Annotated in this window: 53 protein-coding genes and 2 pseudogenes; 32 read left to right on the top strand and 23 right to left on the bottom strand. The window is 53.3% G+C overall.

Annotated elements, in window-relative coordinates; translation table 11 throughout:
• Position 1 precedes the first annotated feature (1 nt).
• The 5 genes from HALTITAN_RS23115 (at position 2) to HALTITAN_RS23095 (ending at position 4819) form a co-directional block, all read left to right on the top strand.
• Positions 2-697: an SDR family NAD(P)-dependent oxidoreductase gene (locus HALTITAN_RS23115; protein WP_039860748.1), complete on the top strand. Its 696-nt coding sequence runs from the start codon at positions 2-4 to the stop codon at positions 695-697.
• Between the two features lie 102 nt (positions 698-799).
• Positions 800-2026 (top strand): cytochrome P450, encoded by a 1227-nt coding sequence (locus tag HALTITAN_RS23110; RefSeq protein ID WP_338074273.1) that lies wholly within the window; start codon positions 800-802, stop codon positions 2024-2026.
• 48 nt (positions 2027-2074) lie between these two features.
• Positions 2075-2314: a ferredoxin gene (locus HALTITAN_RS23105; protein ID WP_039860744.1), complete on the top strand. Its 240-nt coding sequence runs from the start codon at positions 2075-2077 to the stop codon at positions 2312-2314.
• A 2-nt stretch (positions 2315-2316) separates the two neighbouring features.
• On the top strand, positions 2317-3555 hold the full coding sequence (locus HALTITAN_RS23100) for an NAD(P)/FAD-dependent oxidoreductase (protein ID WP_009288541.1): 1239 nt from the start codon (positions 2317-2319) through the stop codon (positions 3553-3555).
• 73 nt (positions 3556-3628) lie between these two features.
• On the top strand, positions 3629-4819 hold the full coding sequence (locus HALTITAN_RS23095) for a CaiB/BaiF CoA transferase family protein (RefSeq protein WP_009288540.1): 1191 nt from the start codon (positions 3629-3631) through the stop codon (positions 4817-4819).
• 61 nt (positions 4820-4880) lie between these two features.
• Here the strand turns inward: HALTITAN_RS23095 and HALTITAN_RS23090 are convergent, their stop codons facing one another.
• The 3 genes from HALTITAN_RS23090 to HALTITAN_RS23080 all read right to left on the bottom strand — a co-directional run bounded on the left by HALTITAN_RS23090 (position 4881) and on the right by HALTITAN_RS23080 (position 8547).
• Positions 4881-5813, bottom strand: a complete 933-nt coding sequence (locus HALTITAN_RS23090; RefSeq protein WP_039860741.1) for a LysR substrate-binding domain-containing protein — start codon at positions 5811-5813, stop codon at positions 4881-4883.
• Between the two features lie 492 nt (positions 5814-6305).
• Entirely contained in the window at positions 6306-7448 is a 1143-nt protein-coding gene (locus HALTITAN_RS23085; RefSeq protein ID WP_009288538.1) for a CaiB/BaiF CoA transferase family protein, read from the bottom strand.
• Positions 7449-7563: 115 nt separating this feature from the next.
• Positions 7564-8547 (bottom strand): ketopantoate reductase family protein, encoded by a 984-nt coding sequence (locus HALTITAN_RS23080; RefSeq protein WP_039860740.1) that lies wholly within the window; start codon positions 8545-8547, stop codon positions 7564-7566.
• 692 nt (positions 8548-9239) lie between these two features.
• Between HALTITAN_RS23080 and HALTITAN_RS23075 the strand changes: the two genes are divergently transcribed.
• The 8 genes and pseudogenes from HALTITAN_RS23075 to HALTITAN_RS25065 form a co-directional block, all read left to right on the top strand.
• Positions 9240-10919: an FAD-dependent oxidoreductase gene (locus HALTITAN_RS23075; RefSeq protein ID WP_009288536.1), complete on the top strand. Its 1680-nt coding sequence runs from the start codon at positions 9240-9242 to the stop codon at positions 10917-10919.
• Positions 10916-11821: a fumarylacetoacetate hydrolase family protein gene (locus HALTITAN_RS23070; RefSeq protein ID WP_039860739.1), complete on the top strand. Its 906-nt coding sequence runs from the start codon at positions 10916-10918 to the stop codon at positions 11819-11821. Before HALTITAN_RS23075 ends, HALTITAN_RS23070 begins: the two co-directional genes overlap by 4 nt.
• Positions 11822-11962: 141 nt before the next feature.
• Positions 11963-12772 (top strand): cupin domain-containing protein, encoded by an 810-nt coding sequence (locus HALTITAN_RS23065; RefSeq protein WP_201764708.1) that lies wholly within the window; start codon positions 11963-11965, stop codon positions 12770-12772.
• Positions 12773-12803: 31 nt separating this feature from the next.
• Positions 12804-13946: an acyl-CoA dehydrogenase family protein gene (locus tag HALTITAN_RS23060; protein WP_085947171.1), complete on the top strand. Its 1143-nt coding sequence runs from the start codon at positions 12804-12806 to the stop codon at positions 13944-13946.
• Positions 13947-13977: 31 nt separating this feature from the next.
• A complete protein-coding gene (locus tag HALTITAN_RS23055; RefSeq protein WP_039860735.1) occupies positions 13978-15468 on the top strand; it encodes an aldehyde dehydrogenase family protein in 1491 nt (496 codons plus the stop codon).
• 115 nt (positions 15469-15583) lie between these two features.
• Positions 15584-16453: an enoyl-CoA hydratase-related protein gene (locus HALTITAN_RS23050; protein ID WP_039860734.1), complete on the top strand. Its 870-nt coding sequence runs from the start codon at positions 15584-15586 to the stop codon at positions 16451-16453.
• A gap of 50 nt (positions 16454-16503) precedes the next feature.
• Positions 16504-17703: a CaiB/BaiF CoA transferase family protein gene (locus HALTITAN_RS23045; RefSeq protein WP_338074272.1), complete on the top strand. Its 1200-nt coding sequence runs from the start codon at positions 16504-16506 to the stop codon at positions 17701-17703.
• Between the two features lie 149 nt (positions 17704-17852).
• A pseudogene (locus HALTITAN_RS25065) lies at positions 17853-18119 on the top strand (transposase); the annotation flags it as partial.
• Positions 18120-18199: 80 nt separating this feature from the next.
• On the opposite strand, the gene HALTITAN_RS23040 reads toward HALTITAN_RS25065, so the two are convergent.
• From HALTITAN_RS23040 to HALTITAN_RS23030, 3 genes are read right to left on the bottom strand one after another with little or no spacing between them, the layout of a single operon-like run.
• Positions 18200-19153 (bottom strand): TraI domain-containing protein, encoded by a 954-nt coding sequence (locus tag HALTITAN_RS23040; RefSeq protein WP_039860732.1) that lies wholly within the window; start codon positions 19151-19153, stop codon positions 18200-18202.
• Positions 19140-20378: a site-specific integrase gene (locus tag HALTITAN_RS23035; RefSeq protein ID WP_039860730.1), complete on the bottom strand. Its 1239-nt coding sequence runs from the start codon at positions 20376-20378 to the stop codon at positions 19140-19142. The genes HALTITAN_RS23040 and HALTITAN_RS23035 overlap by 14 nt, the downstream gene beginning before the upstream one ends.
• Positions 20371-20610, bottom strand: a complete 240-nt coding sequence (locus HALTITAN_RS23030; RefSeq protein ID WP_027957726.1) for a hypothetical protein — start codon at positions 20608-20610, stop codon at positions 20371-20373. Before HALTITAN_RS23030 ends, HALTITAN_RS23035 begins: the two co-directional genes overlap by 8 nt.
• 151 nt (positions 20611-20761) lie before the next feature.
• Between HALTITAN_RS23030 and HALTITAN_RS23025 the strand changes: the two genes are divergently transcribed.
• Both HALTITAN_RS23025 and HALTITAN_RS23020 read left to right on the top strand, forming a co-directional pair.
• Positions 20762-20977, top strand: coding sequence for a helix-turn-helix domain-containing protein (locus tag HALTITAN_RS23025; protein ID WP_039860729.1), 216 nt, complete (start codon positions 20762-20764; stop codon positions 20975-20977).
• 319 nt (positions 20978-21296) lie between these two features.
• The gene (locus HALTITAN_RS23020) at positions 21297-26690 is read left to right on the top strand and encodes a DNA breaking-rejoining enzyme, catalytic core (protein WP_009288533.1); all 5394 of its coding nucleotides are present in this window, start codon (positions 21297-21299) and stop codon (positions 26688-26690) included.
• Positions 26691-27353: 663 nt separating this feature from the next.
• Here the strand turns inward: HALTITAN_RS23020 and HALTITAN_RS23015 are convergent.
• Both HALTITAN_RS23015 and HALTITAN_RS25780 read right to left on the bottom strand, forming a co-directional pair.
• On the bottom strand, positions 27354-27689 hold the full coding sequence (locus HALTITAN_RS23015; protein WP_039860728.1) for a YegP family protein: 336 nt from the start codon (positions 27687-27689) through the stop codon (positions 27354-27356).
• A gap of 1 nt (position 27690) precedes the next feature.
• The gene (locus HALTITAN_RS25780) at positions 27691-27864 is read right to left on the bottom strand and encodes a hypothetical protein (RefSeq protein WP_169331561.1); all 174 of its coding nucleotides are present in this window, start codon (positions 27862-27864) and stop codon (positions 27691-27693) included.
• 296 nt (positions 27865-28160) lie between these two features.
• Between HALTITAN_RS25780 and HALTITAN_RS23010 the strand changes: the two genes are divergently transcribed.
• Positions 28161-29045 carry a helix-turn-helix transcriptional regulator gene (locus tag HALTITAN_RS23010; RefSeq protein ID WP_009288532.1) on the top strand — a complete coding sequence of 295 codons (885 nt, stop codon included), beginning with the start codon at positions 28161-28163 and terminating at the stop codon, positions 29043-29045.
• 446 nt (positions 29046-29491) lie between these two features.
• Here HALTITAN_RS23010 and HALTITAN_RS23005 read toward each other — a convergent pair.
• The 3 genes from HALTITAN_RS23005 to merR form a co-directional block, all read right to left on the bottom strand.
• Positions 29492-30579, bottom strand: a protein-coding gene (locus tag HALTITAN_RS23005; RefSeq protein ID WP_085947170.1) for an IS3 family transposase whose coding sequence is annotated in 2 segments (ribosomal slippage) — positions 29492-30327 and positions 30327-30579 — 1089 coding nt in all. Because the reading frame shifts where the segments join, the coding sequence is not laid out codon by codon here.
• 132 nt (positions 30580-30711) lie between these two features.
• Complete coding sequence (locus tag HALTITAN_RS22995; protein ID WP_009288531.1) at positions 30712-31548, bottom strand: hypothetical protein; 837 nt, start codon at positions 31546-31548, stop codon at positions 30712-30714.
• A 462-nt stretch (positions 31549-32010) separates the two neighbouring features.
• Entirely contained in the window at positions 32011-32445 is a 435-nt protein-coding gene (gene merR / locus HALTITAN_RS22990; protein WP_005798840.1) for a mercury resistance transcriptional regulator MerR, read from the bottom strand.
• A gap of 71 nt (positions 32446-32516) precedes the next feature.
• Here merR and merT point away from each other — a divergent pair, with 71 nt between their 5' ends.
• Genes merT through HALTITAN_RS26140 form a run of 8 tightly spaced genes read left to right on the top strand, consistent with a single transcriptional unit; the run spans position 32517 to position 36285 of the window.
• On the top strand, positions 32517-32867 hold the full coding sequence (merT, locus tag HALTITAN_RS22985; protein ID WP_005798838.1) for a mercuric ion transporter MerT: 351 nt from the start codon (positions 32517-32519) through the stop codon (positions 32865-32867).
• A 13-nt stretch (positions 32868-32880) separates the two neighbouring features.
• Positions 32881-33156, top strand: coding sequence for a mercury resistance system periplasmic binding protein MerP (merP, locus tag HALTITAN_RS25155; protein ID WP_004178136.1), 276 nt, complete (start codon positions 32881-32883; stop codon positions 33154-33156).
• 27 nt (positions 33157-33183) lie between these two features.
• Positions 33184-33609: an organomercurial transporter MerC gene (gene merC, locus HALTITAN_RS25150; RefSeq protein WP_000522996.1), complete on the top strand. Its 426-nt coding sequence runs from the start codon at positions 33184-33186 to the stop codon at positions 33607-33609.
• A 38-nt stretch (positions 33610-33647) separates the two neighbouring features.
• Positions 33648-35333, top strand: coding sequence for a mercury(II) reductase (gene merA, locus HALTITAN_RS22970; protein ID WP_005798829.1), 1686 nt, complete (start codon positions 33648-33650; stop codon positions 35331-35333).
• A gap of 17 nt (positions 35334-35350) precedes the next feature.
• Positions 35351-35716, top strand: a complete 366-nt coding sequence (gene merD, locus HALTITAN_RS22965; RefSeq protein ID WP_005798827.1) for a mercury resistance co-regulator MerD — start codon at positions 35351-35353, stop codon at positions 35714-35716.
• Entirely contained in the window at positions 35713-35949 is a 237-nt protein-coding gene (gene merE / locus HALTITAN_RS22960; protein WP_005413392.1) for a broad-spectrum mercury transporter MerE, read from the top strand. The genes merD and merE overlap by 4 nt, the downstream gene beginning before the upstream one ends.
• The gene (locus HALTITAN_RS26425) at positions 35946-36095 is read left to right on the top strand and encodes a hypothetical protein (RefSeq protein WP_223828161.1); all 150 of its coding nucleotides are present in this window, start codon (positions 35946-35948) and stop codon (positions 36093-36095) included. The genes merE and HALTITAN_RS26425 overlap by 4 nt, the downstream gene beginning before the upstream one ends.
• Complete coding sequence (locus HALTITAN_RS26140) at positions 36082-36285, top strand: DUF3330 domain-containing protein (protein WP_005413391.1); 204 nt, start codon at positions 36082-36084, stop codon at positions 36283-36285. The genes HALTITAN_RS26425 and HALTITAN_RS26140 overlap by 14 nt, the downstream gene beginning before the upstream one ends.
• 38 nt (positions 36286-36323) lie before the next feature.
• Here the strand turns inward: HALTITAN_RS26140 and HALTITAN_RS22950 are convergent, their stop codons facing one another.
• From HALTITAN_RS22950 to HALTITAN_RS22935, 4 genes are read right to left on the bottom strand one after another with little or no spacing between them, the layout of a single operon-like run.
• The gene (locus HALTITAN_RS22950) at positions 36324-36938 is read right to left on the bottom strand and encodes a recombinase family protein (protein ID WP_010981357.1); all 615 of its coding nucleotides are present in this window, start codon (positions 36936-36938) and stop codon (positions 36324-36326) included.
• A 60-nt stretch (positions 36939-36998) separates the two neighbouring features.
• A complete protein-coding gene (locus HALTITAN_RS22945) occupies positions 36999-38216 on the bottom strand; it encodes a TniQ family protein (protein WP_009288528.1) in 1218 nt (405 codons plus the stop codon).
• Positions 38213-39121: a TniB family NTP-binding protein gene (locus HALTITAN_RS22940; protein ID WP_039860702.1), complete on the bottom strand. Its 909-nt coding sequence runs from the start codon at positions 39119-39121 to the stop codon at positions 38213-38215. Before HALTITAN_RS22940 ends, HALTITAN_RS22945 begins: the two co-directional genes overlap by 4 nt.
• A 2-nt stretch (positions 39122-39123) precedes the next feature.
• Positions 39124-40806 carry a Mu transposase C-terminal domain-containing protein gene (locus HALTITAN_RS22935; RefSeq protein WP_011494284.1) on the bottom strand — a complete coding sequence of 561 codons (1683 nt, stop codon included), beginning with the start codon at positions 40804-40806 and terminating at the stop codon, positions 39124-39126.
• Between the two features lie 135 nt (positions 40807-40941).
• On the opposite strand from HALTITAN_RS22935, the gene HALTITAN_RS22930 reads away from it, so the two are divergent.
• The 7 genes from HALTITAN_RS22930 to HALTITAN_RS22900 all read left to right on the top strand — a co-directional run bounded on the left by HALTITAN_RS22930 (position 40942) and on the right by HALTITAN_RS22900 (position 47956).
• Positions 40942-42774, top strand: a complete 1833-nt coding sequence (locus tag HALTITAN_RS22930) for a KAP family P-loop NTPase fold protein (protein WP_051052207.1) — start codon at positions 40942-40944, stop codon at positions 42772-42774.
• The gene (locus HALTITAN_RS22925) at positions 42774-43604 is read left to right on the top strand and encodes a hypothetical protein (RefSeq protein WP_009288526.1); all 831 of its coding nucleotides are present in this window, start codon (positions 42774-42776) and stop codon (positions 43602-43604) included. The genes HALTITAN_RS22930 and HALTITAN_RS22925 overlap by 1 nt, the downstream gene beginning before the upstream one ends.
• Positions 43601-44866, top strand: coding sequence for a Qat anti-phage system QueC-like protein QatC (gene qatC / locus HALTITAN_RS22920; RefSeq protein ID WP_009288525.1), 1266 nt, complete (start codon positions 43601-43603; stop codon positions 44864-44866). The genes HALTITAN_RS22925 and qatC overlap by 4 nt, the downstream gene beginning before the upstream one ends.
• Entirely contained in the window at positions 44863-45621 is a 759-nt protein-coding gene (gene qatD, locus HALTITAN_RS22915) for a Qat anti-phage system TatD family nuclease QatD (protein ID WP_009288524.1), read from the top strand. The genes qatC and qatD overlap by 4 nt, the downstream gene beginning before the upstream one ends.
• A 269-nt stretch (positions 45622-45890) precedes the next feature.
• On the top strand, positions 45891-46316 hold the full coding sequence (locus tag HALTITAN_RS22910; RefSeq protein WP_039860693.1) for a hypothetical protein: 426 nt from the start codon (positions 45891-45893) through the stop codon (positions 46314-46316).
• 835 nt (positions 46317-47151) lie between these two features.
• Positions 47152-47682 carry a type IV toxin-antitoxin system AbiEi family antitoxin gene (gene abiEi / locus HALTITAN_RS22905; RefSeq protein ID WP_223828160.1) on the top strand — a complete coding sequence of 177 codons (531 nt, stop codon included), beginning with the start codon at positions 47152-47154 and terminating at the stop codon, positions 47680-47682.
• The gene (locus tag HALTITAN_RS22900; RefSeq protein WP_039860691.1) at positions 47669-47956 is read left to right on the top strand and encodes a hypothetical protein; all 288 of its coding nucleotides are present in this window, start codon (positions 47669-47671) and stop codon (positions 47954-47956) included. Before abiEi ends, HALTITAN_RS22900 begins: the two co-directional genes overlap by 14 nt.
• Here HALTITAN_RS22900 and HALTITAN_RS22895 read toward each other — a convergent pair.
• On the bottom strand, positions 47953-48426 hold the full coding sequence (locus HALTITAN_RS22895; protein WP_009288521.1) for a DUF1440 domain-containing protein: 474 nt from the start codon (positions 48424-48426) through the stop codon (positions 47953-47955). The two genes, HALTITAN_RS22900 and HALTITAN_RS22895, sit on opposite strands and share 4 nt — an antisense overlap.
• Positions 48427-48726: 300 nt before the next feature.
• Here HALTITAN_RS22895 and HALTITAN_RS24605 point away from each other — a divergent pair, with 300 nt between their 5' ends.
• Positions 48727-49470 carry an antitoxin Xre/MbcA/ParS toxin-binding domain-containing protein gene (locus tag HALTITAN_RS24605; protein WP_009288520.1) on the top strand — a complete coding sequence of 248 codons (744 nt, stop codon included), beginning with the start codon at positions 48727-48729 and terminating at the stop codon, positions 49468-49470.
• Positions 49471-50092: 622 nt separating this feature from the next.
• On the opposite strand, the gene HALTITAN_RS22885 is transcribed toward HALTITAN_RS24605, so the two are convergent.
• The 7 genes and pseudogenes from HALTITAN_RS22885 to HALTITAN_RS22860 all read right to left on the bottom strand — a co-directional run.
• Positions 50093-50305 (bottom strand): hypothetical protein, encoded by a 213-nt coding sequence (locus HALTITAN_RS22885; RefSeq protein WP_039860689.1) that lies wholly within the window; start codon positions 50303-50305, stop codon positions 50093-50095.
• Between the two features lie 126 nt (positions 50306-50431).
• Positions 50432-50626, bottom strand: a complete 195-nt coding sequence (locus HALTITAN_RS25660; RefSeq protein ID WP_161609196.1) for a hypothetical protein — start codon at positions 50624-50626, stop codon at positions 50432-50434.
• Positions 50627-50685: 59 nt separating this feature from the next.
• Complete coding sequence (locus HALTITAN_RS24600; protein WP_009288519.1) at positions 50686-51168, bottom strand: AbrB/MazE/SpoVT family DNA-binding domain-containing protein; 483 nt, start codon at positions 51166-51168, stop codon at positions 50686-50688.
• 101 nt (positions 51169-51269) lie between these two features.
• Positions 51270-53753 carry an EAL domain-containing protein gene (locus tag HALTITAN_RS22875; RefSeq protein ID WP_009288518.1) on the bottom strand — a complete coding sequence of 828 codons (2484 nt, stop codon included), beginning with the start codon at positions 53751-53753 and terminating at the stop codon, positions 51270-51272.
• A 272-nt stretch (positions 53754-54025) separates the two neighbouring features.
• Positions 54026-55363, bottom strand: a complete 1338-nt coding sequence (locus HALTITAN_RS22870; RefSeq protein WP_039860685.1) for an APC family permease — start codon at positions 55361-55363, stop codon at positions 54026-54028.
• A gap of 163 nt (positions 55364-55526) precedes the next feature.
• Entirely contained in the window at positions 55527-56279 is a 753-nt protein-coding gene (locus tag HALTITAN_RS22865) for a glutaredoxin (protein ID WP_039860683.1), read from the bottom strand.
• A 481-nt stretch (positions 56280-56760) separates the two neighbouring features.
• Positions 56761-57671 (bottom strand): annotated as a pseudogene (locus HALTITAN_RS22860) (IS3 family transposase); the annotation flags it as partial.

Raw genomic sequence — 57671 nt, 5'->3', positions numbered from 1 at the left:
AATGACGAAAAGCGTAGCAGTTGTGACCGGATCCAATGGCTTGACTGGCCAGGCTATCTGCAAGGTGCTGGATAGCCGTGGCTACACCGTGGTGGGACTCGATGTCGCCGACAGTGGTAAGGGTGAGTACGCCTATCAGCGCTGTGATGTCACCAGTTACGACCAGATCAAGGAGGCGATTCAAACTATCGACAGCGAATACGGCACTATCCGGATTCTCGTCAATAATGCTGGTGTATGGCATGGCAAGACCTTCTTCGACATCACAGCAGAAGACTACGACTTCACGTATGGTGTTAATGCTCGTGCTCCCTTTCTACTCTCCCAGGAAGTGGCTAAGCGGTTGGTCGAGGTAGGCGAAGGCGGGGTTATCGTCAACCTCGCCTCGATTGTGGGCAATATCGGCAGCGGCATCATCGATTATGGTGGTTCTAAAGCAGCAGTCATCAATCTCACCAAAAGCTTAGCCAAGCCGCTGGGGCCGCACGGGATCCGCGTCAACGCGGTTTCGCCTGGTACCATCAATACGGCCATGGGGGAGAAAGTGCCGAAGGAAATTCGCGACAAGCTGATAGCGGGTTCGGGACTTCAGCGTGCCGCGGAACCCGAAGAGATTGCATCGGTCGTTGGCTTCCTCGTCAGCGACGAAGCCAGCTATATGACTGGCGCCACTGTAGATGTCAATGGTGGGCTGTAGTTCGCCGAGATACTGGGGGCTAAGTGAAAGCCCCGGCAACTCACCTAAGGGTGAGGAGTTCGCGCAACGGCCAATAGCCAATCGAGACAAGCACAACCTTTGATGGAGAATTCCATGTCTTCGCCCAGTGAGAAAATGCCGTCTTTCCCAATGCCTCGGCAGTGTCCATTTCATCCACCCCAGGAATATAAGGAGTCGCAGGAGGAGCCCGGCCTGACCAAGGTGCAGATGTGGAATGGTGCACCCGCTTGGTTAGTGACACGATATGAGGATGTGCGGACTGTGCTGGGCGATCGCGACCGCTTTAGTACAGATCCTTCAACGCCCGGCTATCCGAGCCTATCGCCAGCGCGTGACGCAGTACTGGATGCCGAGCCGGCTTTCATCCGTATGGATCCGCCAGAGCATGGTCAGCATCGCCGCATGCTCACCAAAGAGTTCATGATTAAGCGAGTGACGGCACTCCAACCGAAAATCCAGGCGATCTTCGATGCTCGGCTCGATGAAATCCTGGAGAAAGGGCCGCCAGCCGAGTTGGTGGAGGATCTTTTCTTGCCGCTGACCTCTGAGGTCATCGCAGGTCTGCTGGACGTACCACACGAGGATCATGCCTTCTTCCAGGAGCAAAGCCGCCGCAAGGTCTTGCTTGATGTAGATCCGGAAATACCTAAGGAGGCATCGAAGAAGATTCTCGATTACTTGGATCTTTTAATCACCGAGCGTGCGAAGAACCCCAAGCCTGAGGATGATCTGCTCAGCCGCCTGATCGTTGAACAAGTGCAGCCGGGCCACCTGTCGCACCGCGAGCTGGTGGTGATGGCCGATTTGCTGCTGATGGCGGGTCATGAGACCACGGCCAACCAGATGGCCTTGGGAGTATACAGCTTCTTGACCAACCCCGATCAGCTTCAGTTGTTGCGTGATGACCCCTCGCTATTGCGTAATGCGGTGGAAGAGATGCTGCGCTTCCATACCATCGTGCATTACAACGCCATCCGTGTAGCCAAGGAGGATGTTGAGGTGGCCGGACAGTTGATTCGTAAGGGCGATGGTGTCATTGCACTGATTGCCGGTGCCAACCGCGATAGTGCCGCCTTCGAGAATCCCGATAAGTTTGATATTACCCGCAAGGCGGATCACCACGTAGCCTTCAGCTTCGGTATTCACCAGTGTCTGGGGCAGCCGTTGGCACGAGTCGAGTTGCAGACGGTATTCAGCACGCTCTTCGAACGTCTACCTAATCTGAATTTCGCCGTGCCGCAGGAGAAAATCGAGGCCAAGGGCGATCATTTCGTGCTGGGTCTTCAGAAGCTGCCCGTGACCTGGTAACTCTCGCCTCCCGTCTGGGTGGCTCAATTACAATATTGGAGTGAGAACATGGCGAACCACGACTATAAATTGATTGTATCCGTGAACCAAGATGTCTGTGTCGGCGCGGGACTCTGTGTGCTATCGACCGATGAGGTATTCGATCAGCGCGACGAGGACGGCGTGGTCAAATTGGTGCAGAACGAACCCCCGGAAGAGCTATATGAGAAAGTGCTTGGAGCCGTACGTAAGTGCCCCTCTAAGGCAATCAAGGCCGAGCAGATACCTAAGGAAAACAAGGAGGCATAGCCGTGTTGGGAAAGGAGAGCACAATCGTTATCGTGGGTGCCGGTCAAGGGGGACTGCAGGCGGCGAGCTCGTTGCGCGATGAGGGCTACGAAGGTAGGCTACTATTAATTGGAGACGAATGTTGTTCTCCTTATCAGCGGCCGCCGCTCTCGAAGGGTTTCCTGAGTGGTGACTTCGATGCCGCCGATGTGATCCTTGAGCTGCCGGAGTTCTTTGTGCAAGCGGAAATCCAGCACTTGGCTGGCGAGCGCGTGACTTCGATTGATCGTCCTACCAGGCAACTCACGCTAGCCTCTGGGCCGGCCGTTGCCTATGATCACCTGATCCTGGCGACAGGTTCACGTAACCGCATGCTGCCGTGCCAAGACCTTGATCTGGATGGCGTCCTTTCGTTGCGCACCTTAGATGATGCCGAAGCACTTAAGGATCGGATGGCCACGGCGAAGCACGTCGTAGTGGTAGGTGCTGGCTTTCTTGGCCTCGAGGTGGCGTCCATGGCGGCTGTGCGTGGTGCTGAAGTGCTCATCGTTGAGGCCACTGAGAGGACAATGGAGCGTGTGGTGTCGCCGGAAGTTTCGCAAGCGTTTCGTCGCCTGCATGAACGCAATGGCGTGCGCTTCTCCTTCAGTAGCCAGGTTGTTGCGATTCATGCTGACGCCGGGCGTGTCTCAGGGGTCGAGCTCCAGGACGGAAGTCGCTTGTCTGCCGACCTAGTGCTAGTGGCGATCGGTGTGGTACCCAACACCGATCTCGCGGAATCGGCCGGGCTTCAGGTGCAAAACGGTATCGTCGTAAATCCGGTGCTGGGCACTCGGGATGTGGCGATTTCCGCTATTGGCGATTGTGCTGCTTTCCCGTATGCGTTTGACAACGGCCAGTGTATCCGGCTTGAGTCCGTTCAGAATGCGGTTGATCAAGGACGTTGCATTGCCGAGCGCCTGACGGGGGGGCACGGCCGATACGATCAAGTACCGACGTTCTGGAGTGAGCAGGCCAGTTCACGCCTGCAAATCGCTGGCGTGGCCCGGCGAGACGACACTGCGGTGGTCCGTGGTGATCCCGAGTCCGATAAATTCTCGGTGTTTCGTTATCGTCGGGGGCGCCTCGTTTGCGTCGAGTCCATAAATAGCCCTGCCGATCATATGATGGGGCGCAGACTGTTGATGAATAAGTGTAATCCGACTCCACTAAAGGTAGCGGGAGTTTCGTGCGATCTGCGCCAGTTACTGGCCACCGCCTAATTATGTGGGAATTGTACTCTTCGTCCTGGCATGCTTGTACCCTGCTAGGCGAACTTAGAATGGAAGTTGACTGATGGCCGGAAACAATATGCTTGAGGGCATCCGTATCGTAGACATGACGTCAGTGATCTTCGGACCCTACTGCACTGCAACGCTGGCCAGCATGGGGGCTGACGTTATCAAGATCGAGCCGGCCAGAGGGGACGAGGTACGGCGTGTTGGAAAGCCTGCAGCGACTCGTGGGATGGGGCCATGCCACATGACCGTTAACAGCGGCAAGCGCTCAGTTACCTGGGATCTCAAGACGCCCGAAGGGCAGGCTGAGCTAAGATGTCTGCTCAAGCAAAGCGATGTGTTCATCCACAACCTGCGTACGGATGCAATTGAGCGACTAGGACTCGGTTACGAGGCGGTCAAACGGCTCAGGGATGATATCATCTATGTACATTGCTCGGGGTTCGGCACCGAAGGCCCCTATGCTGGCCGTGCGGCCTATGATGACATCATCCAGGCCGCGTCAGGGGCAGCAAGCCTGTTGCCACGCACCGATGATAATCCTGCCCCGCGCTTCCTGCCCATGGCAATGGCGGACAAAGTCTCCGGTCTCCATGGAGTCTATGCAGTGCTAGCAGCGCTGTTCCATCGCCAGCGCACGGGCGCGGGTCAGCACGTGGAAGTGCCAATGTTCGAAAGTTTCACGCATTTTCTTCTCCAGGAGCACATGTACGGTCGCACCTTCTTACCCCCTAATGAGACGGCAGGCTATCCACGACAACTGGATCCCCATCGCCAGCCGATGCAAACGGCAGATGGCTACATTGCAGTGGCGCCTTATACCGACGAGCGTTGGGTACGTTTTTTCGAGGTCACGGGATATGCCGATTTCCTGACGGATAACCGGTTGAACAGTGCGCGCTCGCGTTTCCAGCATCTGGATCGTATGCAGATCAAAATGCGGGAGCTCATGCTGACGCGTACTACTGACGATTGGCTAATGCTGATGGCGTCACACGATATTCCGGCCAACCGCGTCAGCGACTTGGATGAAGTGTTCCAGGACCCACACCTGCAAGCGGTTGGCTTCTTCCGAAAGAGGACCCACCCTAGTGAGGGTGGCTACCTGGAAATGCGTCCCCCCGTCCGCTTCTCCGCTGGAGACTCTGCCGATATGCGTCCATCTCCCTTGCTCGGAGAGCATAATGACGAAATCGTCGAGACGTTGGGTGTCAATAGAACCCAACAAGGTTCTTCCCGCAGCGCCTAAGAGAGGTCCGGAGTGTGACCATATCGACGACTCTATTTCCCCATTGAAGCCAATTCCAGCTTTATTTGCCGACCTTATGGAGGAATAGCTGAGGATGATTGCTCATCAGCTCGTTGGCATTGGCTCTGGCTGCCTCGAAGAAGGACTCCAACTGGGGTGATTCGTTGTTTTTTCTCCAAGCGAGTGAAAAGGAGGCCCCTGTACCCTTCCTGACCCGCAAGGGACGATAGACTACGCCTTGCGACTGCATGAGCTGCATAATGGCAGGGACGATGGATACACCCATACCCGCTGACACAAGGCAGACAGAGGTGTGCATATCCTTGACCTCATTAACGATTCTCGGCTGCAGGTCATCGTCTTCGAACAGGTCGAGGATGCGATCGGAGTACCCGCTGGCTGTTCCCCGCGACACGGCGATCAGCGGGCAGTAGGATAATTCTTCAATCGTAACCTCTCCTACTTGGTCATACTGACTGCCTTCGGGGACAGCAACTACGAAGAGTTCGCGATAGAGCAACTCGGTGGCAATGTCCCGGTCATGAATGCGTCCGCGTACCAGACCTACCTCGATAATGCCCTCTTTCAGCGCTGTGATCTGTTGAGAAATCGTCATCTCCTGAAGACTGACTTCAGTATTTGGCACTATTGTATTGAAGATTCTCAATGTGGCTGGCAGGAAAGAGTAAATCGAGGAATAAATGGCCCCGACCGTGAGCGTGGCCTGAGCGCCGCGGTCGCCAGCGCGAACCGCGGCTACCGCAGCCTCAGCGGCGTTGAGGACACGCTTAGCATGCTCGACGAGTACAGCGCCTGCTGGGGTCAACTTGACCTTGCGCTTCTCGCGTGTAAACAGTGGTGTACCTAGTTCTTCCTCCAGAGCGATGATCTGCTGGCTCAGCGGAGGTTGAGCGATATTGACGCGTTCAGCTGCTCGAGTGAAATTGAGCTCTTGCGCCACCGCGAGAAAATACTGGAGTTGCCGCATATTCATAGTCACTCTCCTTGATACGTGACAGTTAGCACTCTAATGATATGGCTTTATAGTACCTAGACATCGCGAAGAGGCAATCCCGCCCTTCGTCGCAGGCCAGCTCGTGTCTAGTACCCGATGACTCTTGCGGCTCGTTATCCTGGTGACTGACCATCTATGGTGAAGGGGGGCACACACCGGGGGGTTACTTTGGTTTCAGATCTTGGCTTTCTCAGTAATGTAAGCCTAGACCGGCCTGTTTTCTGGGCTCGCTAGGGCGTCGTATTCGATGAGATGCCGAGTGTGGCTTGCGCAGCGTTGCTAGCGGGCTTAAACCGGTTCAGCCGGGTAGCGAGAGTGGGTAGGTAACCAGACCGTTCACGGGGGTAGCAATATTCAGGCGACCGATGCCGCTCAGGGGTGGAAGGGCTCGGAGGACATGTCCAACTGAGGACAAGCCCTGCATATCCATATCCACCCTTGAGTAGGTTGTGTGATGTCGAGGCTTCGGTATTAAAGTAGCTCGTCGTTGTCCTGACCCAGGGCTGGAGCTGGCCCGCGCGGAGTGAATTTTTGACCATTGAAAGTTGCCGGATAACGGATGGCTCGAACAGTGCCCGATCGAGTCTTCAGCTCAGAGTACAGCTCGTTATGCAAGACTTGAGCGTCACTCAGATGATCGACGGGCTGGTTCACCGGCCCGGCGGGGACATCCAACTCCTGGAACCGCACCAGCCATTCTTGGGTAGTTTTTTCCTTCAGCGGCTCGGCGATGCGTCGGAAGAATGTATGGGTCATCTCCTTACGGTCGGTAATCTGTTTCAGCTCCTCCTTCCATTCAGGATGTCCGACGGCTTCCAGTGTCCGCCCTAACTGTTTGCCCGAGACGGGAGACAGCACCAGATAGCCGTCTCGGGTCGCCAATACCGGCTGAGGTGGAAGCGTCACCTCAGCCTGATCTTCAATGAAGGTATGATTGTGAAGCATGTCGGGAAAGTTATAATAGGACATGATGTCCAGCATTGATGTCTGTAGGTGTACGCTTTTTCCATGTCGGTCGCGATCGATGAGACCTGCTAGTACGAATTGAGACGAAAATACTGCTGCCACCTTGTCTGCTAGGAAGGTATTGGTGGCGCGGGGGAAGTCTCCGGCTGCCTCGTAGCTCAAGAGCCCGGTTCTGCCTTGGATCAGAGCATCGAAAGCCGGCTCCTTTGACAGCTCTCCGTCGGCCCCATAGCCGGTGATCGTGAGCTGGACTATCTTTGGATTAATCCTGCTTACCTCGTCGAAGCTCAGCCCCAGGGATTCAGATACACGGGGGCGCCAGTTCTCGATGTAGACATCGGTCGTCCTGAGCAACTCTTTGAATGCGTTCAGACCTTCCTCGGACTTGAGGTCCAGTACCACGCTTTTCTTGCCACGGTTGGAATTGGTCCAGACTGTGCCGACGCCATCCCAGCTATGACCGAACTTGCGATATGGATCGCCAGTGGGGGGTTCCACCTTTATCACTTCTGCTCCCAGGTCGGAAAGCATCTGCGCACAAAAAGGACCGGAAATGTAGCTGCAGGCCTCGACGACCCTCACGCCGTCGAGCGGGCGGAGTGCTCTATTATTGTCTCCATCGGAATTGGCGATATGATCGGTGTTCATTTTAATACTCCTTGACGTTGAATATTCGCTGAATGTAAACGGTGAGCCCCTGCATCCCAGTGAGAGATCAGATTGAGGCCCTTAGGTGTCATTAAATATTGGAAAGGAACACTTTCTAGTGCTTGCCGATGGCGGAGGCACGAAGTTTGGCGAGGGCCAAGACCATGTCCAGGGTCGGTGTTGGTACCCGGGAGATTTCACTCACTGCCTTGATGGATTGCTCGAGCACTTCGAGTTCCAGCGGCCGGCCTTGCTCGAGGTCCTGCAACATTGACATCTTGTGCCCACCCGCGTTAAGCGTCATAGCGATGCGTTTCTCCGGAGGTTGGGGGATATCGAGACCCAGAGAGGTGGCTACGCTATCGGCCTCTTCCATCATCTTGAGGACGAATGGGACGACATCACCGGCATCATTGATCTCGGCGAGCGTCGCCAAGGTGAGTACTGCCACTGGGTTCCAGCACAAGCTGTTGACGAACTTGACCCAGATGGCGGCCCTAATGTTGTCATTGACCCTGCAGTTGATTCCACTCGAGACGAGCAATTCACTGAGTTGAGTTACACGTTTGGAGTGGCTGCCATCTAGTTCGCCAATAGGGCACCCTGCCTTGGCACCGTCTTGTGCAACCACTCCCGGCTCCACGGAATGGGCACCGATCCAGTAGACGCAACCGAGCACTTGACAAGGCGGTAGATGTTGCCACTGACGGCCATCTCTATCGATACGTTTCAGCTGCCGATTGTCGAGCTCACCTTCCCAGTTGTGGAAAAAGTAATAGGGAATGCCGGTGGTGGGTGGCAGCACCACTGTGTGTTCGTCCATCAGAGGGGTGATTTGTTCGAGTGCCTCATCGACCTGATGGGCTTTCATTGTTAAGAATATATAATCCTGGACGCCAAAATCCTTAGGATCCTCAGAGACATTCACTCTGACGGTGAACTCTTCGGTTGGGGTGATCACCTTCAGCCCGTCTTTCTTAATTGCCTCAAGGGTGTTGCCGCGTGCGACAACAGTTACTTCGCACTGGCCGTCGCGTGCCAGATGTCCCGCTATATGTCCTCCGATGGCGCCACCACCAAATATACAAACCTTTAACATCGCGTTACCTCTATCCCGTTTCCCGGCATTCGTCGCCCCGAGCAACCAGACGGCGTCGGTACTAAGAAAAGCCTAAGTGTTATAAGACGAGTTGAAAATCAGCACGTCAGTTAGATAACACTGGTATATCAGAGAGAAAGCAGGGAGGCCATAAGCAACGCAAGGATGTCATCCCAGTATATGAAAACAGTATTGCCTCATTGGGTTCGCCTCTCGAGAGCCGAGGAGGTGTCGATCCTATAAGGCTCTGTCTAGGGGGCTGCGGCACCCGTGCTTCATTCTGACGCTAAGAGTATTTGAGACGAAAACCATCTCTTGTGGAATTGGAAATCTATTGGACTGAACTAGCAAATGGCGGGATATCTTGTTTAGCGACAGAGGACTGGGAGAAACGTGGGGGCTGGCATCGTTGTCGTGCTGTGAACAAAAGAGAAAATGCTGGTGAAAGAAACCGCCGCTCAGACATGTCATCCGTGTCATTAGCTGGGTTTGATCTCCCGTATGGCCTGAATATATTGCGAGTCGTCGGTCAAAGTAATGACTCTGGTGCTGGAAGACGCGATACATATAAATGCATTCGCAAACTGTATTGGATGTTATCAACTTGTTGTGGGTAGGCTGATTAGGTAACGCGCTGATCGCTCTGGTCAAGATGTGGATGGGTCAAGCTAAAGGCTTAAGGAGTTAAGTGTATGTCTGCAAATCGTCCTGCCAAGAAAGTTCCTGTGGTTGTCGTTGGTGCTGGTCCTATTGGCCTGTCTCTTTCTGGAGACTTGGGCTGGCGTGGAATTCCATGCATGCTCGTTGAGCAAAGTGACGGATTGGTGTCTCAGCCGAAAATGGATATGGTTGGTATTCGGACCATGGAGTTTTGCCGTCGTTGGGGCATCATAGATTGGGTCCATAATGCTGGATATAACCGAGCCTATCCTCAGGATTGCGCATGGGTGTCACAGTTGTCCGGTGGCTACGAGTTCGGCCGCGAACCATTCCCTTCGGTGCAGGATGAGCTGAAGCCACCGCAGAGCCCGGAAAAACGTGAGCGCTGTCCGCAGAACTTCTTTGATCCAGTGTTGACGCGCTTTGCCAAAAGTACGGGAGTAGATATCCGTTATCGCACGGAATATGTCTCTCACGAGGAGCACGACAACGGCGTTACGGTACGACTGAAGAATTTGCAGACCGATGAGGAAGAGTTGGTCGAAGCTCAGTACCTAGTCGGCTCTGACGGTGGCGCGAGCCAGGTAAAGCAGAACCTGGGCATCAAAATGAAAGGTATTCCGGCGCTGACCTATACCACCAATGCCATCATCGAATGCTCGGGATTGGAGGAGTTGCACGACAAAAAGCCGGGCTACCGTTATATCCTGATTGGGCCCGAGGGCACTTGGGCCACGCTCGTAGCGATCAATGGTCGCGATCAATGGCGCTTCTCCATCGTTGGTGATGAGACGATGCGCACGTTGAATGAAGAAGATATCTCCCAAGCATTCCGTCGTGCGGTGGGGCGAGATGATTTCGACTTTAAAATCATTTCGGTGATGCCGTGGATCCGGCGCCAGCTGGTGGCGGACAGTTATGGAACAAATCGGGTGAAGATCGCTGGTGATGCTGCGCACCTCACCTCGCCCACCGGGGGCTTCGGTATGAACACCGGTATTCAGGATGCGGTGAACCTGTCCTGGAAACTGCAGGCGGCTATCCAGGGGTGGGCAGGGCCTCACTTGCTCGATACCTATGAGACCGAGATGCGACCGGTGGCTATTCGTAATGTCAACGAGGCGACAAGCAATCTCAAGTTAATGCTCAAGCCACGCGAGAGCCTCAACGAGATGGTATTCAAGCCGGGCCCCGAGGGGGATCTGGCGCGCAAGGAATTTGGTGACGCTTACACCGCAGCGATGAAGCGCGAATGGTTCTCGATCGGTATACATCTCGGTGTTCGCTATGAGGGTTCTCCGGTCATCTCTCCTGATGGCACTCCAGAGCCGGATGACACGGTGAGTACCTACGAGCAGACGGCGCGTCCTGGTCACCGGGCTCCCCATGTGTGGCTGGACCCTGAATGCTCGACCCTTGACCTGTTCGGTCGCAATTTCACCCTTATGCGTTTCGACGACAGGGTCCACGTTGATGAGTTGGTCGCAGCCGCAGAGCGATCAGGCGTGCCGCTTGAAGTGGTCGATTTGGACCACAACGAAGCGCGAGGCGTGTATGAACGTAAGCTGGTTCTAGTGCGTCCCGATGGACATGTCGCTTGGCGAGCTGATGACCCACCAGCGGATGCCGAGGCCATCATCGATATCGTTCGAGGCGCCAAGGCCCCCGTTGCAGGGTCCCGCAAGCAGGCAGAAGAGGTGATGACGTCGTGAAACTAGTTACATTCAATAAAGAGCATCTCGGTATTGTGACTGATGCGGGCGTGGTGGATGTCACTGACCTTGCTGGCCTCGACGCTAATTTCTGGCCACCGGTCGGCATGGTGCGGTTGATTGCAGATTTTGAAGCGTTGCAGCCTCAGCTTGCTGATGCCGTGGCCTCGCGAGAGGCAAGGCCTCTCGATTCGGTCAGGCTGGAAGCGCCGGTACGGTGGCCCAATAAAGTTATCGCCTTCCCCGCTAACTACCACGCCCACATCGATGAGATGAAGCACGGTGTCGGAAGTGGGGTGATATCTAAATACAAGGCCAACGGTCAAGGTTTCTTCCTCAAGGCCAATTCAAGCATCAGCGGTCCTAATGATGCGATTGTCTTGCCGCCCCTGGAAGGTCGCGAGATCCATCACGAGTGCGAGCTGGCGATCATTATCGGTAAGCGTGGCCGTGGAATTGATGCGGCCTGTAGTCAAGATTACATCTTTGGTTTCACCTGCCTGCTCGATATGGTTGTGCGTGGCACGGAGGAGCGGGTCATGCGCAAGTCCTACGATACCTTCTGCCCGATGGGCCCCTGGATTGTGACCGCAGACGAGATGGGTGACTTTAGTGCCATCAAAATGTCACTCACGGTCAATGGGGAGCTCCGGCAATCGGCGGTGACTCGCGACCTGATAGTCGACATACCCGAGATGATCGCTATGGCCTCCGCCGTGACGACGTTGGAACCGGGTGACATCATCGCGACCGGCACGCCGGCGGGAGTGGGGCCAGTGAAGGATGGCGACATCATTGAGATCACTATCGATGGGGTCGGCACCATGACGCTGCCGGTGACTAGCGGGACCGTAGGCAACCATTCCGTCTGGAATGCAACCAAAGTGCCAGCCAGCGCTTAAAGGAGGTGCAGTATGTCCGATTTTCTTAAAATGACCAGCGGTGCGCCCGAGGGGTTCTTCGAAGGATTGGAGGGGAAGGCTCTTTCCCCTGGATGGGCGAAGAAGAAACCGCAGATGTGGCCAGAACCTAGGTCCAGGTATGTGCCAGCGGTATGGCGTTATGCCGACGCCCGAGCGGCCTTGGATCAGGCCTGTAACTTCGTTTCGCCCGAACAGGCGGAGCGTCGCAACCTCATCCTGGTCAATCCGATCGAAGATAATATATACCCCACCTGTCGTCACTTGGTCGGTGCTTATCAGTTGGTACTTCCTGGCGAGACGGCACGTTCACACCGACACTCACCGAATGCGCTGCGCCTTGTCCTTGATGCTGGTTCGGAAACCTTCACCATCGTGAATGGAGTGAAAGTCGATGTAGCTGAAGGGGATGTGGTTCTGACACCATCCTGGCACTGGCATGGACACAGCAACTTTGGCGATGAACCGGCTTTCTGGCTCGACTTTCTCGACGTGCCGTTGGTACAGAACCTCGAGAGTATGTTCTTCGAAAACCACCCGGAGCGGGATGAGTCCGTCGCGAGTCACGAACCAGACTCGCCCTTACGTCACAAGGGAGTGGATCTGGTGGCGGGAATGCGTGAACGTGGAACGGTGGAAATCGCTCCAGAAGGACTTAAGACCATTGGCCTTCACGCAATAGGCCTGACTCAAGGACAGTCTCATGGTTCTGAGCGGCGGATCGACAACAACATTTACGTCGTTACCGCTGGTGAGGTACGTATCAATGTTGAGAACCTTGGGGCTCTCACACTTGAGCGTGGTGATGTGGTTGTAGTGCCCTGCTGGCATGAGTACAACATCGAAGGCTGCTCTTCCTGGTCCCAGTTGGTTCGAGTGACCGATGAGCCGGTAATGAAGGCGTTGGGCTTCGTGAATGTTATGCAATCGTGACTATGAGAATGAATGGTCCAGGGAGACAACAGTGAATCTTGGTGAAGAGAAAGACATGCTCCGCGACATGGTGCGCCGACTCACCGATGACAAGGTCAGGCCGCTGGTGGCAGAAATGGAAGAGACTGACGAGTTCCCTGAAGAGCTAATCGAAGTGTTCGGTGATCTCGGCCTGTTGCAGATGTGGGTGCCAGAGGAATATGGCGGCCCAGGAGGTGACCTAACCTCGGTTTGCATCGCCAAGGAAGAAATCGGCAAGGCCTCGTTGGCGGCCTCTACGCTCTGCGCAAACAATTCAATCGGCCTGATATTGCCACTGTTGCACTTCGGCACCGAAGAGCAGAAGCGGCGCTACCTTCCCGAGGCCGCCAAGGGGCGCACGATCGCCTCTGTGGCGATCACCGAGCCAGAGGCAGGATCGGACGTTGCGTCGATTCGCACCACCGCCAAGCGTGATGGCGCCTCATACGTCATCAACGGACAGAAGAGCTGGATCACTTGGGCGGCACAGGCTCACTACGTCCTGTTGTTTGCGCGCACCTCGGAGGGGCGAGGTCACGACGGGATTAGTGTATTCCTCGTGGACACCAGTACGCCAGGCTTCCAAGTGGGTCGTAAGGAGGTGAAGATGGGGCGCCACGGCGCACCTACCTACCAGTTATTTTTCGAAGACATGCGTGTCGATGCCGATTGTCTGCTGGGAGAAGAAGGCGCTGGCTTCAAGGCCTGCATGAAAATTCTCGACCTCAACCGACCTTCCGTGGCCGCTTCCTCTCTGGGTCTGGCGCAGGCATCGTTAGATGAGTCGATTCGCTATGCTCAGGAACGCAAGCAGTTCGGCCGTCGTATCGCCGATTTCCAGGCCATTCAGTTTAAGATCGCGGACATGGCTATGAAAGTTGAGGCGGCCCGCACGTTACTCTACACCAGTACTCAGGAAATCGATTCTGGCGACTGGAGTCGGCTAACGCTGTTATCGTCAATGTGTAAGTGCTACGTCACAGATGTAGCCATGGAAGCGGCTCTGGAGGCGGTGCAGATCCACGGTTCCTATGGCTATTCTACCGAGTATCCGGTGGAACGCTTTATGCGTGACGCAAAGCTTAACCAGATTCTCGAAGGCACCAACGAAATTCATCATGTGATCATCGCTCGACAGTTGCTTGGCAAGTGACTATCAGCGTAATCGACAAAGGACACACTCTATGACTTATCATCCAGCGCTCAGCGAAGCCGCGAAGGCATTTTTGAAATGCGAACATCAACTTTTGATTGATGGCAATAAGGTAGAACCGAGCTCCGGGAAGCGAACGGATATCATCGATCCAGGCACCGGTAATGTCATCTCGACCGCTGCCGAAGCTAATTCCGCCGATGTTGATAAGGCGGTCGCTGCAGCCCGCCGTGCCTTTGAAGGTCCTTGGCGCCAAATCAAGCCTGCCGAGCGTACCCGAATCATGTTTCGCTTTGCCGAGTTGATTGAGGAACATGCCGACGAACTCGCTGAACTTGAATCCATCAACAGTGGTAAGCCCCTAGTGTTCTGCCGCAATGGCGACGTCGTTGGCATCGCTGAAATGTTGCGGTACATGGGGGGGTGGACCACCAAAATGGGTGGCGACACACATAATATCTCTTTGCCCGGCGAGTGGCATACCTACACGCTGCGTGAGCCAGTTGGCGTGGTTGGTCAGATTATTCCCTGGAACTTCCCGTTGAACATGGCGATGTGGAAGATCGCTCCGGCGTTAGCCGCCGGCTGCACCATTGTCATGAAGCCCGCAGTACAGACCCCGCTGACGGCCCTGCGCATCGGAGAACTCGCCCTGGAAGCGGGGGTCCCGCCTGGGGTGTTGAACCTGGTGACGGGGCGCGGTGATCCGGTGGGAGAAGCCATCGCAGCCCACCCCGGCATCGACAAGGTCGCCTTTACCGGTTCCACCGAGGTCGGTCGGCGTATCACCCAGGCTGCGACAGGAAATCTTAAACGGGTCTCCCTAGAGCTGGGGGGAAAGTCACCGGTCATCATCTTCCCCGATGCCGATCTTGAGGCGGCGGCCGCCGCTGTCAGTTCATCCATCTTCTTTCATGCAGGACAGGTCTGTGCCGCAGGGTCGCGCCTGTATGTGCATGAGCGGGCCTTCGATCAGGTAATGGAGGCAGTCGCCAAACGCGCTCGCGAGATTCGAGTTGGGCATGGTCTGGATCAAGGCACGGAGATGGGCCCGGTCATTTCCCAACAACAGTTGGAACGCGTGACCCGCTATATCCAGAGCGGTCAGGAGGAGGGGGCGACGCTGTTCGCTGGTGGCAACCGTATCGGCGACCAGGGCTATTTCGTTCAGCCAACTGTTCTTACCGACACTAAGCCCGGCATGGCGGTACATGATGAGGAGATTTTCGGACCGGTACTCTGCGCGATGAAGTTCGGCGACGATGATATCGAGCAGCTAGCCGCCTCGGCCAATGCTTCTCCTTATGGCCTGGCCTCCAGCATTTGGACCCGCGACCTGAACGTGGCGCACAAGATGGCCAGCCGCTTGCAGGCAGGTATCGTCAACATCAATACACATTCCTCACCAGATGCAACGTTGCCCTATGGTGGTTACAAGCAATCTGGCTGGGGTCGTGAGCGAGGTTTCGACGCGATCGAAATGTATACCGAGGTGAAGGCGGTGGCCGTCAAGCTTAGCTAAGAATACGCGTCCCCCTTTTTTGGCATCACCGGCGTGGCCACCGACACTAGAGGAATCGTCACGCCCCGGGAGTAGCGCCGGAGCACGATCGTGCGAGGCGCTAAGGAGAACCACAATGACATCTATCGGTAGCACCGATTATCTGGCGAAGGATGGCCGGGCCTATATCACGATCAATCGCCCGGAAAAGAAGAATGCGATGACCAGCGCCATGCTCGACGAGCTAATGCGTGCCTATGATCGTGCTGAAGCCGACGATGACGTGCGCGTCGTCATTCTGCAGGGCGGCGGAGATGACTTCAGCACCGGACACGACTTGGCGGAAGTCGGCAAGGAGTACGGCGAGACAACCGTCGACGAGAAGGGACGTGTCCGCAAGCCAAGCCAGCGAGCCCGGCTGCTTTATGATCAAAATTACATCGGACGCTTTCAGCGTATTTTCAACTTCCTGAAGCCGACCTTGTCGCTGGTGAAGGGTTACTGTCTGGGGGGCGGCCTCTATCTGACCGAGGCGTCCGACCTAGTGATCGCCGCCGATAATGCCAAGATGGGGCATCCCGAGCAGGTTCTCGGCCTTTCTGGCGCCGCCTATTTTGCTGCCTGGGAAATGGTCAACATGGGCCCGCGCAAGGCCCGAGAGCTACTATTGCTGGCGGAAATATGGGATGCACAGACCGCGCTCGATAACGGCATGGTCAACAAGGTAGTACCCCTGGATCAATTGGAGGAGGCCGGTGAGGAGTGGGCCGAGCGCATCGTCCGTCTTCCCCGTGACGGTATCGTCATGGGCAAGGCAGCTACCAATTTGGCAATGGAGTCGTTGGGCATACAGAGCCAGTTTGCCTACGGACACATCTTGCACACTTTGGCAACCAATGTGCGGTATGAGTCTGATGAATACAACTTCATGAAGCAACGCCGTGATAAGGGTGTTAAGGCGTCTCACCATGACCGTGAGAAGCATTACTCCGAAGACCAGAAGTGATGTGGTCGCTGTTCCCCACTGCCCGCAGATGGGGATGAGCATGTCGCTGAATGCTAATGACTACAAGTTGTCCGGGAGATGAAATGACTACTGCATTAAAAGGACTCAAGGTCCTCGACTTCACACAAATGATGACTGGCCCGATGGCTACTATGATGCTGGCCGACTCGGGGGCAGACGTGATCAAGGTGGAACAGCCTGAAGGTGATCCTTTCCGCAAATCGGGCGAGACTACTCTAGGGGGAGATGGCGTTTTCTTTCTAGCCATTAATCGCAATAAGCGTGGCATTACGCTTGATCTCAAATCTGACTCCGGCAAGGAGGCAGCACGAGCATTGGCAGCAGGGGCTGACGTGCTTGTGGAGAACTTCCGGCCCGGCTTCACCGAAAAAGTGGGGTTAAGCTATGAGGAGTTGCGCGAGATCAATCCGCGCTTGATCTATTGTTCTATTACCGGCTTTGGCCACAGCGGCCCTGACGCTAAACGCCCCGCGCTCGACCAGATCATCCAGGCCATGTCGGGGCTAATGCAAATCACCGGTACTCCTGAGTCTGGACCGCTAAAGACGGGATTTCCATTTTCCGACCTAGCTACAGCGCTGATCGCCACCACTGGTATCCTCACAGCTATGCATGCGCGAGAAAGAACCGGTGAAGGGCAGCGAGTTGATCTGTCAATGATGGATGCCTCCATCTTCAGTCTAGTGCCCCGTGACGTTTATTTCGACGCCACCGGCAAGACTCCTCCGCTGATGGGAAACGAACACTGGGATATTGTGCCCAATAACACCTACAAGACTTTAGATGACCGGGACATCATGATCATAACGATCAACGACAAGTTCTGGCATATACTATGCGAAGGCCTCGGAGCAAGCCAGCTCAAGACCGACCCCCGGTTCGCAACCAAGAATGCGCGACTCAATAATCGGCAGGCGTGTGACGCCGAGCTGGCGGAAATATTCGCTACCCGAACCTTGGCGGAGTGGGATCAGGCTCTATCTGCTGTAGGTGCCATCTACGGCCCGGTGCGTACCTGGCCAGAGGTGTTCAGCGATCAGCACACTGTAGATAATCTGCTGAAAACGTTGGAGCACCCCAAGGCTGGAACCTTCAAGGTTATCAACAACCCTCTTCAGTTTTCAGCCACGCCTAACGAAATCGTCATGGCCCCGCCGACGCTAGGTCAGCATAATGACACGATTTTGACTGGTGGTTGTGGTACTGCTTGGCAATCAGGGAATGTATAAGTCTGGCTTAATTATTATCCCCAGATAATCAATAAAGCTATAAGTGGTATCTTTTCTAGCAGCCAGAAAACTCGGGCAAAGTCATACAATGTGTATCACCATGAACCCTAAATTTGCCGAGATCAGGCTGTCTGTCCAGCTCCAAGGAGGACCTCCACATCACCGGGGATGGACGTGCCAGTGTGGAGAGCCCCGACCTCAACTAGGTCAACACCCTGCTGAGAAACGACAAGAACGCCATCAAGAACATTTACCATGCCATCCACGGGCCGCATGTCACACGCTATCTGGCCGAGTTCGAGTAGCGCTTCAATCGGCGCTATGACCTCATATCCATGATTCCTCGCTCTCTCATGGTCGCGGCGAGAGAACCGCCGATGCCATGTCGGTTCCTGAATATGGCTGAGCCTTACTAATCAGGCAATATTTTCCTGTAATTCTGGTAAAACCGTCACTCAAAAAGCTGACGGCTCAGGGCGAAAAGTAGAAGACTGCATCAGTGGGATGCCGCGGCAGGTAGTTGAGGCTGCCAAAATAGATTCTGTCCGAGTCGGCCAAACCCCTTGCTCGATTGACGGCGAAAAGCGCGTTGTTGGTTATCCGCCATCGCACTCTGTCCATCGGCGTCACGGATATAGCGGGCCAGCGTCATCGCCGCAGGTTGGCCATAACGTGCCCCAGGAGAAGCACACGTCCACACATGGCGCAGGGTCATCGCTATATCGGGCTCATGTGCATCCAAGTAGGCAAGCCCGTACGCACAAGCCTCAAGGGTAAACACGTCATGACTACAAAGCTTCCAGGCGGCGTTAGGCTTGCCTTTGGAATCGTAGGTGTATGTCTTGCCAATATCGTGCAATAGTCCGCCCACGAAACAGGCTTCCTGCATGAGACGAGGCATGGCCGGCTCGTTAAGGCGCAGCATCGCCACGGAATGATTGGCAACCTCCAACGAATGTTGCAGCAAACCGCCTGGGTAGGCGTGGTGATAGTTACGGCTACCCGGTGCATTTAGAAAGGCTTCCAGCCGCTCTTGACGCTCCAGTACTCGTGTCAAAAAGGTGCGCAGGTGTTGAGACGTTAGCGATTGTGCGGTGGCAACGAGTCGATCAAACGCCTCGGGTACGGGGCAGTAAATACGGGGTAGCGACTGTAGCGTGGCGAGTGCATCAACCTCTTCTGGGTTTGCCTTACGAAATGCATTAAGCAAAAACTGGCCTGACAAACACTTCACCCCGGTAGCGGTGACATGTTCCAGATGACCAATACGCTCCGGTACTGGTGTTTTCTCCAAGTTAAGCATCGCAACGTGATCCCCTTTGCTGTCGCTGAGGCGAAGTTTCAAGAATGGCGTTTTCGCATCATCAAACACCACAACACGACCAGTTAGGCGATAAGTCCCCGTGAATGAGCGCATCAGTTGACGAGAATAGTGATTAGACAGTTTCATGGCTGCGCTCCTTTTGAGCTTTAGCTGATGAGGTATTGCCGAGCAGGCGCTCAAAGGCGGAGCCATCCATGCGAGTAGCGTTAGGGACGTAGCGCGAATAGACCTTAAACAGCATCTCGGTGGAGCTGTGGCCTAATATTCGTGCCACCCACTCTGGGTTCTCACCCGAGGCTAGAAACAGCGTCGCGGCGGTGTGGCGTGTTTGGTAGGGGCGCCGTTTGGTAAGCCCAAGCGACCTCAGTAGGGGGTACCACACACGTTTAGTCACATTGTTGTGATCAAGCGCCTGCCCCATTTGATTGCAGAACACATACGCGCTTTTATGCCCCGTAGCGGCGTACTGTGTTTTCAACGCGTCGTATACTTGGCCAAACATGGGGATTTCACGCTGTGAGCCATCGGTTTTGGTGTATTCGGTCTCTCCGTTGATTAACGTTTCACGCACCAAGATTTCTCGTTTGGCAAAATCCACGTTCTTCCACTTCAGCCCATCCACTTCGCCAGTGCGCATGCCTGTAAAGAAACGCACCGTGTAGTAGTTGCGATAGTCGGAGCGCACGTTATCGATGATGCGGTGGACCTCTTGCAGCGAGAAGGGCTCGATGTGAGTCTTTTGAAGCTTTAACGGTTTGATATTTTTGTACGGCGTCTCGAAGTCGAACCGCTCGGCTGCCTCATCAAGCACCATGCGCAGGATGGTCATGTGACTGTTGATGGTTTTGGGGGATACCAGCCCCGTTGCGCCGCGCCCCTTACGTTTAGCCAGCTTAGCGCGAAACGCCAAGATGTCGGCCTTCGTAATTTCACCCATGGGCTTTTTACCGAACGCAGGTTTAAGTGAGCTATCCAAGATCGAGTTCACATTGCGTACATGAGAGGCGCGCCACTGGATCTTGCTCTCTTCAAACCACTGGTCAGAAAAGTTGTTGAAGATTGGTGTATTAATCTGCTGCGACGCGTCTCCAGTTATAAGTGTGGTCTTTGAAGAGGCCTGAGTGGTCTCCGTGGATGCCAGTTTTTTTAAATTTTTGCTGCCTGGAAAGAACTCAGCGTAGTCGAGGTCATCTAGCAATATTTTGGCTTCTACCTTTGCCAGTAATTGCTCCACCTTTTTTCTGTTAGTAGGTGTGTCTTTCAGTGCAGTTTGCTCACGTAACCGCAGGCCTTGGTAGAAAAAATCCAGATAGAGCTTACCCGTCTCTTTTCGTTGGCGAACCTTACCCATGGCTATAGCCTCCATTTGCCATCGGAATGGAAATAGTGCCATGAGCTGCTTTAAGCATTTCTTTTTCAACGGCTTCCCACAAGAACAAAATTTTCCGTCGGCCAAATGGCTTGATGTAGTGGGTGCCCTCGATAAGGACGCTGTCTTTTAGCTGCTGTCGGATAGTACGACAGTCGTACTTTATGCGCTGGGCAAGCTCTTCGGTCGTGAGATAGGTATAGGATGATTCCATCGAAAACCTCCAAAAGGAGTGGTATTCTGCGTGACTAAAAGACATTCAAAATATCAGAATGTCATCCTAAATGACATTTTAGACAGCAAAAAACCATTTGCAAGCGTTTTTTGCCATTCAGGATGACAAAAAGCATTTACAGGAGGTTTTGATGGTTCGTTGTCATCTCGCGCGCTTGATGGGTGAGCACAAAATGAAGATCGTAGATGTTGCGCGTGAAACAGGACTTAACCGCAATACTGTTACGCTTCTTTATAAAGAAACTGCTCAGCGAATCGAGCTGGATGCATTGGATAAGCTATGCAAGCTTTTCAGTTGTGAGGTGGGTGATTTGCTAGAAATTCAAAAAAATCATGAGAAAAATTAGAGGTGATTAATACTGCCAGTCGTTGACTGAAGGTCGTAAGAATAAATTACTGACGCAAGCAACGGAGCGAATGTGTCACATATACGTCACAGATGTGTCACAGGAAGTTTGCAGACGAACAGAAACAAAAAAGGCAGATCAGTAAGTAACTGATCTGCCTTTCAAAATATTGGTAGCGGGGACCGGATTTGAACCGATGACGGTTATGAGACTGATGATATAAAGACATTTATTTTGTCCTTAAATGGTTAAAAATGTCTTTAAACCTTATGATAGAGCGGTTTTTGGCAAGTGACGCTTCTGGATCTAAGGGATATTAATGACACAAGAAAACGTAGGAGATTGTCACAGCCATCAATTGGAAGCAGTGACCGTAAGTCTCGGGAAGCGGTATCGCAAACTAGTTACGTGGGCGCATGATGAAGGTTTACTCGATATTCTCCAGGTCATTTATCACGCCCAGGGGCTAAGCCCTCGCAACGATGCGATTGCCAATTTTGTAAGAGAATGCTCTCACCCTGAATCTGTCATGATTCTTTCTGCTTGGGCAGGTGATCCGGTTGTCGATGAGCTGCAACGGTTTGTCGGTAGTTTTAAGGATTCCCACCTCATCTCCCGAGAGTACCCAGTAGAGGCACATGCTGGTGATGTAGAACAAAATAAGCGTCAGTTTCAAGAAGGAGGCGTTAAAAATAAAACCTTCCTAATCACCATGATCACTAATCCGCAGGCTCCAGCAAGTAACGAAGAGCTTTTGTTTTGGCGCCGCCTACTGCGCTTATGGCTCGTCGTACATGCGTCGCGCCGGGTTGCTCATCAAAAATGTATTGCGGATCGCAATATTAGCAATGCTGCTCGGTTTATTACGCTCGGGCCTTACGACGAAAAATGGCAGATGCTAGACACGCTATTACGTCGATGCCGTACTTATGTTGGAGAGCGCGAGCCTACTCTAGAGCGTGTTAACGACGCGTTCAATTTTGCTGCCGAAGAGATACGTCTAGATTATTCAGGCGACAGAGCTGCTAGTCGTTTTTTTAATTCGATTTCTCATATTGCGCGTGATGAAGTTGCTCCCATTAATAATGAGGTTACGGCCCCGCTATTACGCATTGATCGATTCGTGCAGCCTGCCGTTGCCGTGGTCCAGCACGTTGATGAAGAGGGCGAAGGTACCGAATATCAGTTTTATGCCTATCGACACGAGGTGGGAGCGGATCTTGATCCAGAGGAAGACGAAGGCACTTATGTTGCGACGGTAGATCCTTCAGATAGTAACGCTGAGCAACGATTGGCGAGCCGCAGCTATTTTGTGCAAACAGCAGAAGAATCGCATTTTTTGCCATGGAGTTGGGAAAAGCTTTTACCGCCAGAGAAAGCGATTTTGCTGGGCTGGATAGATCAGGAACTTTTCTCCTCTGACCCAGCCAATCAGCTCGGTGCGGTGATGGTTTGGCTGTCAGTCCGGTTTTCGCGCTCCCTTCACTTTACTGCGTTATTTCGGATTGATGAGGCCTACGGTGATGAGTGGACGTTGACACAAGATTTTTCCTCCATCGTGAGGAAATCTCCGCGGCGGGCGAATGCTTGGCAAGGCAGTGTTAAGGCACTTGAGTATATCCGCCCGTTAGAAGAAGTGCTTGCCATTGAGCTGCCTGTCCAAATAACCAATATTCTCCAGCAAAGAGCTAGTCAGTTAAAAACTTCTCTGACCACGCTAGGCGACCTATGGGACGACACTCTACCGCTGGAGCGTTGGTTTTATCAGCAGGCACAATTACATTTTCCCCGCGTAACGAGCGCTAAGCTGGCGCATGTTTGGGGACAGGTTGTATTTGATAGAACGCAAGATCCACATTTGGCACGACTGTTAACTGCTCACCCCAATGCGGGGCTGCCCGGTGCGTCTAGCTATGCAACATGGGATATCACCGCGATTGAAAAAGGGCTGGCTCTGCCGCTGATCGCATCAAGACCTTTTCCGCCCAGTGTCAATCTCATTGGTAGTCGCCTTTCGCCGATAGCGTCCTTGTTGCGTCAAGAGATAGTACAGGCGAGGGCTACAGTCGAAGCGAGCGCAGAAGCAGGACTCATTCACTACCATAATGCACTAGCCCAATACTGTGTGATGGGGCTCTATGCTGCTTCGGGGGGTCGATATCTCAAAGATCCCTTTGAGTCACTGCAGCATTTTAATCTCTCAGCACGCTGCTTATATCTGAACGATAAAATGGACCAGGGACGTCGAAGTAGTCGGGTGGTGCCATTGCCCACTCGGGCCGTCGAACTCGTGCAGTGCTATATCAATCATTTGCAGTCACTGGCAACGGCGCTAGTTAATGTCAATACTGCGCTAGCGGATGAAATACACAAAGCACTGACAGGTGAAGGCACATCTGCCCTTCCGTTTTTCTTCTTACTAGATGAGAGCCTAGTGTGGCATTCCATGTCGACCGTGGATTTACCCAGTGTGCCCTTATTTCAATGGCCCTTGCCAAGCAATGTATTCCGCCATCGATATGCTCAACAATTACGCTATTTAGGCGTACCCGCAGAGATAGTCGACGGCTGGATGGGGCACGCGGAGCGAAGTGTGGCGACCTATGGGGATTTCTCGCCGCGCTGCTGGCGTGATGATGTTAACGACTATGTTAGCGCCGTCGATGCTGCCTTTGATGATCTGGAATTCTCAATTCCCTCTGCGTCTTCTATATGCCCGTCATTGGCAAACATAGGGGGTAATAGTGTCGAGGAAAATCAAAAGGCACCACAGGCACGGCTCTTTGGGCAACGCCTACGCGAAAAAGAACGCCGCCAAACTATTCAGCGGGAGCACGAAAAGGCCGATGCGGACATTTGTAGTTACTTAGGGCGAAGGGCGATATCGGATATTCAACAAGCAGATGTTGATACGCTGGTCCAGCGGATGCTGCATCGCAATAACTCCGTCATACACCCATATGCGTCGCTCCGATTGTCAGTTTTGTTGCGGCGGTTGGAGGTCGAAGGCAGCCAATACCAGTATGCGATAAACAAGCGCGTCGCTGAGGCCTCAGCAGAGAAATCACTCGTAACGACACAAGCAGTTAAGGCTGTTTCGTTATTACCTAGCTTGGAGCAGTGGGCTGAGGGTCTTCGCAAAAAAGGACTAAAAGCACAGTTTTCCAAACTGGGTGCTCTGAGTGTCGGTGCGCTATTGTTGTGTCTGGAAAAACGCATTAGCTATCAACGCATGTTGCTCGATGTGGCACGAGGGCGAAACTATCGGCTCATTCAGCATCGGCAAGTCTATTTGCTTGAGTATAGTGAAAGCCTTGACGTCACAAACCACCTTGCCCCCGTTCAGCGGCATCGGATTAGTTATAAAACCGCGTCCTTGTTAGCGGCGGGGCAAGGCATTCAAAAAGAGGTCGATCTCAGCCAAGTCCAGCTTTCAGCCAATATTATCTATCCCCCAGAGGCTTTGAGAGCATGCCTGCCAAGTATACAGGACAAAAGTATACAAACCGTATTGGCCACACTGGGTGAACTGATTAGCCAAGCCAATTTGCTGACACTTCCCGGTTTGGTTTCAGGTGCATTAGCGGGACGTGTCCCCTCAACAAGCCTGCCGTTAGTCGATGAATTACGCATTCGTGAAGGCGTTAGGTTGGTGTTTCCTTCTAACCATAGCACGCACGACAGCGAGCTGAATGTGTCGACTACTGTGATGCCTGGCTGGCGGGATATCAGTAAAATTGAGCAGCAAGAAAATACGAATCGGCTTTATACCAAGGTGCAAGACGTTCTTAATGAGTATACGAAACGGCAATCGCGTCGGGCAGCGTCACAGCTCGACAAGTTATCTAATGGATACGAAGGGCAGGTGGGAGCTTGCATCATACTGTTAGTTCGTTGGATTAGCTTTCTCATGCGGCGGGGCAAAATCGGAAAGCAAAACGACTATGCAAAAAGCTCTTTAACGCGCTATTTCTCATCATTGAAGACGGCATTTGCTGAGTTTGGCTACCAAACAAATCTAGTCGATTATGACGAAGAGGCGGTGACGGCGCTTTATGCGAAAATGCTGACGTTTGTCGAGTTGGCATCACAGGATGCAACATACTTTAGCCATCGGCTGCGCGATTTTCATTCCTGGGCCGAAACGTTAGGGGTGGCAAGTCCCGACTGGCAGGAGTTGTTCATCGAGGATGACCGTCGCAGTGTGCGCCCCGGTATGCTGGTACAAAGCGAGTACCTTACGTGTCAGTCCGCGCTACTCGCGAAATGGAAATACCATAGCGATGAAAAATATCTGCTACTAGGCTTCGTGCTGTTACTCACTTTTCGCTTTGGTTTACGAGCGCAAGAAGCGATCGGGCTGCAACGAAGTGATTGGTGTGAGTATCAAGGCTCCCGTTGGGTACTGGTACGCGATAATGCCCAGCGTAAGCTGAAAAGTCTGGCGAGCCGTCGCGTAGTACCTTTGCTTTTTGCACTGGATGCAACGGAGGAAAACATCATTCAGCAGGTGTTCAGCCGTTTCACGTCATTGGCCGGTAATGACACGAAACGGCCTATCTTGTGTGAGATTTACGAGAGCCAGGCACGGCTGATCTCTTGGGCGCTGCAAATCAGTCCGGTTTTAATTCAGTTGCTTCGCCAAGGGACATCGAGTGGCGGGTTAACACTGCATCACTGTCGGCACGCATTTTATAATACGATTGCGCCTTGTTTATTCGGTATGCATTCAGAGCTAACTCAGTCAGTCACGGGTGACGCCGATACACGGGCAATACGCCAACAAGTATTGGGCGCTAATCACACAGTGTCTCGTCGGAGTGGCATGGCAATGGCGAGGTTGATGGGACACCGACACCCGCGGATTGGATCGTTAAACTACAGTCACTGCTTATTCGACTGGGCAGATCAACTAACGCCCGTACACCATAAGCGGGCAAGAAGAATTGTTGGTGTTCTTCACACTGACACTTTGTTGCGCTCCAAAGCCCCTGCGCTTGAACAAGTCGATGTCACTGTATGTTATGCAGAGCTAAGCTTTATAGCACTGTGGAAAGTGCTGCGGTTTGTAGGGCTGGGGATGAGCTACGAACGTGCAGGACGGCACGTGAATATCCGGCCAGAAGACGTTGAGGCGATTGCAACAGTCGCTCGCCAAGCCGAGTCACATATGCGGTTCAAGCTTAAAAATAACAGTGATAGTTGGGTGAACGGAGAAAGCTATCCCTATATTTTATTAAGAAGCCTCGGCGAAAAATCATGGCGTCGATTTTTTGAACATATCGAGAAAGTGGAGGAAAGCGAATTAGTTGGTAAAAATAATGGGGTAAGCTTATGTGAATTGCCATTTTTGATTAGTAAGAACCGTCAGCTATTAATGAGCCACGAACAACATGTGAGGTTTTTTATGAAGGCGTTGGCTCTTTTTGGTGTGCTCAAGGAGGACATGCAAGTTGCATCTAGAAATATGCCAGTCGAGCTTAGTAATGCGTTGAAAGAAAACGGATTATGTCAAGAAGATGCCGCCAGCGGCTTCCAACTCGATCCGTTTCCCATTGTGGTGGCGGGCGTATTGGACCGTCGTCAGCAATACGCCGCCCTTCGCCTCAACAGGTCTCCGGTTGGTGTTGTACGCAATAGTCACGAACTCGCCGTTGTGGTTCTAGCATGTGGTCTTTTCGGTGCACTATCTTATCCTGTACTGGATAGTTGACAGTGATTCACTGCCCCCTTTTATCGAAGCCAGTCGGCGCTGTTCACATTGAGGATTTTTTGTTTTGGGTATCTTGAGTGGACGCAAAACTCGACCCAGGCTCTGTGTTTAGGTTGCTTTTAATCATGCGGCGGCTACACGCCGATTAAGTCAGCATTGACGCACTGCTCAATAGAGCCGATTGGTACGAACATACGAGGAGCTGGAGGTGAGTTACCTCCTGTCAGGATGATGAGTGACAATCAGATCTTATATTTTCTGGATCTATTTTTGCGGTCTGTGGCTTTCATTTATCGTTAGTGCGTCATAGATACGATACTTAAACAAATCTGCATAATTGCGAACTGGCATGACTGCGGTTATGCAGCATTCCCTATAACGCAAAACCTCAGCTGTCTCATCAGTCCCTAGTAGTGCCCTTGCTAGGCATTGATCTGCATCTAGAACGAACCCTTAAGTTTACCCTGCACGTACTTGCGCCATTTCGTTCAAACACTCCTGACCAGCCTCATTGATGGTGAGTACACTGGTTTTTTAGCCTAATAGTGGAACCAGGTGTTACCGATTTAAGCGAACCCGCATTAAAAGGGCTAGTGAAGCACATATAAAAATACCGCCTGATGAGCAAGGCGGTATCAACAAGCACTTACCAGTTGGGACGTTCTAGGTAAGGTCTACTGTTGGCGCTGTGGGACCGTTTGCTTTAACAGACGAGATCCCTGCATCTCTTGCACTCGTCGAAGAGTACATCTGGCTTGTCCCGATAATTTGTCCATTAGTAGCATTGAGAACAAAATAAGGGTTTCCGTTAGTCGATGTTTTTCGGTCATAAAGGTGATCATACGGGCTATTCTGCCGAACTGACCCAACACCGTTCTGGGCACCAGCTTTGCTTTGGTAGCCTTCGCTTTGCAGAATGATTTCGCCGTTTCCCGCTTTCAGGCGGAAATAGTACTGTGAGTTGTGAACGCTACGGAAAATTTCGTACTTAGCAGACATATTAACGGGCCTCCTTTCGAACGCCTTTAAACGGACGGGCATCAGCTTTCACATCCATGAAGCGTCCTGTCTCTGCATTGCGCTTCACCCATTTGCCATTGCTCATTTGCGTTTGAGATCGTTGGCGCACTGCACCAACTCGCTTGTTGTCGCCATATGGACGATTGACTGCCATGACTACTTACCTCTTTTTACCACTCGTTTACAAATTCGCCATAAAGCAGTAGAATGCTCGCCGATCAAAGCCGCTATCTACTGCCAATGGCAGGCTAGGTGCGCTAATTAACCCGATCAGCACATCGTTGTTCGGGTTTTTTAGTGCACGAGATTAATGGTAATCAAAATGATGTCTATCGTCAATATGATTGTGGGTGTCAATTTGGTTTGCGCATAGACTCACCTCATTCTATATTTGGCTAGGGCAAAAGGAAGGACGTCCGCTCGGGTATACGCACACTAGGGAGAGGAGATATGAGAGGAGCGCCATTCGAAGGGGTCTCTCACCAACAGCTGGAAAGATTAGCTCATATTGAGTTTCTTATTTACTTCACGGGAAAGATCACTCGCAAAGACATTATGTCTAGGTTTGGTGTGAGCTCAGCGGCAGCCACCCGAGACTTAAGCGCCTACATCGAGGCAGCTCCAGATAACATAGTGTATGACCCAAGGCAGAAGCATTACGTAGCGTCAAGTAAATTTAGGTGCTTGCTGCCTCTATCTGCGGAGAAGTGTTTATCTACACTCACGAGTGGTTTCGGTGATGTTATGGATGGTCGTGAGGACTTCCGTTACGCTCACTATATCGCCCTTGAAGAGCCCGAGCTGGATATTACGGCCACGTTCTCACGGGCCATTTCGTTGGCTAGGCCAGTTGAGATCGCGTATGTTTCGACATCGAGCGGATCCTCGACTCGCATCATCTGCCCACATTCATTAATGAATAATGGATTGAGATGGCACGTCCGAGCTTATGATAGGAAAAGGCAAAAATTCTCGGATTTCGTACTTAACCGAGTGCTTTCTACTGACCTGCTCTACAAAGAAGGGTTCAAGGAGCACGAGGTTATTAATGAGGATACTGATTGGGTTGAAGAGGTAGAGCTAGTTATCCAACCTCATCCACGCCTAACAGAGAATAGCCAAGCGGCAGTGGAAAAAGAATTTGGTATGAAAAGTGCTGTTCTTATTAAAAAGGTACGAAAAGCTCAAGTAGGCTACCTTCTCAATAGCTGGAATATTGACTCGACAGCAGGGGCTGACTTAAAAGGACGTCATATTCTGCTTCACTTAAAGAATGCTGAAGACCTTGAGGAAATGAAGATTGACAGCCTCCAGTTAGCACCCAGCTTGGATTAGACGAGGGTAACTCTAGTATTATTTTGGCCTCCTCAACCTTGGGTGTAGGGGGATGAGTAATGCCTTTGATCACTATATTGGGTTCGGTTGCCCCCCAGGAATGATTGACGTCGCGAATATCTATCGGGTGTTCTTGGTGGGTCTATGCGGACAGCATTTATCCTCAGTAGCAATAAATTTTACCAACTGGGGTTGGGGAAAATGATCATATCCCAGGCTTCTAACATATTCTAGCGTGGAGGGTTATTTAGCAAAGTAGGACGCTAGGGCTGCATTGTCACGTTCTGGCCACACAAGCGAGTTCGTTTTAGGAATACCGTAATGATGAAATCCTGCGGAGAGGTTACCTTTCCTAACTTTCTCAAAAAAGCTACAGCCATTTAGGCCAGCATACACTGGAGTGGCCAGGTAATCCCACCATTTTTAGAGGGCTTCAAAAGTAGGCCTCAGGCCATCATGGCCAACTTCTGTTGAGGAGTGATTCCTCCGAGTCCCATATTGGGTCGTTCGTGATTGTAGTGCCAGAGCCAGCGAGTAGCATAACCTTGGACTTCTTCGGTGCTGTCGAACAGATACTGGGCCAGCCAATCGTAACGCACCGTGCGGTTGTAGCGTTCGATATAGGCATTCTGCTGGGGCTTGCCGGGCTGGATAAACGCCAACACAATGCCTTGGTTTTCCGCCCAGTTCGCCAGCTTGCCGCTGATGTATTCAGGGCCATTGTCACAGCGAATAGAGCGCGGTTTGCCCCGCCACTCAATGATCTGCTCCAGTGACCGTATAACACGCTCTGTCGGAAGCGAGAAGTCTACTTCGATGCCAAGGCCTTCGCGGTTGAAGTCATCAATCACATTCAGCAGCCGGTATCTGCGACCATCGTTGAGCTGGTCGTGCATGAAGTCCATCGACCAACTGTCATTGATCATTTCCGGCACGGCCAATGGCTCCGGCTTTTCACGAACCAGGCGTTTCTTGGGTTTTATCCGCAGGTTCAGTTCCAGCTCCCGATAAATTCGGTAAACCCGTTTGTGATTCCAGCCAAACCCTTTGACGTTTCTCAGGTGCAAAAAGCACAGGCCGAAGCCCCAATTGCGCTGGTTATGGGTCAACCGGATTAGCCAGTCGGCGATCTCGGTATTCTCGCTGCTGAGCTTGGCCCGGTAGCGATAGCAGGTCTCGCTGATGCTGAACATCCAGCAAGCCAGTCGAATGCTGATGCGCTTCTCATTGACGGCTTTCTGCGCCATCTCACGGCGTCGAGACGGCTTCACCACTTTTTTTCGATGGCTTCCTTGAGGATGTCCGCTTTCAAACGTTCCTCAGCGTACATCTTCTTGAGCCGTCGGTTTTCATCCTCTAGCTCTTTCAGCCGGGCCATCATGGACGCATCCATGCCGCCGAATTTAGCTCGCCACTTGTAGAAAGTCGCACTGCTCATGCCATGCTCACGACACAGCTCTGGAACCGGAGCGCCGCCTTCGGCTTGCTTGAGAATTGACAGTATTTGGCTGTCAGAAAAACGTGATTTTTTCATGCAGAATCTCCCTGCGTTTAGCTTACGGAAAATTCTACTTTTGAGCACCCTGGTTTTTCGGGGGGATTACCGCCATTCTTAATTTGGCTCTAAGACATTGTTGTATATTAGTGTGTCCGCATCGCTTGGCTACTAGGTAAGCTCAAATCCTTCGGTGTCTAAGAGAGCTTTATCTATCACTAAAGAATCGATCGTATACGTCGATTTTTGACTTGTGGTGTCCGTCGTTTTCGTTGCTGTGAATCGTACAGGCAAATTTTCAAAAGAAGCTTGGCTAATAATTTTAAGAAGGTCAGGATGGGCAGCTTTAAATTTCCTGATGTCACCGGTTTTTTGTAGGCTTTCCTGAATTGTCAAAATGTATATTTCATTTCTGCTGTATGAAAACCCATCAGCTAGTCCAGCGCCGTGGATAGGGCTGGATGTTGTCGCTCGTTTTTCAGGGGTTATAAATTCACTGTCAACACAAAGCAGAGGTTCACTCTCGGGGGTGTCGAGCAGGCTAAATCCATCTGGGATCTTCGAACTTCCCCACTTAGTTAAAAATAGCTCTTGTCGCTCATCTAATGCCTCAATTTTTTGCTTATCTAGCCAGGTCACAGGTTGCTGCGCCTGAAAGAGATCACCGGCTGGAAGCAGCTTTTGTACAATGTGGATGGCTAGCGAGCGGGCCTTGTGAACTATTTCTAACGTCTTTTCGCTATCCTGAGACGATGCAAGGAAAAATACTACGCCTGCTTTCTCTGGCGTGTGGCCTGTGCCAAAGATGACATATTCGTAATCAATGATAACGCCATAGGTGGCTTCGATTTCGTTATTGATGGTTGAGGCGACATAGCTGACAATTTTCTTTATCGCAGGATTGCTAATTTTGACCTCATCGTACTCAAAGTAATTCTCATGCACGCTTTTAATGGCGGCGGAGTTCGCAGCAAGGATAATTACCTGATTTTCTTTTAACTGCGACACGTCGTCTCCTTTGAGCTTGGTTATGCATACAGTTGTTTAAATTATCAAGCCCTTGGGCTGCTTAAATATACGAACATCTGCTATTTGTAATGGTATTTCCATGGCTAAATTATTGTTAGGCCCCGTTTTCTTACTGATGGCCGGGATTTGAATATAGGCAAGAAGAGCCATCCGCACTTATGCTGGAATTTCCTAAGAATTTTTAATGGAAATTAGCAGCCTCTCCGGTTACGTTTGATCCCTTGGTGGCAGAAATTTTTGCCTACTTTGCACCTTGGGAAGCGGATTTTCAGCATGTGGCATGACAACGAAACAGCAATTGATTACCTGAATTTCGGTGTAGTTGTCATTTTCAGAAGGCGATAGCACGAATTATCAAAAGTCGGCCGCACGGTTTTTTCTGACGGTTGACGTCACCTCAGAAAACGGAAAATAAAGCACGCTTAGGCGTAGTTCCCTTGGCTACACCGCGTCGGTACTGCGCGGTTCTTTCTTCCCTTGCAGTGAAGCAATCAGCGGGCAAGAAACATTCCCCTGCCGCAGGTGGCAGGCACACACAAGTTCGGAAAGCACCGACTCCATACGCGCCAAGTCAGTCATTTTTTCGCGCACGTCCTTGAGCTTGTGCTCGGCCAGACTACTGGCTTCCTCGCAATGGGTGCCATCCTCCAGCCGCAGCAGTTCGGCTATTTCATCCAGACTGAAGCCCAGCCGCTGGGCTGATTTCACGAACCGCACCCGCGTTACATCCGCCTCGCCATAGCGGCGGATGCTGCCGTAAGGCTTGTCCGGCTCCGGCAACAAGCCCTTGCGCTGATAGAACCGGATGGTCTCTACGTTGACCCCGGCCGCCTTGGCGAAAACGCCGATGGTCAGATTTTCCAAATTGTTTTCCATATTGCTTGACTCCGTACATGACTACGGAAGTAAGGTTACGCTATCCAATTTAAATTCGAAAGGACACGCGCATGTCTGAACCACAAAACGGGCGCGGGGCGCTCTTCGCCGGCGGGCTGGCTGCCATCCTCGCCTCGGCCTGCTGCCTGGGGCCGCTGGTTCTGGTCACCTTGGGGTTCAGCGGCGCTTGGATCGGCAACCTGACGGTATTGGAGCCGTATCGGCCGATCTTCATCGGCGCGGCGCTGGTTGCACTGTTCTTTGCCTGGCGGCGCATCGTCCGACCGACCGCAGCCTGCAAGCCGGGCGAGGTGTGCGCGATTCCGCAAGTGCGCACCACCTACAAGCTCATTTTCTGGTTCGTCGCCGTGTTGGTCTTGGTCGCGCTTGGTTTTCCCTACGTCATGCCATTTTTCTACTAATCAGGAGTTCATCATGAAAAAGCTGTTTGCCTCCCTCGCTCTCGCCGCTTTCGTTGCCCCCGTGTTCGCCGCCACTCAGACCGTCACGCTGTCCGTGCCTGGCATGACCTGCGCCTCTTGCCCGATCACTGTCAAGCACGCGCTTTCCAAGGTTGAGGGCGTGAGCAAGACCGACGTAAGTTTCGACAAGCGCCAGGCCGTCGTCACCTTCGACGATGCCAAGACCAACGTCCAGAAGTTGACCAAGGCGACCGAGGACGCGGGCTATCCGTCCAGCCTCAAACGCTGATCCGTTAACCGAACTCGGGAGCGACACATGGGACTCATCACGCGCATCGCTGGCAAAACCGGCGCGCTCGGCAGCGTCGTTTCCGCGATGGGCTGCGCCGCCTGTTTTCCTGCCATCGCCAGCTTTGGCGCGGCCATCGGACTGGGCTTCTTGAGCCAGTACGAGGGGCTATTCATTGGCATCCTGCTGCCGATGTTCGCCGGCATCGCGTTACTCGCCAATGCTATCGCTTGGCTCAATCATCGACAGTGGCGACGCACGGCGCTCGGCACGATAGGCCCGATCTTGGTGCTGGCAGCGGTGTTTTTAATGCGGGCTTACGGCTGGCAGAGCGGTGGACTGCTCTATGTCGGCCTGGCCTTGATGGTTGGGGTGTCGGTCTGGGATTTCATCTCGCCAGCACATCGCCGCTGCGGGCCGGACAGCTGTGAATTGCCAGAACAACGTGGCTGACGGCAACAGCCGTAGCCACCACAGAAAAGGAAAAATACATGACCACCCTGAAAATCACCGGGATGACCTGCGACTCGTGCGCGGCTCACGTCAAGGAAGCCTTGGAGAAAGTGCCCGGCGTGCAATCGGCGCTGGTGTCCTATCCGAAGGGCACAGCGCAACTCGCCATTGAGGCGGGCACGTCATCGGATGCGCTGACTACCGCCGTGGCCGGACTGGGCTACGAGGCAACGCTTGCCGATGCGCCACCGACGGACAACCGCGCCGGCCTGCTCGACAAGATGCGCGGCTGGATAGGGGCCGCTGATAAGCCCAGTGGCAACGAACGCCCGTTGCAGGTCGTCGTCATTGGTAGCGGTGGCGCGGCAATGGCGGCAGCACTGAAGGCCGTCGAGCAAGGCGCGCACGTCTCGCTGATCGAGCGCGGCACCATCGGCGGCACCTGCGTCAACGTCGGCTGCGTGCCGTCCAAGATCATGATTCGCGCCGCCCACATCGCCCATTTACGTCGGGAAAGTCCGTTCGACGGCGGTATCGCGGCGACTGTGCCTGCGATTGACCGCAGCAAACTACTGGCCCAGCAGCAGGCGCGCGTCGAAGAACTGCGCCATGCCAAGTACGAAGGCATTCTGGACGGCAACCCGGCCATCACCGTTGTACATGGTGAGGCGCGTTTCAAGGATGAGCAGAGCCTGGTCGTCCGTTTAAACGATGGTGGCGAGCGCGTGGTAGCTTTCGACCGCTGCTTAGTCGCCACGGGTGCCAGCCCGGCCGTGCCGCCGATTCCGGGCCTGAAAGAGTCACCCTACTGGACTTCGACCGAGGCCCTGGTCAGCGACACCCTTCCCGAACGCCTAGCCGTGATCGGCTCGTCGGTGGTCGCGCTGGAACTGGCGCAAGCCTTCGCCCGGCTGGGCAGCCAGGTCACGATCCTAGCTCGCAACACGCTGTTCTTCCGCGACGACCCGTCCATCGGCGAGGCCGTCACAGCGGCCTTCCGTGCCGAAGGGATCAAGGTACTGGAACACACGCAAGCCAGCCAGGTCGCGCATGTGAACGGCGAATTCGTGCTGACCACGGGACACGGTGAAGTACGTGCCGACAAGCTGCTGGTCGCTACCGGACGGACACCGAACACGCGCAGCCTGGCACTCGACGCGGCGGGAGTCACCGTCAATGCGCAGGGTGCCATCGTCATCGACAAGGGCATGCGCACCAGCACGCCACACATTTACGCGGCCGGCGACTGCACGGACCAGCCACAATTCGTCTATGTGGCGGCAGCGGCCGGCACCCGTGCCGCGATCAACATGACCGGAGGGGATGCTGCCATCAATCTAACCGCGATGCCGGCCGTGGTGTTCACCGATCCGCAAGTAGCAACCGTGGGCTACAGCGAAGCGGAAGCGCATCACGACGGGATCGAAACCGACAGTCGCACGCTCACGCTCGACAACGTGCCGCGTGCGCTTGCCAACTTCGACACACGCGGCTTTATCAAGCTGGTCATCGAGGAAGGTAGCGGACGGCTCATCGGCGTGCAGGTCGTCGCCCCGGAAGCCGGCGAATTGATCCAGACGGCTGTTCTCGCCATTCGCAACCGCATGACGGTGCAGGAACTGGCCGACCAGTTGTTCCCCTACCTGACGATGGTCGAGGGGTTGAAGCTCGCGGCGCAGACCTTCAGCAAGGACGTGAAGCAGCTTTCGTGTTGTGCCGGATGAGGAAAAGGAGGTGTTCGATGAACGCCTACACGGTGTCCCGGTTGGCCTTTGATGCCGGGGTGAGTGTGCATATCGTGCGCGATTACCTGCTGCGTGGATTGCTGCGGCCAGTCGCCTGCACCACGGGTGGCTACGGCCTGTTCGATGACGCCGCCTTGCAGCGACTGTGCTTCGTGCGGGCCGCCTTCGAGGCGGGCATCGGCCTCGGCGCATTGGCGCGGCTGTGCCGGGCGCTGGATGCGGCGAACTGCGATGAAACTGCCGCGCAGCTTGCTGTGCTGCGTCAGTTCGTCGAACGCCGGCGCGAAGCGTTGGCCAATCTGGAAGTGCAGTTGGCCGCCATGCCGACCGCGCCGGCACAGCATGCGGAGAGTTTGCCATGAACAGCCCCGAGCGCATGCCGGCCGAGACGCACAAACCGTTCACCGGCTACCTGTGGGGCACGCTGGCCGTGCTGACTTGCCCCTGCCACCTGTCCATCCTCGCTGCCGTGCTGGCCGGCACAACCGCCGGTGCATTCCTTGTCGAGTATTGGGTCATCACGGCGCTCGGTTTGACCGGCCTGTTTCTTCTGTCACTGGCGCGGGCGTTGCGGGCATTCAGGGAAAGATCATGAGCGCTTCCCGGCCGGATGGATGGACTACGGCGGAGGGCCCAAGCGTTCGAGCGCGGGCAAGGCTTTCTGTTCGCAAAGCCGATGCCGGCGGCGGCATTCGCCGTCTTCGTCAGTCAATGGAGGGGTGCCACCATGAATGCAAATGATCCGACCGCCACCAGTTGCTGCGTGTGCTGCAAGGAAATTCCGCTCGATGCCGCCTTCACACCGGAAGGCGCGGAGTACGTCGAGCACTTCTGCGGGCTGGAGTGTTATCAACGTTTCCAGGCGCGGGCCAGCACTGCGACCGAAACGAGCGGCGAACCGAACGCTTGCGGTTCGCCGCCGTCAAATTGAGACAAACCACGCTTTCGCTACGTCGCCTCATGTCGGCATCAAATTCGGCTGAGTAGCTTCTCGCCATCTGGACGTAGCTCGCCCTTGGGTGAAATATGCCGATACAGGGTCTGCCGCGTGATGCCAAGTTCCTGGCACAGGTCGCCGACCTTGGTCTCTGACTGCCCCATTGCCGCCATCGCCAGCCGCAGCTTGGCGGCGGTCATCTTGAACGGCCGGCCGCCTTTCCGGCCGCGTGCCCGTGCTGAGGCCAGGCCCGCCACGGTGCGCTCGGCGATCAACTCGCGCTCGAACTCGGCCAGCGCGGCGAAGATACCGAAGACCAGCTTGCCGGCGGCGGTCGTGGTGTCAATGGCCGCGCCGTGCCCGGTCAGCACCTTGAGGCCGATGCCGCGTCCGGTCAGGTCATGGACGGTATTGATCAGATGGCGCAGGTCGCGCCCGAGCCGATCCAGTTTCCAAACGACCAACGTGTCGCCTGGCCGTAGTGCCTTCAGACAGCTCGCCAGACCGGGACGATCCTCGCGTTTTCCGGACGCTTGGTCTTCATAGAGATGCGCCGGATCAACACCGGCCGCGACCAGCGCATCGCGCTGCAAGTCCGTCGCCTGGGAGCCATCCGCCTTCGATACTCGCATGTAGCCAATCAGCATCTTGTACCTGTCACATATACGTTCGATTATGTGACAGTTTGCATCGGGAAGCTCTGCACGTCAAAATTTGTCACTTAACCCGTCATTCTGTCTAAGGCATGCAAAGGGTAGGCTAGGCTCATAATGTGACAGAAATTCCGGGGGGATGCCTTCCTTCGCGAAGGTGGCGCGCAACTGTTCCAAGGAAGCGGGGTCGCGCCGACCATAGGAAGCCAACGCGAACAGCGAGCGTGCCGTCTCGGGGTTGTGTCGTGCTTCAATGATGGCCTCATCAATGGCCTGGATTGCACGCTGCCAGTGATCGACGGGTTCGGGCTTCGGCGCTTTCGCCGGCAGGCCACTGGTGAACCCGGTTTGGGGCTCGGACCAGAATAGCTTTGCGTGCTCGCCTGGCGGGCTTATATCCCTCACCTCAATCAAGCTGATTGCCGTTGCCGCCGCCTCCAGCATCTGCAACCGTACTGCCGGGTTCAGAGTTTCATACGGTCGCCACAGACTTTGCCCAGCACGCAGCGGATGCCCGCAGCATTCCCAGATTTGGCGGAGATACCCCGCGTAGGTGCCGCACGTCGAAAGCGGGGTGTTCAGCTCATCGAGCAGCGTGCGTAGCAGCCTAAACCACAATCCGGCGTGGATGCGTCGGCGCGGCAACTCCACGTGGCCGGTCGTCAGTGCCTGCCAGGTACGCTGGTCCATCGCCGCAATCGCGTCGCTGGCAGTGCGCGGTTCGGCGTCGGCGTTCTCCCAGCCGAGAAACCGCCCTGGCACGCCCCAATAGGATTCCAGCCAGCAGCCATGCAGTGGGCAGCTCAGCATCAGGGGCAGCTTCCACGCGAGCAGTACGGCTTGGTTCTCCGGATCGTTCAGGCAGAGCGGACAGGCGCGGTGTATCGGTTGGGTGGGCAGCCAGGCACGCCAGCTCGTGATGGATCGCGTCTTACGGCGGAGTCTCGGCAGCAGTACCGAGAGCTGGAACGCATAGGTTTCCAATGCGGCTGGAATCTGATCATCAAGGCTGTCCAGTAGCCAAGGCACCCAGCCGGCGAAACTCATGCAGCGCAGCCGATCCAGCTCGATACCGCTCCGCTGGGAGAGCATCGCCAGCAGCGCCAGTGGTGGCGCGGTGTCCAGGTCATCAACCTGGCCGTGACCAAGATCGTGCTCCAGCAGCTCGGACACTTCCATGTGATAGCAAAGGGCCACGCGGTTGAGCCACGAAGACAGGGCTTCGGCTTCCCTGGGTGCCGGATGCAGTGGCCAGCGTGGCGCTGGCTTCACATCAGTTCCCGCTCGAATTGCCGCCGCCGCTCGCTGGGACCGGTGTAATCGGCCATGCTGAGCGTGCGGTGGTTGATCGCTTCCTCACCACTCTCCACGGCGGCCACGGCCGCCGCCATCAATAGGTGCGCCAGCTCGCCAATAGTGCCCTCGCTGCGCGTGAGCAGGTAGCGAGCCATGTCCAGCGTGGCAATCGACGAAGGTCGCCGCAGCGGGAGCGAAGCCGCGAAGCTGGCCAGCAGTGAACAGCAATCGTCGTTGGCCTCCCACACCGGCAGCATCATCGGCTCGAAGCGATTTTCCAACTGGTCATCCGAGCGGATGGCCAGGTAGGCGTCGCGTGTGCCCACACCGACCAGCGGGATGCGCAATTCGTTGCCGAGGAAGCGCAGCAGGTTGAGGAATTCCCGGTGGTTGACGCTGTTGCCGGCCAGGACGTTGTGCAGCTCGTCGATCACCAGCAAACGCACACCGAGCTTGCGCAGCAGTGTCAGCGCCAGTTGCTCTATTTCCGGCAGCCGTGGGCGCGGTCGCAATGGTGCTCCCATCGCCGCGAGCAGCGCGACGTAGAAGCGGATCACCGATGGCTCGGACGGCATCTGCACGACCAATACCGGGATGTGCTCCTGGTCGGCGTCGGAGCTGGCCGGGTGGGCGCGGCGGAACTTCTCGACGATCATCGACTTGCCGTTGTTGGTTGGACCGACCAACAGCAGGTTGGGCATGCGTTGTTTGTTTGGCCACGTATACAGGGCTTCCAGCCGGTTCAACGCCTCGACTGCTCGCGGATAGCCGATCCAGCGGTCGGCGCGAAGGCGATGGATGCGCTCGTCCGCCGGGAGACGGGCCAAGCCCTGGGCCGCCGGCAGCAGGTGGGACAGGTCGATGAAGGGATATTCGTCCACGGCTACCACTCCTCAATCTGGTCGAACGGTTTGGCAGGTGGCTGGTTGTCCGCCTGCGGGTCTGCCATGTCCGTGTCCGCTGGTGGCGTGGTTTTGACAGGTTGTTCCGTTGACTTGAGATGCTGGCGTCGATCCGCGTCGCGCCGCGCCTTGCGCGTGGCTTTCTGCGCAGTGGTCACGATTTCGCGCATCTGCCCGATCATGCGGAACAGCGCCGACTCATCCACCTGTTCGCGCCCTTGCTGCCGCAATTTCGCCAGCGCCTGCCGTTGTTCCCAGAGGGTGACAGCCGGGTGCGACAAGGTACGGTATGGAATTTCCAGATAGTGCTGCCCCTCCGGCTCCAGCACCCAAATGCGGCTGATGTCGCGTGGGTCGCGCCGGATCAGGAACGCAGGCAGGCGGTCGCGCCGAGCTATCCACGGCTTGAGCGCATCGGCGTAGTAGTGGATGTGGTCGATGACGAAGCCAGTGCGGGTCAGGGTGCGGCGGAGGACGGGCAGGAAATCGACCAGAAAAGCCGTGGTGCGAGTGATGACGGTTGGAACGCCGGTACGCGCGACAGCTTCGGCCCAGCGTGCGGCCGGCGGTTGGAGCAGGCCGTTGTGCACGGAGCCGTGATAGGTGCCAACCGCCAATGCGAGCCAGCGTTCCAGCTCGCGCAGTGTCAGGGCGGCCATCTTCTCGGAGGCGTATTCCCCGCGCTGGTCAGGGTTGGAGAAGGTCGTCCCCGGCAATTCGTCGTGGATCATTTGCATCGCCGTGCCGATGATCCGTTCCACGATGCCGCCATAGTGCGGCTGCCCGAGAGGCCGATAGTCCAACCGGATGCCATGCTGCTCGCAGCCACGGCGTAGCGCCTCGCTCTTGAATTCGGCCGCGTTGTCCAGGTAGAGCAGCGCGGGCTTGCCGCTCATCGGCCAGTCCATTTCCACGTCCAACCTTTCCAACCAAGGGCGCTTGTCGCAACCGGCGTGTGCGAGGCACAGGCCGACCGAGACGGCAGATGGCGCTTCTAACGTGACCACCATGCCAACCACGCAGCGGGTGAACACGTCGATGGCGAGGGTCAGGTACGGACGGCCAATCGGTTGCCGGTCGCGCTCGTCCACCACGATCAGGTCGATGACTGTGTGGTCGATCTGTACCTGCTCCAGCGGTGCGGAGACTGGCGGAGGAACACCGCCAACACCTTGCAGGATGCGGGACGCATCCTGGCCTTCCCGAAGTCGAGTGGTCTTGAGTGGATCAAGGCTGGCGATCCGCAACGCGACCGTGTTGCGCGCCGGCATCCGCAGCTTTTGCAGCTTGCACACCCGCGCAACTTCACGGTGGAACGCCGCCAAGCTGCGCTTCTGCTTGGTCAGGAAGCGCTTTTGCAGTAGCTCGCGGATGATTCGTTCGACCGACTCCGGCAAGCGGCCTTTACCTTTGCCACCGCTCGACTGTCCAAGAGCCAAATCAGTGACCAGCCCCGAACCTTGCCGGGCACGGCGGATCAGGACGTAGACCTGCCGCCGGGACAGACCCAGCGCCTGGGCTGCTGCGTCGGCCGCTTCATGCCCGACCGTCTCCGACTGCGCCAACGGCCCAATGATCTCCGCGCGGCAGCGAGCACGCTCCCATGCCTGTTCTGACAGGGTGGCTACGCCGCGCTCGGCAATCGGTACGGTATCGGTCGCCATGCTCGCCTCGCTTTGGTGCACACGAGTATTGAGCATAGACGAGTTTCGTGCAGAGGAGTCCTGATATCGGGCTGTCAGGAGCCGTATGCACAGCAGGCTTCATGTCTCGTTGATTGGTGCAGTCGTCTTCTGAAAATGACAGTAGTGGCTGATGCTTGTGCAAGCATGCTGACACAAGCTAAAGGCGAACCCATTTCTATTGGCGTTTCCGGCGGGTGGGGGGCTGGTAAGTCTTCTTTGGTGAAAATGATTGCAGCTCGATTAGAGGCTCCCTCCGTATCGGCACCTGATGAAGGTAACAAGTCAGGAAATACCTTCGTTGTTCTCACTTTTAACCCATGGCTGTACCAAGACTTTGAATCCGCTCGCAGTGCTCTGCTTCAGATCGTAGGCGATGAGATTGTTAGACTTGCCCAGGAGAATGCAACCATTGCTGATAAGGCTTCTGAGCTATGGCGTCGTATCAATCTCTTAAGAATTGCCCAGCTAAGCGGCGGAGCTGCGCTGACGTTGACGACCGGGATTCCAGTTGGTGCACTCGGCAAAACATTTGACACCATCGCCGGTCTCTTCCCCTCGACAGAAAAAACAGGAGAGATGGAGGTAGATTATGAAGGTATCACAGCGGCGACTGATGGCTTGCTGAAGCCAAAAGAACCGTTCTCCATGCCAGCGCACATCCAGGCCTTCCGAGATACCTTGGAAAGCCTTCTCGCCGAACTTGAAATCACCTTGGTAATTTTCGTCGACGATCTAGATCGCTGTCTTCCTCAAACCGCAATTTCAACTCTTGAGTCTATTCGCCTGCTGCTTTTCATTCGTCGATGCGCATTTGTCGTTGCAGCCGACAACGATTTCATAAAGTCAGCTGTGAAAGTGCATTTTGATGGGGCTGGAATTTCGAGCGATGTTGCTACCAACTACCTTGATAAGCTTATTCAGGTTCCACTCCACGTTCCGCGGCTTGGTCTCAATGAGGCGAAAGCCTATCTGGTATTACTCCTGCTCGAGCGAGAGACTAATGCTGGCACTTTCACACGGGACCAGTTCGAAAGCGCTCTCAAGCTCATTCCCGAGAGGCTGCGAAACAGCTGGAGAGGCGATACTATCAATCAAGAGTTTCTATACGAACTAGTCGGAACAGACGACACATTTCGTAGCTTGATGAATCTCGCAGAGGGGCTGGCGTCACTTCTTCATCGTTCATCAGCAGTCAATGCCAACCCTCGGCTTATGAAGCGCTTCCTAAACACGGTTTATCTACGTGAGGCCCTTTCTGCGCCACAGGGGATCAAGCTAGATATAGCAGCATTGGCGAAATGGCACCTTATTGAGCGTTGTGATGAAGCTCTAGCAGAAGCGCTGGCTGGACAGGTGCATTCGGACAATGACGGTCGATTGCAAATCCTTGCTGAAGCAGAGAATGCTGCTGCAAGCAAAGGTCAGTTGCCCGAGCCCTTTAAGGACAACGCCTTCACTCGTCAGTGGCTCCAGTTGCCACCTGCACTCGGTACAGAAGATTTACGTCCACTGCTTCACCTGAGCCGGGACTCGGGTACTCGGGACTTTGGTGATGACAATATGATGCCTGACTCAAGAAAGCTTCGTGATGCTCTGAAGACAGCAACAAGCTCGCATCAGTCTCTCACAGATCTTATGCGAAAGGTCGGGCCGGATCAGACTGAGCTAGCGATGCTTAAGGCATGGCAGAGCTGCAGCACTACGCGTACCTGGAAGCGTAACAACGAAATCTTGATGCTTATTGAATGCTGCAAGGCCTTTCCCGTAATTGGAAAAAAAGCGGCCAGCTTGTTGGAGCAAGCGCCTTTAAAGCAAGTTGGCCCTGGCATCATTCCTACCCTGGGTGCTCAAGCATGGGCAAGTGTGGTTTTGGAGCGCTGGAGTGAAACAAACGAACTGACTACGCCTACTAAAAATGCGATTTTGAACCTGAATACGAGGCGCTGATGGGTACATCAACATCCAGTAGTGGTGGCCGTTCAGGCTCTCCTTTTGACCCAGAATGGCTTTCTCCAGATGGAGCGACACCAAGCAACTTTGATGGTGAAACCCAATCTGATTCTGAGCAAGATAATGTCGAGGGAGCGCCTGCCAGTGATTCACAAGCAGGTGAGAATGTTATTGCACCAGATCGTCGCTTTGGTCCTGCACGATCCCAACTGGGCTCTTACCTAAGAAACGGCAGCCGCGACAATCTCCGTGGTGCTACCCGGAGCATGGTGTCAAAAGGAATGGGAGGAGCAAGCCGCGCTGCTTCAACTATGCGTAGCACGGCGAGAGGGGCTGGTGCTCTCGGTCAGTTCCTCGCAGCAGCTCGGGATGGTACGGATCCGCGGGTAACCGACTGGGTGGCGCGTTGTCGGACGGCTAATCTTTCCGCTTCTGACTTGGCGCTTGAGGTCTTAAAAGAGGTCATCTCAGGTTCCGGCAGTATTGACGAAGAATCTTTGCGTGACTCCGGTACTGATGCGCTAGCCAATCTCTACGAGAATCACCCAGATGTCGATATTTTTGATCTGACAGATGCTCAAATTGCTGAGGTGATTGGTCTGACGATCGCTAACCAAATCTGTCAGCTCATCGATATGCAACTCGGGCAAACCTACGAAAAGCTCAAGCATGACCCCGCTCAGATTCAAGAACGTCGAACGGACATAAGGGAATGGGTCTGGGCAGAGGTACGGGTGACCTTGGAGGAGAAAAAAGCCTCATATGCGGACCCTAAGAGTTTGGCGCAGTCAGTCCTTCAATCCGCTTTGCAGGTATTTGCCGAATGAACAAGATTCTGTGCTCCACGGCGGAAAGAATCCCGCAGCAGCTGCAAGCAGGCGAGAGAGTGTTCTCGTATTTCAAAGGTGCCAAGCGCAATGGTGTGGGCGCCATTGCCAACCGTTGGCATGGAACACTGAAGCGAGTCGGGTTCCGGCCATCACCGGCAGTTTGGGACTTTGTACAGTTTTGTCTTGCAGTCTGTAGTGCTGACTTGGCCAGCCCCAGAAATACCAGTGCAGACGGGTGGACGCGCACGATCCAACTCACTGTAGGGCTTTGTGAACCACTGCGGTGGGTACCCCTCAAGCAACATCTTGAGGAAATGCTAAAGATTTTGACTGGCGACTACTGGACCCTGATTTTTAATGATGCAGGGGCTAAGCCTCCTCAGGGAGATGGTGACTATCTCCAGAACGACTGCGTTTCTTTGCTATCAGGTGGGCTCGATAGCCTGATTGGGGGCATCAATTTAGTGACTGAAGAAAAGCGCCCTTTGTTCGTTTCCCAGCTTGCGCATAAGGACTCGGAGCGGCAGCGACGCTATGCTAAATTGCTGGCAGGCACTGGCTCACATTATCAGTGGAGCCACGGCATAAGTTTCAAAGGTGTACGGGAATCGTCAACTCGTGCCCGGTCCTTGGCTTTCTACGCGTTTGCCGTGCTCGCCTCTACAAAGATCAATTTGCCAAAGCCGCAGATCTACATTCCTGAAAATGGCTTTATCTGTATTAATCCTCCGTTGGTACCTGGACGAGTGTCGAGCCTGAGTACACGCACAACTCACCCGCTCTTCATTGGCATGCTCCAGGATGTGCTTGATGAACTGGGGATATCTGTGGAGCTGGTATTGCCTTATCGCTTGCAAACCAAGGGCGAGATGATGCGAGGCTGCCTCGATCCAGAGAAGTTGAGAGAGTTGGCTTCAGACTCCACAAGCTGCGGGCGGTTCAGGACTTATAATCGTCAGCACTGTGGTCGTTGTGTACCTTGCCTGATTCGTCGCGCTGCGTTCTTGGCGTGGGAACCAGAATCCGATACCACCGACTATCGTTTTCCATCAGTAGTAGGCAGCGATAAGTCCGGTGGCCCCGATGACCCTATGGCAGTAGCTCTGGCTGTGCTTGATGCCAAGCAGAGAGGACTGGATCGATTCCTGGGTGGCACACTGGCCTTTGCTTCGATTGAGGAACGCCCCGACTATCGCCGAGTCCTTCAGCAAGGCCTTGCTGAACTGGAAGCCGTCCTTGTTCAGGATCAATTGCTTTGATTGATTTTCATTGCCACGTGGATCTCTATCCCAAAGCAAGGGCAGTGCATGCTGAGGCACTACGCCGCAACGTATTCACTTGGCTAGTAACTACGAGCCCGAAAGCCTTCCAGGCAACGAGCTCGGTGCTCGGTCATCACGAGTCAATGTTGATCAGCCCCGGCCTGCACCCTGAGATCGCTGGCGATCGTTTTCAGGAGTTGGATATTCTCATAGAGCTGATTGATGGCGCCAATGCTGTCGGTGAGATCGGTTTGGATGGCTCCAAGAGGTATGCCTCTAGCTACCTAAAGCAGAAGCAAGTTTTTGCTACTGCTGTGAAGCGATGCCATGACTTGGGCGGGCGTGCGCTCAGTATCCATTCGAGGCAGGCGGTTCCAGACGTGTTAACGCTACTTAGAGAGTTCCCTGACCACGGTATCCCGGTTTTTCATTGGTTCACCGGAACGGTATCGGAGCTTAAAGCCGCCGCTGCGCAAGGCTGCTGGTTCAGCATTGGCCCAGCAGCTTTCAATTCTTCGGCAGGGAAGGCATTGGCCAAAAAGCTTCCGAAGGAAAAGGTCGTTCCTGAAAGTGATGGTCCCTTTGCACAGTTAGATGACCAACCCGTGATGCCATGGGATTTCGAAATCACGGCCAGCCTGCTCAGCAAAGCTTGGGCAATGCCATTGATAGATGTTCAGTATCAATTGATTAGCAATGCCAAAGTATTGCTTGATCAGATGGGTTGTACTACTACGGCAAGTCTCATTTAATAGATAAATTGCAGCCATAACCCTTAAGATGAGTGGTTGTAAACTGGTGGTCTCATTTTATCAAGTGAGCGTGTGATGGTTGCCGTTAGCCTTCATTTTCTCACGAGTAGGTTGAGCTCAATAAGGTGTTAGTCGTTCTCCATCATTGACCGCTTATGCATGGTTAGCCTCGATTACCACGACTGTCAATTACGCGCTGGCTAGCTTATTTGCAAAATCCCTAGAATAATGGATCAGGACACATACCCAAGATAAGGGTGCCTAAACATATGACCACATCAATTAGTTTGCGCGAAGCAGAGATGGAAGCAAGAGCGCGTCGAGCCGTGATGGAAAGCGGCGATTGGTTAACTGTCGATGAGATATTGCAGTTGCCAGGCGTCAGCTCACGTAGTGACTGTGCTCATCCTGCGCAGTGGAAACAACAAGGTGACATTTTTACGATTAACGACCATGGTACCGAATACTATCCTGCGTTTGGGCTTGAGAAAGGTGCTGGCTACCGACCATACCGCGTCATGTCGAAAATCATCGGCATCTTCAAAGATGATAAAAGCGGGTGGGGAATGGCCTTTTGGTTCCAGTCGGCAAATAGCTATCTCGATGGGCTAAAACCTCAGGATCTGATAGTCACAGACCCTGATCTCGTTATCGACGCCGCTCTTGATGAGCTTCAAGAAATCATGCATGGGTAGTGAGTAGATCGATAAGGAATATTGGCAACAACGATCGACACGCTTCAATCGATCAAACAGGGTAATGAGGTCTCTGCCCTTAACAGGACGGGAGTTATGAAGAAGAGCTTCTCGCGGCAAGGGGGTTCAGTCGTGTGCGATGGATCACTCGCTATCACCCCATCGGGCCATGCTTTCACTGGCGTCGATGTTACTCAGGATACTTTTCCTCGATCAATCTGTGTCGGATGTTTTGTGGCGAGGTTAACTACCAACTAGCTGGAAGCCAAGCCAAAATAGAACCGCCCACACCAGCAAGAAGAACCCGCCAACTTGATACCCCATTAAGTTGGCTATATCCGACTCAACAGCAGGCTTGTCCTGCTATCACTCAAAAGTCATTTGGCAAGCCAGAAAAACCATCGCTACCAAGCCGGTGAGACAAACGGCACCTAGCAAAATCCTCTCCTTCGCGACAACCACCTTTTTCCTTTTTATTATATTTATGGGGCAGAGCCTTCTTACCCCTATTTTGGTGCATCCTCAATCAAACAGCCTAATCGCCATTGCTGCTTGCCTCACGACAACTCCGCTGCTGGAGATCCTGTTCCTGATGTTATTGGGAGCCGCTGTATCTAATGTCATATTCAGATTCCTAAAACGCTCGCTTTAATAATCATTGTTGCACTGGGCTCTAAACATCCGGCCTGAGAGGTTGGTGTGAATCGCTTTCTTGGCACAGGATCGGAACAATCGATAAATATAGGTAGCTGAGGGATCTTGGTCAGCTTTTGCGCGCCCACTTCTGTACGCCTAGACTATAAATATATAGTTTTGGTGTACACCTGTGAAACAGATGACAGCTCTGCAGCGACTGGACAGCTGGGACAAAATCGGGCGAAGCGTATTCACGCTAAAGGACCTGGCAAAGATATTTCATGAAGACAACCCAAAAACCCTTCAGGAAGGGATCAACCGACTGCGTAAGCATGGCATCCTCGAAGGCGTTGCCCGGGGCATCTATTGCTACGCCCTTTCTCGCACTCCCGACTCATACCGGCTGGAACGAATCGCTCGGGCCATGCACCGAGGGGAGTACAGCTACGTCTCGCTGGAGTCGGCCTTGTCTGAGTATGGAGCCATCTCACAAATCCCCGTCGATCGCCTAACCATTATGACCACGGGACGCAAAGGAACGCACTGCACCCCTTATGGAACCATTGAGTTCACGCATACAAGTAGGCCCATCATCGAGCTGCTGCCGCGCATGCGTGACATTGGTCGGCCGCTCAAAATGGCGACGCCTGACGCTGCCTGGGCAGATCTGAAAAGAGTGGGGCGCAATACGTATCTAGTAGATGTGGAGGTGATCCATGGACAGGATTGAGCCTGGGGTCTTTGCCAAGCTAGTTGACATGGCAATGGAAGAACCTGGACGTAAGGCGATGCGGCAAGTCATCGAAAAAGAACGTATGCACTTCGACATTTTATTCGCTCCAGCGTCGAAGAGTGCGATACACGTAGCGGTTAGCCGAGTAGAACCCGGCATCAACTCGAAGGGCTACGAGTTCGGGGTGATCGACTTCATCAACTGGGGCAGCAAGCGGGTGCAGGAGAATCTGGGCCATCGCGTCCCGAACCTGCAAATGGTGCGTGGCTAGTTCAGCCGTTGCCGAGAAGGGACGTCCCGTCGGTTCGCCAGGCACTCGCCGATCCATACGGTGCCGGCCCCCCACACCAGGTGAGCGACAATCATTAGCCGGCGGCGATTGGCTGGCTGACGGTGGGGCGGCGGGAGGATTTGCAGCGCCGGAATCCAGCCGAAATAGTTCGCTGCCCATATCGCCACGCCGTAGCTGCTGCCGTAGACCAAAGGATGCTCGGCTCGTTGGCGTGTATAGGGGTATAGCGCCCCGGCGAGGGCACCATAGCCAAAGTGGCTGACAAGGCTTAGCTCGACACGCTGCTCTTCGTCTAATAGCGCATCCGCCTCCACTTTCTGCAGAAGGTTTTGGGTGAGCTCACGCGGCGGTAACGGGTAGCGCTCTTTTCGCGGGAGCGGCCGATAGAGTGACTCCATGGCTAGGGTCATGGGGACGGTGGCGAGCAGGCCGCCGATGGCACCGGCCAAATAGTGATTCGTGGCTTCCTCCTTGAAGCATATGCTGGCTTACATGGCTCTCCATAGTCGAGAATGTGGCCAAACGCCCGGTACTACGTGAAGCGCCATGATGTATGTTTTATAGATTGCTCTTTGAAAATAGGTAGTTTTTTTGCTGTTGATATCCTTAGGATCACATTGTGGGTCTATGCTGTCTCAGCACCTTTAACATGCCACTGCCGAAGAGTAATGCCAGACCATCTACCCTCAAGAAACCGCGTAAGCGTTTTGAGGATAAGTTGGTAGGTTTGTTGGGAGGAGAAAATCACTATGTCGCAAAAATACGATCCGCAAAGACCTACTGTCGCAGGCAATGCTAAAAGTCCTCTTGAGCGTTTAAAAGGATCTGTTCAGTATTACGATAAGCCGTTTGAGCCGGTGGACAGTGAGCACTGGGAAGCCGATTTCTTGGAGCCTAACAATGCCGTAAGGTCAGGAGAGGTTCCTACACACATTGCCCCGACGGGCACTCGCTATATTAGAATTCGTGAGGTACCAATAAGGCTACAAGACGGTTTTATACGTTATCTCACGGGTGCCGGATGTCCAGTGGTTGAAAACGAGGATGGCCCATTGGCTTATGAGATCGACTGGCTTGAATGGCGTCAGCATCGCCGTCCTGATCGTATTGCAGCGCATAATAGTGAGGAAACAGGTGTCGCAGTGATGCACACATTTCCAACTATTGCCCAAGAATGGGGGTTGTCAGATACAGACATGGCAGCGCTTCTAGAAATTAATATTGATAGTTATCGAAAGTGGACAGCTACGCCTTTACAGGCAAGCTTAACGGCTGAGCAGCTTGAACTTGCATCTAACCTCCTAGGTATCTACCGGTCGTTAACATCGCTATTTCCTCAAGAAGAAGGCCGACAACGGTGGCTTCATCACTTGATTGATAATGCCCCTTTTGGTGGTCTCTCTCCCATGGAGCTTATGAATCGCGGTGGTTTAGCGGCATTGCGCTCTCTTCGAGACTATCTTGACGCCCAACGGAAAGTTGGATTGGCTTGAATTACTCCATAGCCATGGATTTCGAGAATTATTCTCGTAGCGCTGAAACTTAAAAACGACACCATTAAACAACTCTTAACAGAGAGGCCCTCGTACTGCTGAGGATCTTATAGAACTGGGCCTAAGAAGAAGATCAACAACGCCCTGCCGGTTGGATCCTAGGTGCCTCAATTAGCGTTTGATATAGTTTTATCTGGGGTTTTAGCCAATTTTCTATAGATTGGCCATAGAGGCTTGTTTGATGTCTCCGTCTCGGTCATGTGTGCCTGGGCCATGCTCGCCCATTGGCGAATCTCTGGTAAATGCCTCTAAAACAGGAAAATTTTGTCGATTTTCGTTAGAGATCTAGCAATTAGCTCTTGTTTTTCGATGTCTGCTAGGTTTTTTAATTAGCACTCGGTAAGTAACTATCTTAAGCAGAAACTTTTTTATGCCACTCCTAAACGGTTGCTAACGAAATGTGTTTCATAATGGGATCGATGTTACCCAGTTGTCTCCGAAGGAGGCTCAAAGGGGCTGTCGTGCATATGCCTACCATCTGTCGGCATCAATGACGGGAAGGTGCCATCGATTGATGGTCTATCACTCGATTCTGAGCTTTTCTGCTAATTTCAAGTGCATATTACTTTTTGTTTAGCAACTCTTTTCTATGTTCGAAAATAACATCGCGTGCACGCTGATGTGCTTTACGCCGTGCTTGTAGCAAAGCTTCACTATCTTGTTCTTTCTCAGGATTTGTCGTTTTGCCCAGTATGAACGTTTCGCCGGAAGGAGTGGTGATGCGTAGAGGACGAGATGCTGTACCAGGCGCGTGTTCAAAGTCTTTTGCTGTCATCAGTGATATCTCTTTCAATTTATTTATAAATCTTAACAATGATAAAAGCAGATTTCCTGGCGTTAGCACCATTGTTATCCATTTTTCCTATGGGTTATGCCGTCACTTAATACTCCAGCACAGAACTCATCGTGCATAGATTCGTGCTTCACCTGAGGAAGCCTTATCCTCAGCTGGACTATGCCTAGGTTCAAATTCACCGGGGACGAGTAAGGCTATTTCATCCGCGTGGGCGGATTGTGGCGTGAGGTTGGCCACCAACTCTTTTTCAGAGTAGGGAAGCGGTTGTCTTCTTGCCCATTTTTCAGATGATTTGATCATAATTGCCCACCCGTAGTTAATGTGGCCACACAATTTGCGCGCCTGATATCAAACAATATTTATATTGGCCTCTTGGGGGCCGCGCATTCATCAAGCTGCTCCCGCCCCACTTCAGTTAGGTCACGCCAAGCGTGTACCTCGTCTGTTTCATCAGCATTCGCGTCACATTGGTCGAGCAGTAGCTCTAGCTTGTAGGGCCTTATTCTTGACGTTTCGGGTTGTGAAAAATCAGCATTGATTTGAGCCAGCCTTTCAAGAAGCCAGGCTTCCACTGCTAGGCAAATAGCATCATTTTCTTCTTCACCCAAGAGAGCAACACTATTGACTGAACGATGAATGAAAAAGTCATCAGGAATCTGTACCGTACCTCCGCCCCTCAAATACGTTATGATCTCTCCGCTCATTGCGGCCATATAGGCATCATCGCTTTGTAAACAAGCCAGGGCTTCACGAAACGTCTCTAACGGTTGAGGAAAACGGTCGCGTAGATCGAAAGAACGATACGCGAAAATTGCTTGGCCTATATCGTCCGATGTTCCCATTACTTCCTCCGTTTAATGCCCACCACCTAACTAAAATATAGATTTATAATTGCTTTCACTATTGAAATTTTTAGCATCATACCAAGTGCTTAAAATGTTCATCAATTTCTGGCACTAACGTGGTTGAGGAACAATTTATCAGGCACTGGCCTACCAAAGAGGAAGCCTTGATAAATTTTGCATCCCAGATTGGCAAGTACTAAGCGTTGTTCTTCTGTTTCAACCCCCTCAGCAATGACTTTAAGTTTCAAGCTATCTGCCAGTGCAACGATCGTCGCGGCTATAGGGGTCGCTTGCATATCAAGTGTTAAATCTCTTACGAAGGCGATGTCAATTTTGAGGGTGTTTAGTGGCAGTAGCTTAAGGTATGCAAGCGAGGAGTATCCGGTGCCAAAATCGTCCAGCGCAAAGCTGATACCGATACGCCGTAACCGCTGCATTTTTTCGATGGTGCCTGCAGGGTCGCTCAACAATAGGGATTCTGTTAGCTCCAGCGTTAAACGTTCGGGTGGGACAGCATTCTGTTCAATCGCCGCCATCACTTGATCCGTAAAATCTGGCTGCTGGAACTGGCGAACGCTTACATTGATTGAGAGCTTCAGGTTATGAAGATATGGGTCTTGGCGCCACTGGCCCAACAGGCGACACCCTTCCAGTAACACCCACTTTCCTAGCGGCAAGATAAGTCCTGTCTCCTCAGCTAAAGGAATAAAGCGCCCAGGTGAAATAAGGCCTTTGTCTGGATGATGCCAGCGCACTAGTGCTTCCGCACCTAAAACACACCTTTCGGCATCCACCTGAGGCTGTAAATATAAGCACAATTCGTCGTGGTCAATCGCATGCCTCAGTTCACGCTCAAGGGTCAGGCGCTCCTCTAATTCGTGCTCTTGTTCTTGGCGAAAGAGCTGAGGCTGCCCATCACGTTGTCGCTTGGCTTCTAGCAGCGCGAGACCTGCTCGCTTAAAAAGCTGTGCAGCACGCTCTTTTTTGAGTGGACTAAACGTCAGTATCCCCACGTTTATCCGACAAGGATAAGTGTGCCCTTGAAGCAGGTAATCAGCGGTCAAGGAGCGCAATATATCTTCAATGAGACGTGTTGCTTCCTGCTCAGCATCCGTTTGTTTTGTGAATGAAAGCTCTCCTAACAAGGCGAATTCATTGCCGTCTAGCCGCGCTACGTATACATCTGCCCCTGCCCATTGTTGAAGACGTTTTCCTAACTGGCGCAACAGCTCATCGCCTATATCTTGGCCTAAGCTGTCGTTCAACACTTTGAATCGATCAATATCTAAGAGCGCCAACAATGCTTGCCTGTTGACCCTATTATGGGCCTGCCCACTTTCAGACAAGCGTTCTTGTAAGGCCCGCCGATTTGGCAGTGTTGTTAGGGTGTCGTGGTAAGCCAGATAGCGAATACGCTGCTGGGCTTGTTGCTCTTCTGAACGGTCGCTTAGTAGGGCGACATAGTCGCTCTCGCTGCTGTCAGTATAGGTAACACGATTAACGCTCAGCCAGGCGGGAAATGGGTGTTCATTAGCATGTAACGCAGTGATCATACCGCTCCATTCACCATGCGTTTTTAGCGCTCGCCGAATATCTTCATTTAACGATTGGCTGTCTTTGGCATACGGTATTTGACTAAGTTTTGTTCCGACTAACTGCGCTGGATTCAATCCCGTTAGCCGCTCAAACGCTGCATTGGACAGACGGATGCGTGAGGTGTGATCTAGCAGTACGACACCGTCTTGAAGGGCGGCGATAACCTCAAGTAGCCGCGTTTGCGTCATGTGATGATGGCGCTCGCTATCCTGAAGACGACGCTGCACGCTGGTTGCCACTAACGTCAGCAATGCGGTAAAAACAGCAATACCGCCAATGAGATAAGTAAGCCAGTGAGCTTTTGGCAGCATCGAAGGAGCTGCTGAGTCGGGAATAGGCACAAACCATGCTGCTTGCATGGCCACATAATGCATCCCACAGACACCTAAAGAGACACAAAACGCTGCGATGAAGGCACAGCGTCTGGAGCGCTGCATCCCCCACTCCTGTTTGCATAAGCCGTAGGCATAAACACTTAAAATACCTAAACCAATGGCTACCAGAAGCGATAACAAGAAGAGGTCCATCGCATAGTACAGCTCAGCAGGCATACGCATAGCGGCCATGCCGCTGTAATGCATTACACCAATACCTATACCGAGGCTTATACCCGCAAACACCATGGCACGGTGTGTCGGCGCTTTACGGGCGAGTACCACCATCGCGCTATAGCTACCAAAAATCGCCGGAAAGATGGATAACAGTGTTAAAGCAGGCTCATGGGTGACCGGGAAGTCAAGAAGGTAAGCATGCATACCAATAAAATGCATGCTCCATACACCCAGCCCCATTGCACTAGCCCCGGCGAAGAGCCATACGCTGCGCCACCCTGAGTGAGCCACTTTGCCCACCAGTTTGATGATATCCAAACCAGCATAGGAAGCCGCCAAAGCTACCAGCCACGAAAGTATGACTAAAAAGGAGTCGTGCATCCCCTGAGTAGCATTCTGCGTTTGAGGGTCTAGAAAAAAATTAGACAGTGTCATTCATGGCCACTAATTATTTTTGAAATCATATGCTTGCAGAATTGATATCAAGCCTAATTGCATAAAGCAGCTTTCTAAACTTAATACGGTTTCTCTGAATACGATTTTCACAGCTTCAAACCGCCACTATAAATATTGTGTGGGATGGCAATACTAAGAATAACGCCGCTTTTTTAGCTCTTTACCTCGAGGAATCCATTTCTAAGTTGCTAAATATTCTAATTATTATTAAATATTTTGATCTCAGTGAAGCTGCATCTGTGAACCTATGGTTAGAGAGAGTGCGAAGTGCCGCTATCGTCCGAATTATTGCGCCTAGTAAGAAATAGCCATTCTCCTACCAATAATACGGCCATCACTATGGTGGCAACGATAAGAACCAGGGGGTCGGAAGTGGCTTTGACCCATACAAAGCCCCCTAATACAAAGGCATCTAACAAAATGGCGATGCTTGGAATGATCGCGTTAGCGCCTACGCTTTCCCTGAGATGGCGCAGTACTCCCCAATGGATGGCGATATCCATGATCAGGTAAAAAATAATGCCGAGCGCCGCGATGCGGCTAAGGTCAAAAAATGCGGTCAGCACTAAACCAAACACAATGGTGTACACCAGCGTGTGCTTCTGCAGGCTACCTGGCATATGAAAGTGGCGGTGCGGGACCAGGTTCATTTCGGTCAGCATGGCGAGCATGCGTGATACCGCGAATACACTGGCGATGATTCCGCCTGCTGTTGCCAGCATGGCTAAAATAACGGTAAAGCCAACGGCAGCTTCACCCAGCGCGGGCCGGGCCGCTGCCGCTAGCGAATAATCTTGCGTTGCAATAATTTCGGATAAGGAAAGGTTACTGGCAACGGCAAAGCCGACAAGCGCATAGATCACCACGCACAGGCCGATAGAGATCATGATGGCCTTGCCCAGATTACGTTTGGGGTTTTTCAGCTCCGAGCCGCTGTTGGTAATAGTCGTAAAGCCCTTGAATGCCAGAATACCTAACGCCGTTGCGCCTAAAAAACCGGAGATAGTTGGGGATGGTGCATCCCTGCCAGTACCCATTTCGATAGTATCGGCAATAAAAACACCGACAACACCAAATACGATGATGCCGCCAATTTTGATGAAACCCAGCACCGAGGCGACTGTCTCGATCAACTTATTGGCGGATAAATTAATCAAAAAAGCCGCTAGTAATAAGCCCACACCGAGTAGTGGCACAAACAGCAAGCGATCGCCCAGGTCAAATAACTCCAGAGTGTAAGAACCGAAAGTTCTCGCTAAAAAGCTTTGGGCGATCACCATGGAAAAATACATCAAGAGAGCGTGAAAGGCGGTAGGAAGCGTTGTGCCATAAGCTTTTTGCAAATACATGCCTATACCCCCGGCGGATGGGTAGGTATTGGACATTTTAACGTAAGAGTAAGCGCTGAAAGAGACAATAACCGCGGCAGCCAAAAAGGCTAGGGGAAATAGAGGGCCGGTCATTTCCGCCATCTGTCCAGTTAACGCAAAGATGCCTGCGCCGATCATTACTCCAGTGCCAAGTGCTACAGCACCGATGAGTGAGAGACTTCCTTCTTCGTACTGTGGCGTTCTATCCTGGTCAGCCATGCAAACACTCCTATGGAATAAGCCAAAGGCGTGCATGTTCACTGCCTTGGGCCAGCGTGGGATAAGTTCAACACCAAGTGTGGTTTAGTTAGCTGAACGCAACCTGAATACGGGCCAGTCAATTAACTGACCCATATCATGGCTTGGCATAAGAGGGAGGGTCTTACCCCAACAACATCCGCAACGGCATCCACAGCCCCATAGCGATCATTACGAGGTTTTCGGTTAGCGACACAAAACCCAGTGGCACATTGCTGTTACCGCCGACGCAGGCACATTTAAGCTCACGCTTGTCGATATACACGGCTTTAAAGACGGAGACTGCCCCCACCGTGCCAACAAATAGCGCCAGTGGTGCTACCAGCCAAATCAATGCCCCGGCCAGCATTAAAATGCCTGCAAGTGTCTCGGCGTAGGGGTAAAAATAGCTGTAGGGCACGTAGCGCTGGGCCAAAAGGTCGTAATTCAAAAACATGCTGCTGAAATTTTCGACATCCTGCAGTTTCTGCAAGCCCAGCAGCACCATCGCCGTAGCAACGGCGAACTCCGGCATGCGCGCCGTGAATAGTGTGCCCTGGGTCGCCCAACTAATCGCCAAGCCGATTAGCAGCGCAGTAGCGAAAATGGCAATGACTGGCCGATAAGTAGTTCCTTTTGCATTGGGAACGCTCATTCCTAAATGTTTGCGTAGCTCTTCGTAGCCACCTATGCGTTGGTCACCGATATACACCTGGGGCGTCGTGTCGACGTTTTCCTTTTGCTTGAACGCGTCGATTTCATCGCGAGACGTTAAGGTGTGGTCGTCGACCTTAAAGCCTTTGCGTTTGAGTAGATCAACGGTCTTCAGACCAAACGGGCAGATATGCTCGGCGGTTTTCATCCGGTAAACCCGCGCGTTTTGCTGTGATGATGCCATGGCAACCTCCCTATTTTTGCCTTATCAAGGCTACAAGCGTAGTGCCTGGGGTTGCCTATAGGTCAAGTATTGTATGTTTTACTGCCGTCGTATAAAGCTGGTAATCGTAAGTCGCCAGGGGCGATTAAGCCAAGAGGCATAAAACAACCACAGTGCCCACCCCTGCAATACCTATCGCGTCAAGCGTATCTAAAACCTCATCCTCTAAAGGATGGAAAAGGAGGTACAGAGGGTTGCTTACACTGCTTGAACTCAGTAGTAGGGATAGGCCACTCACCCCAATGCTGAAAGTAGCAATGATAAGTTCAATTGCTGTTATCTCAAAGAGCATGAGAAGAGCGGTTAGCAAGAGGGTTAAAATTACGCAAACTCGCAATGAAAACCATTGCCAGTGAATTAGCGTCTGATCATCATTAGTGCGGTCTCAATAACTAAGTGCAACACTTAACTTACTTGGTTATTGTGAATCGCCCCGGATATTCTAGACACCCGTTAGGCTCTTAAAGTAACGCCTTTCATACTCAACCGGTGACAAGTTATCACTTGTGCCGTGTCGGCGCTTTGGGTTGTAAAACATTTCGATATAATTGAACACGTCGCGTCTAGCCGCTTCCCGTGTCGAATAAATCTGTCGCTTGATCCGCTCTCGCTTGAGGAGTTGAAAAAAGCTCTCAGCAACGGCGTTATCATGACAGTTACCACGCCGACTCATGCTGCCCACCAAGTGATTGGCTTTCAGAAAGCTTTGTCAATCTCCGCTGCTGAATTGGCTTCCTTGATCTGAATGCACCATCACAGTTTCTTGTGGCTTGCGTCGCCAGACTGCCGATAACAAAGCATCCAGCACTAACTCCGTCGTCATACGAGACTTCATCGACCAGCCAACCACTTGACGGGAAAACAGGTCGATCACCACCGCTAAGTAAAGCCAGCCTTCGTACGTTCGGATGTACGTAATATCTGTCACCCAAGCAACATTGGGCGCTGTTACTTCAAACTGACGGTCTAAATGGTTGGGTGATACAACAGCCGGTTTTCCGCCGCCATAGCAGCCAGGGCGTCGTCGATAGCCCGTCTGAGAGCGTAAACCTTCCCTACGCATCAGGCGGGCCACTCGGTGCTTACCGCAGGCTTCGCCAGCCTCACGCAAATCCTGATAGACCTTGCGATAGCCATATACACCGCCACTTTCAAGCCACGCATGCTTGATCAATCCCAATAGACGCTGATCATCCCGGTCTCGATTAGACAGTGCTTTTTTACACCATGCATAGTAGCCACTAGGATGCACGGCCATCATGCGGCACAAGCGCCGTACCGGATATTGACTCGCATGCTTTTGAATAAACGCGTACCTCAGTCGGACTCTCTGGCGAAGTACGCGGTGGCCTT

Source organism: Vreelandella titanicae BH1 (genome assembly GCF_000336575.1).
Lineage (GTDB): Bacteria > Pseudomonadota > Gammaproteobacteria > Pseudomonadales > Halomonadaceae > Vreelandella > Vreelandella titanicae.
Note: the sequence above shows the minus strand (reverse complement) of the source record. Positions and strands in the feature narration are given on the sequence as shown.

What these genes read in the sequence shown, in the direction of transcription:
- HALTITAN_RS24600 (WP_009288519.1), bottom strand. Translation starts at nt 51,168, where the DNA reads ATGGGAACATCGGACGATATAGGCCAAGCAATTTTCGCGTATCGTTCT.
- HALTITAN_RS22875 (WP_009288518.1), bottom strand. Translation starts at nt 53,753, where the DNA reads ATGACACTGTCTAATTTTTTTCTAGACCCTCAAACGCAGAATGCTACT.
- HALTITAN_RS23115 (WP_039860748.1), top strand. Translation starts at nt 2, where the DNA reads ATGACGAAAAGCGTAGCAGTTGTGACCGGATCCAATGGCTTGACTGGC.
- HALTITAN_RS26425 (WP_223828161.1), top strand. Translation starts at nt 35,946, where the DNA reads ATGAGCGCTTCCCGGCCGGATGGATGGACTACGGCGGAGGGCCCAAGC.
- HALTITAN_RS22925 (WP_009288526.1), top strand. Translation starts at nt 42,774, where the DNA reads ATGGGTACATCAACATCCAGTAGTGGTGGCCGTTCAGGCTCTCCTTTT.
- HALTITAN_RS23025 (WP_039860729.1), top strand. Translation starts at nt 20,762, where the DNA reads ATGGTTCGTTGTCATCTCGCGCGCTTGATGGGTGAGCACAAAATGAAG.
- HALTITAN_RS23110 (WP_338074273.1), top strand. Translation starts at nt 800, where the DNA reads ATGGAGAATTCCATGTCTTCGCCCAGTGAGAAAATGCCGTCTTTCCCA.
- HALTITAN_RS23015 (WP_039860728.1), bottom strand. Translation starts at nt 27,689, where the DNA reads ATGTCTGCTAAGTACGAAATTTTCCGTAGCGTTCACAACTCACAGTAC.
- merP (WP_004178136.1), top strand. Translation starts at nt 32,881, where the DNA reads ATGAAAAAGCTGTTTGCCTCCCTCGCTCTCGCCGCTTTCGTTGCCCCC.
- HALTITAN_RS23040 (WP_039860732.1), bottom strand. Translation starts at nt 19,153, where the DNA reads ATGAAACTGTCTAATCACTATTCTCGTCAACTGATGCGCTCATTCACG.
- HALTITAN_RS23030 (WP_027957726.1), bottom strand. Translation starts at nt 20,610, where the DNA reads ATGGAATCATCCTATACCTATCTCACGACCGAAGAGCTTGCCCAGCGC.
- HALTITAN_RS22870 (WP_039860685.1), bottom strand. Translation starts at nt 55,363, where the DNA reads ATGGCTGACCAGGATAGAACGCCACAGTACGAAGAAGGAAGTCTCTCA.
- HALTITAN_RS25780 (WP_169331561.1), bottom strand. Translation starts at nt 27,864, where the DNA reads ATGGCAGTCAATCGTCCATATGGCGACAACAAGCGAGTTGGTGCAGTG.
- merD (WP_005798827.1), top strand. Translation starts at nt 35,351, where the DNA reads ATGAACGCCTACACGGTGTCCCGGTTGGCCTTTGATGCCGGGGTGAGT.
- HALTITAN_RS23105 (WP_039860744.1), top strand. Translation starts at nt 2,075, where the DNA reads ATGGCGAACCACGACTATAAATTGATTGTATCCGTGAACCAAGATGTC.
- HALTITAN_RS22950 (WP_010981357.1), bottom strand. Translation starts at nt 36,938, where the DNA reads ATGCTGATTGGCTACATGCGAGTATCGAAGGCGGATGGCTCCCAGGCG.
- HALTITAN_RS22900 (WP_039860691.1), top strand. Translation starts at nt 47,669, where the DNA reads ATGGACAGGATTGAGCCTGGGGTCTTTGCCAAGCTAGTTGACATGGCA.
- HALTITAN_RS23050 (WP_039860734.1), top strand. Translation starts at nt 15,584, where the DNA reads ATGACATCTATCGGTAGCACCGATTATCTGGCGAAGGATGGCCGGGCC.
- HALTITAN_RS26140 (WP_005413391.1), top strand. Translation starts at nt 36,082, where the DNA reads ATGAATGCAAATGATCCGACCGCCACCAGTTGCTGCGTGTGCTGCAAG.
- merA (WP_005798829.1), top strand. Translation starts at nt 33,648, where the DNA reads ATGACCACCCTGAAAATCACCGGGATGACCTGCGACTCGTGCGCGGCT.
- HALTITAN_RS24605 (WP_009288520.1), top strand. Translation starts at nt 48,727, where the DNA reads ATGTCGCAAAAATACGATCCGCAAAGACCTACTGTCGCAGGCAATGCT.
- HALTITAN_RS23080 (WP_039860740.1), bottom strand. Translation starts at nt 8,547, where the DNA reads ATGTTAAAGGTTTGTATATTTGGTGGTGGCGCCATCGGAGGACATATA.
- abiEi (WP_223828160.1), top strand. Translation starts at nt 47,152, where the DNA reads ATGACAGCTCTGCAGCGACTGGACAGCTGGGACAAAATCGGGCGAAGC.
- HALTITAN_RS23075 (WP_009288536.1), top strand. Translation starts at nt 9,240, where the DNA reads ATGTCTGCAAATCGTCCTGCCAAGAAAGTTCCTGTGGTTGTCGTTGGT.
- HALTITAN_RS23035 (WP_039860730.1), bottom strand. Translation starts at nt 20,378, where the DNA reads ATGGGTAAGGTTCGCCAACGAAAAGAGACGGGTAAGCTCTATCTGGAT.
- merT (WP_005798838.1), top strand. Translation starts at nt 32,517, where the DNA reads ATGTCTGAACCACAAAACGGGCGCGGGGCGCTCTTCGCCGGCGGGCTG.
- HALTITAN_RS23090 (WP_039860741.1), bottom strand. Translation starts at nt 5,813, where the DNA reads ATGAATATGCGGCAACTCCAGTATTTTCTCGCGGTGGCGCAAGAGCTC.
- HALTITAN_RS23020 (WP_009288533.1), top strand. Translation starts at nt 21,297, where the DNA reads ATGACACAAGAAAACGTAGGAGATTGTCACAGCCATCAATTGGAAGCA.
- HALTITAN_RS25660 (WP_161609196.1), bottom strand. Translation starts at nt 50,626, where the DNA reads ATGATCAAATCATCTGAAAAATGGGCAAGAAGACAACCGCTTCCCTAC.
- HALTITAN_RS23085 (WP_009288538.1), bottom strand. Translation starts at nt 7,448, where the DNA reads ATGAACACCGATCATATCGCCAATTCCGATGGAGACAATAATAGAGCA.
- merC (WP_000522996.1), top strand. Translation starts at nt 33,184, where the DNA reads ATGGGACTCATCACGCGCATCGCTGGCAAAACCGGCGCGCTCGGCAGC.
- HALTITAN_RS22910 (WP_039860693.1), top strand. Translation starts at nt 45,891, where the DNA reads ATGACCACATCAATTAGTTTGCGCGAAGCAGAGATGGAAGCAAGAGCG.
- qatC (WP_009288525.1), top strand. Translation starts at nt 43,601, where the DNA reads ATGAACAAGATTCTGTGCTCCACGGCGGAAAGAATCCCGCAGCAGCTG.
- HALTITAN_RS23095 (WP_009288540.1), top strand. Translation starts at nt 3,629, where the DNA reads ATGGCCGGAAACAATATGCTTGAGGGCATCCGTATCGTAGACATGACG.
- merE (WP_005413392.1), top strand. Translation starts at nt 35,713, where the DNA reads ATGAACAGCCCCGAGCGCATGCCGGCCGAGACGCACAAACCGTTCACC.
- HALTITAN_RS22885 (WP_039860689.1), bottom strand. Translation starts at nt 50,305, where the DNA reads ATGACAGCAAAAGACTTTGAACACGCGCCTGGTACAGCATCTCGTCCT.
- HALTITAN_RS22935 (WP_011494284.1), bottom strand. Translation starts at nt 40,806, where the DNA reads ATGGCGACCGATACCGTACCGATTGCCGAGCGCGGCGTAGCCACCCTG.
- HALTITAN_RS22930 (WP_051052207.1), top strand. Translation starts at nt 40,942, where the DNA reads ATGACAGTAGTGGCTGATGCTTGTGCAAGCATGCTGACACAAGCTAAA.
- HALTITAN_RS23055 (WP_039860735.1), top strand. Translation starts at nt 13,978, where the DNA reads ATGACTTATCATCCAGCGCTCAGCGAAGCCGCGAAGGCATTTTTGAAA.
- merR (WP_005798840.1), bottom strand. Translation starts at nt 32,445, where the DNA reads ATGGAAAACAATTTGGAAAATCTGACCATCGGCGTTTTCGCCAAGGCG.
- HALTITAN_RS22865 (WP_039860683.1), bottom strand. Translation starts at nt 56,279, where the DNA reads ATGGCATCATCACAGCAAAACGCGCGGGTTTACCGGATGAAAACCGCC.
- HALTITAN_RS23010 (WP_009288532.1), top strand. Translation starts at nt 28,161, where the DNA reads ATGAGAGGAGCGCCATTCGAAGGGGTCTCTCACCAACAGCTGGAAAGA.
- HALTITAN_RS23045 (WP_338074272.1), top strand. Translation starts at nt 16,504, where the DNA reads ATGCTAATGACTACAAGTTGTCCGGGAGATGAAATGACTACTGCATTA.